A 57,671-nucleotide genomic window follows, 5' to 3' on the forward strand; every position below is an offset into this window, starting at 1 on the left:
CACAAGGCCTTGCCGCCGATTTCCGCCAGCGGCCTGTCGAGCACTTTGTCGCCGCTCGCCACAACCGGCACCAGTTCGACTGCCTCTTCGGGCCAACCATGCGCTTCGCAGAGGCGGCGGCGCGTCTCTTCCGCCTGCACCATGGCGAGCGGAGACTGGCGGGTTCCGAGCTTCAGAAAGGGATATTCAGACATGGGTTTGCTTGCCCTAGCGAGGGACTCGTCTAAGGGGAAGCGCCATGACGCTGGTTCTCGGCATAGAAAGCTCCTGCGATGAAACCGCCGCCGCGCTGGTGACGGGTGACAGACGCATTCTGGCGCAGGCAATCGCCAGCCAGGAGGAAGAACACGCACCCTATGGCGGTGTGGTCCCCGAGATCGCCGCGCGCGCCCATGCCGAGCGGCTGACTCCGCTGATCGACAAAGTGCTGCGCGAAGCCGACGCTTCTCTTGCCGATTGCGATGCGATCGCCGCGACCGCAGGCCCGGGGCTGATCGGCGGCGTGATGGTCGGCCTTGTGACCGCAAAGGCGCTGGCGATGGCGAGCGACAAGCCGCTCTATGCCGTCAATCATCTTGAAGGCCATGCGCTCAGCCCGCGCCTTACGGATGCCTCGCTCGAATATCCCTACGCTCTGCTCCTGGTCAGCGGCGGGCATTGCCAGATCCTGCGGGTGGAGGGTGTCGGCAAATACCAGCGCCTCGCCACCACCATCGACGATGCGCTCGGCGAAGCATTCGACAAAAGCGCGAAAATCATGGGGCTTGGCTATCCGGGCGGTCCGGCTGTCGAAAAACTGGCACTGGAAGGTGATCCCAAAGCCGTTCCCCTGCCGCGCCCTCTCAAAGGCAGCAAGGAACCGCATTTCAGCTTCGCAGGTCTCAAGAGCGCCGTCCTGCGCGCGCATGAAACCGGAGAGTTTTCCAGAGCCGATCTGGCGGCAAGCTTTCAGCAGGCGGCGCTAGACTGTATCCTTGACCGGACGCGAAAGGCGCTGGAGACGATGGACGAGGTGAGCGCATTGGTGGTGGCAGGCGGTGTAGCCGCAAACCAGACCGTGCGCGGCGGGCTGGAGACACTCGCGGGCGAATTCGGCCTGCCTTTCACCGCGCCGCCGCTGCCGCTGTGCACAGATAATGCCGCGATGATCGCCTGGGCGGGTGTCGAGCGGCTGGAAGCAGGCTTCGACGCCGACCCGCTCGATCTCAAAGCAAGGCCGCGCTGGCCGCTCGATCCCGATGCAGAGCCCGCAAGGGGCGCAGGAGTAAAGGCATGACGCAGGCTTCCATAGGTGTCGTTGGCGCAGGCGCTTGGGGTACCGCACTTGCGCAATCGCTCGCCAGCGATGGGCGCACGGTCAAGCTCTGGGCGCTGGAAGACGGGCTGGCAGACGCGATCAACACTTCGCATCGCAATCTGCCCTACCTGCCCTCTGCCGAACTTGCCCCGACCATCGCGGCGACCGGCGATCTGTCGGAAATGGCCGCGTGCGACATCCTGCTGCTGGTCACCCCGGCACAGCACATGGGCCCAACGTTGGAAAAGCTCGGCAGCTACCCGCGCGACCTCGTGCTGTGCTCCAAAGGCATCGAAGCGAGCACGGGCCGCATGATGCACCATGCCGCGCATGATATTGCACCCGAGAGCGATCTTGCCGTCCTTTCCGGGCCGACATTCGCGCATGAAGTGGCCGATGGCCTGCCCTGCGCCGTCACTCTAGCCTGCGGCGGCGGGGAAGATCAGTGGGATCGCATTTCTCCCGCCATCGCGCGGCACAACTTTCGCCCCTATTATTCCGACGATGTCGTGGGCGCGGAAGTGGGCGGAGCGGTCAAGAACGTGCTCGCCATCGCCTGCGGTGTGGTCGACGGGCTGGAACTGGGGCAAAACGCCCGCAACGCTCTCATCACCCGCGGCTTTGCCGAAATGCTGCGCTTCGGCGTTGCCTTCGGCGGGAAGCCGGAGACGCTGAACGGCCTGTGCGGCCTCGGCGATCTGGTGCTCACCTGCTCGTCCACTTCCAGTCGCAATTTCTCGCTCGGCAAGGCGCTCGGCGAAGGCATGAGCGCTGAAGAGGCGCTGGCCGACAAGCGTACCGTTGCAGAGGGTGCGCATACCGCACCAGTCCTGCGCCAGATCGCGCGGGACAAAGGCGTGCAAATGCCCATAGTCGAAGCGGTCAACCACCTGCTCGAAGGCCGCGGCGCGCGTGAAGTCGTGGCGGAACTGCTCTCCCGCCCGCTCAAGGCAGAAGGCCACGAGGCTTGAGCGAACCCGCCGCACAAGGCCCCGAAAGCGCGGATCACCGCGAGGATATGAATGCGCTCGTCAAAGGCGGGCGCACCAATACCATTGGCTTTGTGCTGCGGCTGATCGGCGGCATTCCCTTCCTATTCCTGGGCTATCGTCTCTACGGCACCGAGGAAATGGGCCGCTTTGCCTCTGCCGTCGTGGTGGTGGAACTGTTCGCGCTGATCTGCGCGCTCGGTGAAAAACGCGGCCTCGCGCAGAGGCTGACGCAGGGATCGGAGGAAGACGGGCACCGGCGCGTCAATCTGGTGTTCGATGGCATCCTCGCTTGCCTGCTGATCTCTGCGGTATTCGTCGCGCTACTGGTGATCTGGCCCGATCCCATTTTCCCGAACGGGACGAGCGGCCGCTATGATATTCTCATCATCGGCGCGATTCCGGCCTTTGCGCTGACCGAGATCCTGCTCGCCGCGCAGGCCTATAAATTCGACATTGCAACCACGGTGCGCGCCCGCGCCATCGTCGAGCCGTGGACGCGCTCGATCGCGGTGGTAGCCTTCTTCTTCATCCCGGCGCTGCGCGATGGCGGCGTGGCGCTCGCCTATCTGGCGGCGGTCTATGCCGCTTTGCTGACGGCCGCATGGTCGTTCTTCCGGACCTATGGCAGGCCCAAGCGATGGCGCCCGCGACCGCGCTATCTCGGCCAGTTGATGGCCCGCGCATTTCCCCTCGCAGGCGCGGACGTAATCGAGCGCGGCACGCGGCTGATCGATGTCTTCCTTCTAGGCCTGTTCACGTCGCCAACGGCGGTGGGCATCTATTATTTCGCAAAGGAAATCGCGAGCCTGCCGCAAAAGCTTAAGACCAGTTTCGAACCCGTGCTTTCGCCCGTCATCACGAAAAACCTGAAAACCGGCAATTACGCGGCAATTGCCAAGCAGGTGCGCCAGGTGGGCTTCTGGATTATCGCCTTGCAATTGGGCATCGCGCTCGCGCTCGCCATTCCGGGCGAAGCGGTGATGGGGCTTGGCGGGCCGGACATCGTCGGCGGTACAGCCGCGCTCGCGCTGTTGCTTATCGCAGAGGCGGTGGCGAGCATGGCGGTCGTTTCCGAAGGCGTGCTCGTCTACATCGCCAAGAAGCGCAACCTGGCTATTTCCGTCGGCGTGATCGCTTTGCAGGCGGCGCTGACTGTGGGCCTCATCATGCTTGCCCAACATTGGGGCCTTGATGAAGGCTATATGGCGAGCGGTGCGGCGGCTTCATTGCTGCTGGCGCTCGGCGCGTCCAGCCTGATCAAGGCGCTGCTGCTCAAGAAGTTGCTCAAGGCTCCGGTCGGCAATCTGCGCTTCGCACTCGTATGGGCCACGGGTGCGGCGGTGCTGGTCGGCCAAGTGGCCATCCTGCTGCCCGAATGGGCCGAGCTGCTGTTCGGCATCCCGGCAATTTTGGCGGGTTATCTGCTCGTCATCTGGAAATACGGTTTCGGGCCGGAGGACAGAGTGCTGTTCCAGCGCGGCGAGGATGAAGCGCAGCAAGAAGCGACGTAGGCGGCCTCAAAACTTGGCGCACATGCTCCTCGCAGCGAAGAATTTCGCGAGCCTTTGCAAACATTGCGCTTCTCGTGCGTTCACCTAAATGAACGACGATTAACAGCCAGAGGCGCACTTCAGATGTCGCTCGGCACAGATGAATGAGGACATAGCGCGATGCAGGACATACTTCAGGACTATTGGATATTCATCCTCATAGCGCTGGTATTCCTGTTCCTGCTTGTCTTCTGGCTGCTGCAGTCATCCCGCCGAACGAAAGTGCAGCGCGAAGATATCGTCGACGGTGAAAGCGGCACCAAGCGCAATCAGGCGCTGATCGATGCTCCGGCAGCAGCGGCAGGTCCTGTTTCGGCGGCTGCCAATACCGACAGGGTCGCCGCCGCGCCGGTAACGGCAGACTCCGAAGCCGGGGCCAGCGTATCTCCGCGCGAAGCCCGCAGCGCGCCTGAAACACCCGCAGCGCCTCCCGCGGAGGACACTGGCGACGACCTGCGCCGCATCAAGGGGCTCGGCCCCAAGCTGGTGACGATCTTGCACGAGAATGGCGTCACAAGTTTCGCACAGATCGCCGCATGGGACGATTCCGATATCGACCGCATGGATGCAAAGCTCGGCCGTTTCCAGGGCCGCATCCGGCGCGATGATTGGGTGGAACAAGCCCGCTTTCTCGCCAAGGACGATCTCGCTGGATACAAAGCGAAATTCGGCAACCTGTAGGCGCTCGGCGCTGGCATTGGTTAACATCGATTTACCTTCTCCGGGAACACTCGGAGAGACCCAGCGTATGTTTCAGTAACAAGACATTCAACGCCAGGGGTGGAACTATGGCCACGCAAATTGATGACGGACCGCCGAAGGTCCTCGTAGTAGAAGATGAATTCATTATCGCGCTCGATCTTTCGGAGACGGTGCGCGATCTCGGCTACCGGGTCGAAGGCCCCTTCGCCTGCAGGGATCACGCGATGATCGCGATCGATGGCAAGTTGCCCGATCTCGCAATTCTCGATGTGATGACTGCCGACGGGGAAGTTTTCCCGCTGGCCGATGCTCTTACCGAAGCCGGCGTACCGATCATTTTCCATTCCGGCCATGTGACCGAAAAGGACGTGGCAGAGCGTTATCCCGAAGCGCAGGCTGTGTCCAAGCCATGCCCTCCCGACCAGCTCATCGCCATGATCGAGCGCGCCCGGGAACTCGTCCACTAAGCGACCGATCCACTCCGGGCAGCGCGGCACAGCGCTCGCCCGCAACACTGGCCCATAACACTGGCCCAATTGCCCGCTTGCCGCGCAAGAGCAGACTATCTAGGGGGTGGTTTCAAAGGAGACCACTTTCATGGCTGCAATGGCACCTTTCGACTGGGCCGACCCCTTCAATATCGATGACCAATTGAGCGAGGAAGAGCGCATGGTGCGCGATTCCGCCCATGGTTTTGCGCAAAGCGTGCTGCAACCGCGCGTCATCGAAGCTTACGCCAATGAGGCCGACACGCCCGAACTGTTCCCCCTGATGGGCGAAGCAGGCTTGCTCGGTGTGACCATTCCCGAAGAATTTGGCGGATCGGGCGCAAGCTATGTCGCTTATGGTCTTATCGCACGCGAAATCGAACGCGTGGACAGCGGCTATCGTTCGATGGCCAGCGTACAATCTTCGCTCGTGATGTATCCCATCCATGCTTACGGTTCGGACGAGCAGCGGCAGAAGTATCTGCCAGGTCTGGCAAGCGGCGAATTGATCGGCTGCTTCGGGCTCACAGAACCTGACGCGGGCTCCGATCCTGCCGGCATGCGTACCTATGCCAAGAAGGACGGTGACGGCTATTCGATTTCCGGCGCGAAAACGTGGATTTCCAACGCGCCTTTTGCCGATGTTTTCGTCGTCTGGGCCAAAAGCGAAGCTCATGGCGACAAAGTCCGCGGCTTTGTCCTCGAAAAAGGCATGGCTGGCCTCGAAGCGCCGAAGATTGGCGGCAAGCTGAGCCTGCGCGCCAGCACCACCGGCATGATCCAAATGGATGAAGTGAAGCTTCCTGCCGATGCGCTCCTGCCTGATGTGGAAGGCATGAAGGGCCCATTCGGCTGCCTGAACCGGGCACGCTACGGCATTTCCTGGGGCAGCATGGGCGCGGCCGAGTTCTGCTATCACGCCGCGCGCCAATACGGCCTCGATCGCCACCAGTTCGGTGTGCCGCTCGCTTCCAAGCAAATCTACCAGCTCAAGCTCGCCGATATGCTGACAGAGATTTCACTCGGTTTGCAGGCATCCTTGCGCGTGGGCAGGTTGATGGATGAAGGCAAGTTCGCGCCCGAAATGATCAGCGTGGTCAAGCGCAACAATGTCGGCAAGGCGCTGAACATTGCCCGTGCTGCCCGCGACATGCATGGCGGGAACGGAATTTCCGAGGAATATCAAGTGATGAGGCACATGGTGAACCTCGAAACCGTTAACACCTATGAAGGCACTCACGATGTACACGCGCTCATCCTCGGGCGGGCAATCACGGGCATTTCAGCTTTCTGAATGCACGTTTGGTCGGTTGAGGTGCTGTATTTTCGCAACACACTGAAGAGTGCTGAATTTTTTACTTCGCATGTGCGGAACAATGCGGCATAATTGCCGTTGCGAGTATCAGGCTGGGACGAAAACCCAGCGTCGTATGAGGACGTGAAATGAAAAGACTTCTGCTTTCAGCGTCTGTCATGGCCATTGCCCTTCCGGGCGTGGCTCAGGCAGACCCTTACATCGCCATTAGTGGCGGTGTCGCCACTCAGGAAAATGCCGAAAATAGCGGCACTTTCACTGAAACCGTTCCTGCAGATGGCCTGATCGCCATCCCCGAAGGTACGAACTATTCGTTCGACACGAATAGCGACCTCGGCTGGAACGTACAGGGCCAGATCGGCTACGAGTTCGACAGCGGCATCCGCATCGAACTCGACGGTAGCTATGTCACCTATGACATCGAATACCACGACAATCTTGTGATCGGCGGACAGCCGATCGGTCCGCAGAACGCAAACATCCTGACGCGCGGCGATCCGCTGCCCGACTCGGTGTGGAACGTTCTTGCCGACGGCCAGGGCGACATTGAATCCTACGGCGCGTTCCTGAACGTCCTGTATGATTTCGACCTTGGTTCGGTCACGCCGTACATCGGTGCCGGCGCCGGTATCTATGTAATCGACGCCGACTACCTGCCGAGCGGCCTGCGCATCACCAACGATGCCGATACCACCTTCGCCTATCAGGGCATCGTCGGTGTTTCGGGTCAGATCTCCGACCGCGTAGAAGCTTTCGGTGAGTACAAGTATCGTCGCCTGTTCGACGAAGCTGACCTCAACAACCAGCTGCTGCCGGCAACGCTGCAGAACGATCCGACCCAGCACATCGCTGCGTTCGGTCTGCGCTTTGCACTTGGTGGCGAAGAAGCGGCTCCGCCGCCTCCTCCGCCCCCGCCGCCGCCTCCGCCGCCTCCTCCGCCCCCGCCTCCTCCGCCGCCGCCTCCGCCGCCGGTCGTTGAGTGCAACACGGGTCCCTACATCGTGTTCTTCGATTGGGATGAGAGCGACATCACGCCGGAAGCAGCAACCGTGCTCAACTCGGCTGTCACCGCTTACGGCAACTGCGGCACCGCGAGCATCATGCTGGCAGGCCACACCGATACGTCGGGTACGCAGACCTACAACATGGGTCTCGCAGAGCGTCGTAACGACTCGGTCCGTGCTTACCTCACGAACCGTGGCATCCCTGGCGGTCGCATCATGAGCGAAGCCTTCGGTGAGAACGACCTGCGCGTCGCTACCGCCGATGGTGTGCGCGAACTGCAGAACCGTCGTGTGGAAATCACTTACGGTCCGAACTCGGGCATGTAAGCCACGCCAACAAGGCAAACAGAACGGGCCGGGAGAGCGATCTCCCGGCCCTTCTTTTTTGGGTTCTGCAATCGGGGAGTTAGGCCGCGAGCCTTGCGAAGGTTCTCGCTAAAGCCTGTCAGTCGTCATTCGCGGGCAGTGCGGGCGAAGCTTTGCCCACCGCCAGTTCACCTTCGGAAAAACGGATCGGTGTGCGCAGCCCCCGCAGGCCCTCTTCAAGCTCCACCACCATGCCGCGCGCTTCGATCTGCGGATCGGTGAGCGCCTGTCTGACCGTATTGATCGGGCCAGCGGGCACACGCACTTCTTCCATCTTGGCGAGCAGTGCGTCGCGATCCCATTCGGCAATCCGGCGCTTGATCGAGGCGGACAGGCTTTCGCGGTTCTTCACCCGCCGCGCATTCGTGCGCCATTCCTCACGCACAGGCATGTCGATCGCCTCGGCAAAGCGCGCGAACTGGTTGTCATTCCCCACAGCAACGATCAGCCAGCCGTCCTTCGCCGCGAATGCCTCATAGGGCGCGATGTTCGGATGGGCATTGCCAAGCCGCTTGGGCGTGCGGCCGGAGGCGAGATAGTTCATCGCCTGATTGCCCAGCGTGCCGACCATCACATCGAGCAACGCCATATCGACAAATTGCCCGCGCCCTGTCGCCTCGCGCTGGCGCAGCGCCGCCTGAATTCCGATCACCGCGTAAAGCCCGGTCATGATGTCTGCATAAGCGACGCCGATTTTCTGCGGTGCTCCGTCCGGCTCGCCGGTCAGATCCATGATCCCGCTCATACCCTGGATGATGAAGTCATATCCGGCGCGCGCCGCATAGGGGCCATCCTGGCCGAAGCCGGTGATCGAGCAATAGACGAGGCGCGGATTGGCGGACTTCAGACTGGCATAGTCGAGGCCGTATTTCGCAAGCCCGCCCAGCTTGAAATTCTCGATCACCACATCGGCATCCGCGATCAGCGCTTTTACGCGCGCCAGATCATCCGCTTTTGTGAAATCGGCGATCGTGCTGGTCTTGCCGCGGTTGGCGGCGTGGAAATAGGCGGCATCCTTGCTGCCATTCTCGCGATCGATGAAGGGCGGGCCCCAGCGGCGGGTGTCGTCGCCTTCGGGGCTTTCGACCTTGATGACTTCAGCCCCCAGATCGGCAAGCACCTGCCCTGCCCAGGGCCCTGCCAGAATGCGCGCCAACTCGACGACCTTGATCCCTGCCAGCGGTGCGGAGCCAGCGTCGCGGCGTGTCTTGCCGAAGCCCGGAATTCGCAGCGGCATCGATCAGGCCGCCATCGGCATGGCGGGCGCATGCTCATCGTCATTGGCGGGCATGCGATCACGCTGCGGCTTGCGCGCGGTGCGCTTCGTGCGAGCAGTCTTGCGACCGCTGAGACGATTGAACCTCTGCCGCACACTCCCCGCAAACGCCTTGATCGAAGCGGCCGTGCTCGCGAGCACGCTCACAATCACCGCATCCACATAGATCGCCAGTTCCATGGCATAGGCGGCGAAAAATTCCGGGCCGAGCAATGCGATGAACTCGCCTCCGCTCAACATGACCGGGATGAGGATCACCGCATAGATTATGTGATGCGGACGGAATTTGGCCAGTGCGGAGGAAGGACGCTCGACCAGCTGCCGGTGACAGAGCCGTGCAAAAGGCGTTTGGGGCGCGAGCAGCAGGGCGATCAGGATGATGGCGAGACAGCCGGTGAGTGCAATCATATCCGCCATGTAGCGCAGCCCGCGCAATATGGAAGGCTTCGCGCGGTATTGGGCTTTTAGTCAGGCTTGCCGCGCCAGTGCAGCCGGTCCAAAAGGCGCGGATGAAATATCTCATCGCCCTGCCCCTTCTCGCGATCGTCGCCATCGGCATCTCGTTCTCGGTCGATCGCCTTCGCACCTTCAACGCTCTGGTGCCGAAGGATGCGAACAGTGCTCAGGTGGCTAGCGATGTGGCCTATGGCGCGCATGAACGGCAGAAGCTCGATGTCTATGCGCCGGTTGAAGCCACCGATGACGTGAAGCCGGTCATCGTCTGGCTCTATGGCGGCAGCTGGAACAGCGGCACGCGCGAAGGCTATGATTTCGTGGGACGCGCGCTGGCGGCGCAGGGCTTTATCACCGTGGTACCGGACTATCGCCTCGTTCCCGAAGTGCGCTTCCCCGGCTTTGTCGAGGACGGTGCGGAAGCCATCCGCTGGGTCCGCGCCAATGCCGCGCAATATGGCGGCGATCCGGACAATATCGTGGTGATGGGCCATTCTGCGGGAGCGCATATCGCGGCCATGCTGGCAAAAGACCCGCAATGGTTGGGGGAAGACCGCGCAGCGATTGCCGGCATGATCGGCCTTGCGGGGCCTTATGATTTCCTGCCGCTGGACACAGATTCCACCATCGCCGCCTTCAGCCATTGGCCGGAACTGGAAGAGACGCAGCCGGTGACTTTCGCCGATGCCAGCAGTCCGCCAGCCCTCTTGCTGACAGGCGCTGACGACACGACTGTGCGTCCACGCAACAGCATCTCGCTGGCCGCCGCGCTGACCTCTGCCGGGGTTGAGGCCGAGGTGGTGCAGTATGAGGATGTCGACCACATCGATATCCTCATTGCCCTTGCCAGACCCCTGCGCAGCCGCGCTGCCGTTCTGGAGGATGCGGTGCGCTTTGCGCGGGAAGTGACCCGCTAACCGCTCGCGCTTTAACTTTCGGACAGTGGACAAGGCCCATACCCCACTTGCGCTTCCGCGTGTTGTAGTCGCAACACACTTTCGTCGAGCGGATACTGCAGTTCCTCGATCAGACATGGTGGCGTGGACAGGGGTTCACCATGTAAATTGTAAGGAATGGGTGGAGGGCACTTCGGGTTGCCAGCCGGCTACATTCTCAACGGCTTAAGCGCCGGATATCACAAATGGGCTTGCACCTGCACGGGGTGGGGGTAAGCCTGTAGCGGGACATGATTTTGAGGGGCGGGATGGGACTATCCAACAGCAAACTAGGCGCAAAGGGCGGGCTGCTTGCAGCTCCTGCGCTTCTGGTGCTCAGCGCCTGCACGACGCCTGCTGCCGACATTCCGCAAAGCACGATCGCCACGCCTTCCGATTGGGCGCAGAGCGATGTCGCGCTGATGGAAACCGACCTCACCGATTACTGGACCTTGCTGGGCGATCCGCTGCTGACCGATTTTGTCGAGCAGGCGATCGTCGAAAACCGTGATCTCGCGCAAAGCGCCGCACGGCTGGAGCAGGCCCGCGCATCGCTGGTGCAGGCGCGCGCTGGTTACTATCCCTCTGTCTTTGGCAGCGGCGGGATCAATCGCGATATCGGTGACAATGCGCGCGACGGCGTGCAGCTGAGCCTTGGCGCAGATGCGAGCTGGGAACTCGACCTGTTCGGGCAGATTTCGGGCAATGTTGCCGCCGCGCGCGCTGATTTTGCCGCAGCCGGATATTCGCAAGCCGATCTGCAGCGCCTGATCGTCGGCCAGGTCGCCATCGCCACGATCAACGCGCGCGCCACGGCAGAACAACTCCAGATCGCGCGTGATACGCTCGCCTATCAGGACGATAATCTGCAGATCGCGCGCTGGCGCAATCAGGCAGGGCTGGTCTCAAGTCTCGATGTCGAACAGGCCCGCGCCCAGCGCGCTAACACCGCTGCGACCATTCCATTGCTCGAAAGCAGCCTCGCCGCGACATCCAACGCCATATCCACGCTGATTGGCGAAACGCCCGGCCGTGTGCTGGAAGCCATCGAAAGCGATCTTGAGGCGCGCGTGCCCACGCCGCCGCAGCTCGCCGGATTTGCCCCGCCTGCCGAAGTGCTAAGCCGCAGGCCCGATGTGCGGGCGGCAGAGGCCAATCTGATCGCCAGCAGCGCCCGGATCGGCGTGGCACGCGCGCAATTGCTCCCGCTTGTCCGCCTCACCGGCTCGATCGGCACAGGCGGCACAAATTTCAGCAATCTGTTCGATGTCATCACCGGCAGCGTGTTCGGCGGGATCAGCCAGTTGCTGTTCGATGGCGGCGCCACGGCAGCGCGGGTGGACAGTGCAGAGGCAGGCGCGCGCGCATCGCTTGCTGCGTGGGAGCAGGAAATCCTTTCCGCGCTGGAAGAAGTCGAAAGCGCCGCCGTGGACCAGCGCACGGCGGACGAGCGCATCGAAATCCAGAATGAAGCCGTCGATGCGGCGAGCAATTCCGCGATTCTGGCGCGCAGCCAGTATCAAGCGGGCCTCACCGATTTCCGCACGCTGCTGACTGCCGAAAACCAGCTGCTTGCCGCGCGCAACAGCCTGGTCAGCGCCGAAGCTGACCGCGCCACCGCCTTCGTCCGCCTGACACAGGCGCTGGGCGGCGGCTGGAGCGAGAGTGATTTTGCCTTTTCCCTGCCGGGCCGCGCTGCCCAGCAGACATCTGACGGGAACGCCGAATGAGCCAGACAGAAACCGAAACCGACATCGAGTCCTATCTCGACGAAGGCAAGCCGAAGAAATGGTACAAGCGCAAGCGCGTGTGGCTCGGCGTTATCCTGCTGATACTGATTGTGCTGGCGATTTCTCAATGTTCGGGCGGGGACGAGCGACCCAATTACGTGACCGCGGAGGTGGAAACGCGCTCGCTCGATCTCTCGGTCACGGCAACGGGCAGCCTGCGTCCCACCAATCAGGTCGAGGTCGGCTCAGAAGTTTCGGGCCGGATCGACGATGTGCTGGTCGATGTGAACGACCAGGTTACGCGCGGTCAGGTGCTGGCGCGCATCAACACCGAAGTCATCGGTGACCAGATCCGCCAGAGCCGCGCCAACCTCAACGCAGCTGTCGCCCGCGTGGCAGAAGCGCAGGCGACGCTCGAAGCCGATGAAGCCCAGCTCGATCGCCTGCTTGAAGTGCAGCGCCTGTCCGATGGCCGCGTGCCCAGCCAGGCGGAAATCGACCAGGCACAGGCTGCCGTGAACCGCGGCCGTGCAAGCGTTGCCGCAGCGCGCGCCAATGTCAGTTCTGCCCGCGCGCAGCTTTCCTCTGCGCAGGTCAGCCTCGATCGCGCAGTAATCCGCTCGCCTGTCTCAGGCGTCGTGCTCGCACGGCAGGTGGAACCGGGCCAGACCGTGGTCGCCAGCTTCAACACGCCGACATTGTTCGTGCTCGCTGAAGACCTCGCCACCATGCAGCTCCGCGTCGATCTGGATGAGGCCGATGTCGGCCAGGTCGAAGCCGGCCAGGACGCGACCTTCACTGTCGATGCCTATCCCGGCCGCCGCTTCCCCGCGACAGTGGAACGGGTCGACCTCGCTTCGAACAATATCGCGCAGATCGGGCAGCAACAGCAGGGCGGCGGCCAGCAGGTGGTCTCCTACGAAGCGCGGCTGGTCGTCAGCAATGGCGACGGGCTGCTGCGCCCCGGCATGACCGCGACCGCCACGATTGCGACCGACAGCACCGGTGAGCAGATGCTCGTGCCAAACAGCGCGCTCCGCTACGATCCGGAGGAGGAAGAAGAGGGCGGCGGCATCTTCGGCGATCCGGGCTTCGGCCTCGATCGAACCGAAGAAGCCACGATCGGCGTCGGCAGTCGCCAGTCTGTCTACGTGGTGGAAGAGGATGGCACGCTTCGCGCCATCGAAGTCGTCACCGGGCGCAGCGATGGCCGCTTTACCGTGGTGACTTCGGAAGAACTGGAGCCGGGGATGGAAGTCGTCACCGGCGAAGGTATCGGTTCGCAGTGAGCGAAGCGCCGCTCATAGAACTGGAAGGCATCACCAAGACCTTCGGCACCGGACCTGCGGCGTTCCAGGCGCTGAAGGGTGTGGATCTTGCCATTGACCGCGGCGATTTCGTGGCGGTGATGGGGCCGTCTGGCTCGGGCAAGTCGACGACGATGAACATCCTCGGCTGCCTCGATGTGCCGACCAGCGGCGTCTTCAAGTTCCGCGACGTGGAAGTGCAGAATCTGAGCCGCGACCAGCGATCGCTGCTGCGTCGCCGCTACCTCGGCTTCGTTTTCCAGGGTTTCAACCTGCTGGCGCGTACGACCGCGCTGGAGAATGTCGAACTCCCGCTGCTCTATCGCGGCGAAAGCAAGAAGGCGCGGCGGCAAGCTGCCGAGCGTTCGCTGGACAAGGTGGGGCTGCTGCCATGGGCTACGCACACTCCGGCAGAACTTTCAGGAGGCCAGCAACAACGCGTGGCCATTGCCCGAGCATTGGTGACAGATCCTGACGTGCTGTTGGCGGACGAACCTACCGGCAACCTCGACACCGAACGCTCTATCGAAATCATGGAATTGCTCGCCGATCTGAGCAAAACCGGAATCACCGTGCTGATGGTTACGCACGAGGAAGAAATGGCCGAATATGCCCGCACCATCGTGCATTTCCGCGATGGACTGGTGGAGCGCGTGGACACGGGCCACCGGATGGGCCAACCGATTGACGAGGACGTGTGATGCGGATGCTCGGAGCCACTCTGCTGCTCGCCATGCGCGAAATTCGGCGGCACCTGCTGCGCAGTTTCCTGACAACGCTCGGCATCATTATCGGCGTCGCTGCCGTGATCACCATGGTCACGCTGGGCCAGGGCCTGACGGCAGATGTCCAGGAAGACATTGCAGGGCTGGGTTCGGACCAGTTCATCGTCGTGCCGCGCAGCGTCGAACGGGGCGTCGGGGCGCCACCTTTCGAGGAAGACGACATCATTGCCGTCCGCAACCAGATCGCCGGGGTCGAGCTTACGGCGGGCTCCGTCAATCGCGGCGCCATCGCGTTTCACAACGGGCAGGATTGGGAAACCAATGTCCAGGGCGCCAATCGCGATTTCTTCGCCGCGCAGAATATCGAAATCGTCGAAGGCCGCGGTTTTACCGACGACGAAGAAGCGCGTGGGGAAAGCGTCTGCATCGTCGGCCCCACCGTGGCAGACGAAATCTTCGTCGAAGATGCCGTCATTGGCGAAACCATGCGTCTCAACAATGTAACATGCCAGGTAATCGGCACCACCGAAGAACGGTCAAGCTCGGGCGTCGGTGACAATAATGATGTGGTTTTCATGCCGCTCAGCGCCGTGCAGCGTCGCTTCAGCGGTAATAACAATCTCGACTTCTTCGTCGTCAAATACGATCCCAGCTATAGCGCGGACAGGCTGCAGTCTCAGCTGATTGCGCTGCTTCGCGAACGGCGCGTTATCCAGGAGGGTGAAGAAAACAACTTCAACCTCTTCGATACGGCGGAAATCAGCGACACGGTCAGCCAGATTACCGGAACGATGACGCTGGTCGTCACGGTAATCGCTGCGATCAGCCTGCTTGTCGGCGGGATCGGCATCATGAATATCATGCTGGTGTCGGTGACCGAGCGAACCCGCGAAATCGGTATCCGCCTTGCCATTGGCGCGCTCGCCAAGGAAGTCAGGCTGCAATTCCTGACAGAGGCCGTGGTGCTGTGCTGTTTCGGCGGATTGATAGGGATCGGGCTTGCTTTCGGGCTATCCGTCCTGCTGGCGGGGCTTATCGATCTGCCCTTCCTGTTCAATCCCGCTCTCAATATCATCGCATTCCTGTTTTCCGCGCTGATGGGGATCACCTTCGGCTATTACCCCGCCCACCGCGCAAGCAAGCTCGACCCGATCGACGCGCTTCGACACGAATAGGGCGCGAGCGCCAATAGCTTTCCTACAGGCGGCGCGTTTGCGAGCCATGCGGTCATGGCCTCTTCAAAACACCACGCTCGGCAAAAACCCCCCGGAAATCGCACAGGATTTCCGGGGGCTTTTTTGTTCATCTGGACACTGTCACACCTGTCACACCCTGCCGCTGCGGCAGGGTCCGACAGGCGCGAATCAGCCCACGATCCTCGCGCGGCACTCGCCCATGCCGATGCGGGCGTAGCCATCCTTCTCGGCATAAGCGCGCATGATGACTTCGTCGCCATCCTCGAGGAACTTGCGCTCCTCTCCATTGGGCAGGCTGATGCTCTTCTTGCCGCCTTCGGTCAGCTCGATCAGGCTGCCTTCGCCGCCTTCTTCACCGCTTGTGAGCGTGCCGGTGCCCAGCAGGTCGCCCGGCTGCATGTTGCATCCGCCGACCGAATGGTGCGCGATCAGCTGCGCGGCGGTCCAGTACATCGCCGTCATGGGCCCATGCGAGAGGCGGTGCGGTTCTGCCCCGGCTTCGCGCATCTTGGGCGTTGTGATCAGCACTTCCATCTGGATGCCGAACGCCGCGTGGCTCGTATCGTGCTGCAGGTAGGGAAGCGGCTCGGGATCGCCCTCTGCGCGCGCAGGCTGCGCAGTGCGGAACGGCGCGAGCGCATCCATCGTCACCACCCAAGGGGAGACGGTGGAAGCGAAGTTTTTGGCGAGGAACGGGCCAAGCGGCTGGTACTCCCACGCCTGGATATCGCGCGCCGACCAATCGTTGAGGATCGAGATGCCAGCGATGTGCTCTTCTGCCTCACCCACCGGGATCGGATCGCCAAGGTCATTGCCCTGCCCGATCCAGATCGCCATTTCGAGCTCGTAATCGAGCCGCTTGGATGGGCCAAACTCCGGAGTGCCACCTTCCTCTGCCGGCTTCTGCTGGCCAGTCGGGCGCTTCACATCGGTGCCGGACACGCAGATCGAAGAACTGCGGCCGTGATAGCCGATGGGGACATGCTTGTAGTTCGGCAGCAGCGGATTGTCTGGGCGGAACAGGCTGCCGATGTTCACCGCGTGGTGAATGCCCGTGTAGAAATCGGTGTAATCGTGGACGAGGAACGGCAGGTGCATGGTGCATTCGCTGGCCGGATAGAGATGCGGTTCGACATCTTCGCGAAAGCTGGCATCAGTCAGAGCCGTGAAAACCGCACCACGCAAGGAGAACAGCATGTCGCGCCCCTCTGCGAACAGTGCGTTCAGGACCGGCGCATTGCCGAGGAGCGCAGCGTCGTAACCTCCCTCTGGCAAGGCAGTGGCGACACCTGGCAAGTCGAGGATGAAGTCTCCGATAGCCACACCGCCGCGCCGCGCGCTGTCACCGTGGCTGAAAACGCCGATGGGCAGATTCTGCACGGGGAAATCGGGATGGCCGTTTGCGCTCTCCACCCAGCTGGTGGCGTTGGCATCATGCGTGAAGTCGAGTTCGATAGTCATTCAGGGAAGTCTCGCTTTCGGAAATCCACTCCAGCAGGCATCGTAATCGTCCTGCAGGAGGCCGCCATTCATGGCGAAGTCGGTGGTCTGGATGATCGCGCGGCTTTCGAACATGAAAGCCAGCGTGTTGTCGATCTTGTGCGGTTTGAGGTCGGCAGCCATCGCTTTCGCGGTGCTGTCGACATCGGGGCCATGCCCGTTGAACTGGTTGTGGAGCGATGCGCCGCCGGGGACGAAGCCGCCACCTTCCTTCGCGTCATACTCGCCATGGATAAGGCCCATGAACTCGCTCATGACATTGCGATGGAACCACGGCGGGCGGAAGGTGTCTTCACCCACCATCCAGCGCGGTGGGAAAATCACGAAATCGCAATTGGCGGTGCCCGGCGTGTCGCTTGGGCTGGTCAGTACGGTGAAGATGCTCGGATCGGGATGGTCGAAACTGACCGTGCCAATGGTGTTGAAGCGCGCCAGATCGTAGCGATAGGGCGCGGAATTGCCGTGCCAGCCGACGACATCGAAGGGCGAATGGTCGATCGTGGTCGTCCAGAGCTTGCCGTTGAACTTCTGGACCACCTCGAAGTCCCCGTCGCGGTCTTCGAACCATGCGTCCGGCGTTTCGAAATCGCGCGGATTGGCAAGGCCATTCGCGCCGATGGGGCCGAGATCGGGCAGGCGGAAAGGCGCGCCGTAGTTCTCGCAAATGTAGCCACGCGCTGGGCCCTCGGTCAGCTCTACACGGAAGCGCATGCCTTTCGGGATCACGGCGATGTGGCCCGGCGGCACATCCATCCGGCCGAGCTCGGTCGTGATGAGCAGAGCGCCCTGCTGCGGGACGATCAACATCTCGCCATCGCTGTTCTGAAATGCGCGCGCGTCCATGCTCACCGTCGCGGCGTAGAGATGGATGCCGATCCCGCCTTCGGACGGGCCGCCATTGCCGCCGTAGGTCACCATGCCGTCGATGAAATCGACATCGCTGTCGGGCATGGAAAGCGGATCCCAGCGCAGGCGATTGGGCGTGGTTTGCGTGCCATCCGGCGCAGCCAAGCGCTCCGCCCCGGTATAAGGCGTAAACGCGCCATGTTCTGTGGTCGGCCGCATTCGGTACAGCCAGCTGCGGCGGTTCTCTGCGCGCGGCACGGTAAAGGCGCTGGTGCTGAACTGTTCGGCATAAAGGCCAAAGGCCGGTCGCTGCGGCGAATTGCGGCCTTCAGGCAGCGCGCCGGGAACGGCCTCGCTGGCGAAGTGGTTGAGAAAACCAGTCTGATAGCTCATAGTCATTTAGTAACAGATGAAACTTTCACGCACAATGCACTACATCGCTAACGTGCGAGCATCGAGGAGGTGCCCATGAAACTCTACGGATATTGGCGCAGCAGCACGAGTTACCGCCTGCGCTGCGCATTGGAATTGAAGGGCATCGCCTATGAGAACTGCCCGGTGAACCTGCTTGAGAGCGCGCAAAAGGATGAGGCCTTCACCAGCCGCAACCCCTTCGCTACCGTCCCCATGCTGGAGACCGAGAGCGGCGACCGCGCGCAGAGCATGGCGATTATCGAATGGCTGGACGAAGCCTATCGCGACAAGCCGCTGCTGCCATCGGGGCTGGACCACCGCTACATCGCGCGCGAACTGGCCTATGCCATTGCAACGGAGCTCCACGCGCCGCTCAACCTGCCGGTGCTCAAGTATCTGAAGAACCCGCTCGGCCACGATCAGGAGGAGATCAACATTTGGTATCGCCACTGGCTGGCCAAGACGCTGACACCGGTGGAGGCGCGCCTCGCCCAGCTCGATAGCGGGGATTTCCTGTTCGATGCGCCGGGCTTCTTCGAGACCGTGCTGATCCCGCAGCTCTACAATGCGCGACGCTTCGATTTCGACCTGACCGACTGCCCACGCATCGTGCGGATCGAGAGCGCGTGCAATGCCTTGGAGCCCTTTAAACGCGCGCATCCCGACAACCAGCCGGACGCGCATTAGAGAGCCTCGGTCAGAACCTCGTCGATCGCGGTGAATACGCGCTCCAATTGCGCATCGGTGATGCAGTACGGCGGCATGAGGTAAAGCGTATTGCCGAGCGGACGCAGCAGTATCTCGCGCCTGAACAGGCCTTCGCGCATTGTGAGGCCGACGTCGGCGAGGTAGCCGCTTTCGCCCGCATCGACATCCATCGCGATCACGCTGCCGCATTGGCGGATGTTGCTGACTGAATGGCTTTCGGCGAGTCGGGCGAAGCCCTCACTTTCGCGCTGGGCGAGGTTCGCAATCCGATCCAGCACCGGCTCTTCGCGCCAGATCGCGAGGTTCGCATTCGCCGCCGCACAGGCGATCGGATTGGCGGTGAAGCTGGAGGAATGGAAGAACATCTTCGCACGGTCGGTCGAATAATGCGCATCGTAAATCGGTGCGGTCGCCATCGTCACGGCGAGCGGCATCGAGCCACCGGTGAGGCCTTTCGCGAGACAAAGGAAATCGGGCACCACGCCCGCCTGTTCACACGCCAGCAGAGTGCCCGTGCGTCCCCAGCCGGTCATGACTTCATCGGCGATGAAAAGCACATCGTGGCGTGAGCAGATAGCGCGCATCTCACGCAATATATCGGGCGAATACATCAGCATTCCGCCTGCGCCGAGAACCAGCGGCTCGACGATAAAGGCAGCGGTGTCGCCGCCAGCACAGGCTGCTTCCAATGCGTCCAGAGTGCCTTGCTCGCTACCCTTATACGGGAAAGGAATGGTCTCAACATCGAACAGTAAAGGGCTGTAAGCCTTGTTGAAAACGCCGCGCTCGCCAATGCTCATCGCGCCGATGGTGTCGCCGTGATAGCTATGCTCCATCACGACGATCTTGTGACGCGGCTGGCCAGTGTTGGCCCAGAACCCCAGCGCCATTTTGAGCGCGACTTCCACCGCAGTCGAACCGCTGTCCGAGTAGAACACATACTCCAGCGCTTCCGGCATTATCGCCCGCAGCCCGCGCGCCAGATCTTCTGCCGGTTGATGCGTCCACCCGGCGAAAATCAGCTGGTCGAGCTGCTCGGCCTGGTGCTGGATCGCTTCGACAATTCGCGGGTGGTTATGGCCGTGCGTAATCACCCACCAGCTGGAGATAACGTCCAGCACCTCGCGCCCGTCGGAAGTGTGTAGCACCGCGCCTTCAGCCCGATCGACCAGCGGGATCGGCTCGCCCAGCCCGTGCTGGTGGAAGGGGTGCCAGACCGGTGAGCGGTCAGTCATCGAGGACGCTGAGATTGATATGCTCGGCAAAGGCCGCCGCCAGTGTTTCGGCATTGAGCGGATCAAGGAAAGGCAGCCGCCCGAGATGCGGGTCGGCAAAACCGAAATCCATAATCGCTTTCTCCGCGACCGGCTCCGCATCGCCGACGAACACGGTGGCCGCCACTTCGAGGTCCGCCGCATGCACGGCTTCGAGCGTTAGCAGCGTGTGATTGATCGTGCCAAGCGTCGTGCGCGCGACGATAATGACCGGCAGATCCCAACGCTGCATGATCTCCGAGTAAAGGATGTCCGTATGCAGCGGCACGAAAAATCCACCCGCCCCCTCCACCACGAGCGGCCCTTCGGCGGTCGGCAAATGAAGGTCGGTGTCACAAATCATCGTGCCATCGATGTCGGCAGCAGCATGCGGCGAGCATGGCGTATTGAGGCGATACATTTCCTCAACTACGGTGGCGTCGGGCGCCAGCCGCGCGACTTTCTGGCTATCCGTCTCGCCCTCGAGGCCCGCTTGCACAGGCTTCCAGTAATGCGCCTTGAGCGCCTGCGCGAGGCCGGCGGCAAACACCGTCTTGCCGACATCGGTATCGGTGCCTGTGATGGCGAAACGGTTCATGCTGCTTTCCATTCGGCGATGGCCTCCAGCGCCTTTGTCACATCAGCGCTCTCCAAAGTCGAGCGCAGGGCAAGGCGGATGCGGCTGGTCCCTTTGGGCACGGTCGGCGGCCTGATTGGCAGGGCGGCAATTCCGCGCTCGATCAGGTGCTGACCGAGTGCGAGCGCATCGCTTTCCGGCCCAACAACCAGCGGCACGATCTGCGAGGTGGAGCCGAGCGTATCGAAGCCCATGCCGTTCAATCCCTCGCGCAACTGCTCGCCCAGCTCAGCGAGATGCGCCCTCTCCGCATCCATGTCGGGCACAATGTCGAGCGCCGCATCCATTGCGCCGAGCAGCGCAGGCGGAGTGGCGGTGGAAAAAATCAGGCCAGCGCACATGTTGATCAGGTAATCGCGCATCAGATCGGAACAGGCGACATAGGCGCCGAAGCCACCCATCGCCTTGCTGAATGTGCCCATCACGATGTCTGCGCCGGGATTGTCGGCCGTCAGCCCCGCCCCGCCCTTGCCGAGCACGCCGGTGGCATGCGCTTCGTCGACATAGAGCAGCGCGTCATGCTTGCGCGCGATGGCGTTCAGCGCAGCCAAATCGGCACGGTCGCCATCCATGCTGAACACGCTTTCGGTGATGATGATGCGCGCGTCGTATTTGCTTGCATGATCGTTCAACAATCGTTGCAAGTCGCTTGCATCATTGTGGCGATAGAAATGCACGTCTGCCTTCGCGCCGCGGCATCCGGCGTGGATCGAATTGTGCACCAGCTCGTCAGCGAAAATCGCGGTGTTCGGAGCGGCATTGGCGAGCGCCGGAATAATGCCCGCATTGGCCTGCCATCCGCTCGCCATGACCAGCGCGGCTTCACTCCCCTTGAATGCGGCAATGCGCGCTTCCACCGCTTCATGCTCAGCGGACGTACCGGTGATCAGGCGGGAAGCTCCCGCGCCTGCGCCTAAGCGCCGCGCATAGTCGGCGGCCCGCTCTGCAAGCAAAGGATGGCGCGCTAACCCGAGGTAATCGTTGCTGGAGAAGTCGAGCAATTCGCGTCCATCGCGCATGATCCGGCCACCGCCAGCAAGCTGCGCCGGACGCAGCACACGGCGGCGATCCTTCGCTGCGATGCGATCGAGCGATTGGCGGATGTAATCGAGCATGGGCGCGTGTTCAGGCGATCAGGTCAGCTCTGCCTGCGCCTCCTGCGGGGCGGTCGCGCAGCCACCCGAACAGCCGCCGACAGCCCTCATGGGCTCTTCACCCTGCATGGGCGTGAGACCAAGCCGCTCGAACATCGCCGCGTCGCTATCGTCGCCCGCATTGGGCGCGGTCAGCAGTTTGTCGCCGGTGAAGATCGAGTTCGCCCCGGCCATGAAGCAGAGCGCCTGCGTCGCATCGCTCATGCTCTCGCGTCCGGCGGAAAGGCGCACCATGCTCATCGGCATGCAGATGCGCGCGACCGCCACGGTGCGGACGAATTCGATATCGTCGATCTTGGCCATTGGCGTATCGGCGAGCATGTCGCCAAGCGGAGTGCCCTTCACCGGCACCAGCGCGTTGACCGGTACACTTTCCGGATGCCGCTCCAGCGTGGCCAGCGTGTGGACGAAGCCGACGCGGTCATCGCGCGTCTCACCCATGCCGACGATCCCGCCCGAACACACATTGATGCCAGCCTCGCGCACATTGGACAGCGTATCGAGGCGGTCTTGGTATTTGCGCGTGGTGATCACGCGGTCGTAATATTCGGGGCCGGTATCGACATTGTGATTGTAGTAATCGAGACCCGCTTCCTTGAGTTGCTCGGCCTGCGAAGGCGAAAGCATGCCCAGCGTCATGCAGGTTTCCATGCCCATCTCGCGCACGCCTTTCACGATCTCGACGATCTTGGGCATGTCGCGTTCTTTCGGGTTGCGCCATGCAGCTCCCATGCAGAAACGCTGGCTTCCCGCGTCCTTCGCCTGCGCCGCCGATTGCAGAACTTGTCGCACATCCATCAGCTTGGTCGCTTCGACGCCGCTATCGGCATGCGCGCTTTGCGAACAATATCCGCAATCCTCCGGGCAGCCGCCGGTCTTGATTGAGAGCAAGGTGCACAGCTGCACTTCGCCTGCGCGGTGATGCGCGCGGTGCACTTCGGCGGCGCGAAAGACGAGTTCAGTGAACGGTAAATCGAACAGCGCCGCGATTTCCTCTCGCGTCCAGTCAGTGCGGACAGGCTGCATGCAAACTCCCTTCAGATCAGTGCCTGCCCCAATGGCGAAAAAGGCAGCGCAGGTAAAGCTTGGAGCCCCGCAACATCCCGGCAAAACCACTTAAGAACGCGCAAATGTAAAATCTCGTAAGAATCATCCATTTCAGGGTGCATTTTGTAGAAAATCGCGTTTTTGGCACGTAAGTTGAGAAAACAATCAGAACAAAAAGTAACACGACTATCGGGTGGCTGAATGAGAATTGCAGTAGCGGATGACGATCAGGAAGTGCTGGCGCAGATCACCGGCTGCCTGGAATCTTCGGGGCACACGTTCGACACATTTCGCAATGGGAAAGACTTGCTCGTCGCTTTGCGTCGCGAAACATATGATGTCGTTCTTGTTGACTGGAACATGCCAGGTGCAACCGGCCCGGAAGTGGTCCAGTGGGGCAACGACACGCTCGACCAGCCGCCTGCCTTCATTCTGATCACCAGCCGATCCGACAAGGCCGATATCGTCAAAGGCTTGGAACAGGGCGCGAGCGACTATATCGTCAAGCCGGAAAGCGAAGAAGTCATCCTCGCGCGCATCGAAGCAGCGGCGCGCCGTCACGGCACGGCAGGCCGGAGCGAACGTTTCCAGACCTATGGCGAATACAAGATCGATCGCCTGAACGAAGAGATCGAGCACAAGGGTGAGCGGGTCAAGCTGACGTCCAAGGAATTCAAGGTCGCTGCGCTTTTCTTCGAAAACCTGAACCGCCCGCTCTCGCGTAGCTACATATTCTCGCAGATCTGGGGCAATATGGGCGACATCGCCACGCGCACGCTGGACATGCATGTCTCGCGCGTGCGCTCGAAGCTGGAGCTGCGACCGCACAACGGCTTTGCTATTCAAACCGTCTTCGGTTTCGGCTACCGCATGGATGCATTCTTCGATGATGCAGAGTTGGCAGAGCGCGAAGCGCGTCCGGTGGAGTAAATTCCAATTCCATTACTGAAACTGCGCACTGCTGGAGCCCGAAGCCACTGGATGGCGCTGTGCCTCTCCTTTGCTTTGGGTGCCTGTGCGGTGACGGCGCCGCCTGCGATTGTTTCCACGACTGGTGCCTTTGACCAGGGCAGTGAAATTCAACTCGCTCCATTTGAGGATGATGCATCCTTGCGCGGTGCCTTTGGCAAGGCGCTGACCGAAGCTTTCCGCGAAAATGATGTGCAAGTTTCAGGCGATGGTCAGCTCATCGCCGATTTCGCGCTGGCAGAGCGTAATGCGCAAAGCGGCGTCGCCGATCCGGCTGCGTCGAGCAGCGAAAACGTCATTTGGACATCGCAGCCGCGCGATCGGGGACTGCTCGATCGCTGCGATGCGCGGCGCGTGCGGGCGACACTCGTCATCCTCGATCGCGCTTCGGGTGAAGTCACCTATCGCGGGGTGGCCGAGGCGTCCGACTGCGCAATCGACGATGAGCACATCACCGCGTTGGCCCGTGCCCTCGTCGCTGATGCACGCACGGACTGATCTCAATCGTTGACGCTGCCATTGGTTGGCAGATCGATAGTGAAACAGGTGCCCTCGCCTTCACCCGAGGTGACTTTGATCGTCCCGCGATGCTTGTCCACCACGCGCTTCACGAAAGTCAGGCCAAGGCCCACGCTCGGCCCCGCCTTGCTCTGATGCGCGCCAAACCGCGCGAAAGGTTTGCGCAGGCGTTCGGGCGGCAGGCCCGGCCCCTGATCGGCGACAGATATCTGCACCCAGTCGTCATTAACTTGCCTCAGCGACATCTCGATCCGGCTGCCTTCCGGCGCAAATTTTATCGCATTACCGAGCAAATTATCGAGCAGGCGCGCGATCAGCGATGCATCCACAAATGCAAACACCGGATCGTCGGGCACTGCTTGGATCACCTCGATCCGCTTGTGCCGCGCGAGAGCGTAAGCCCTGTCGTTCGCCTCTTCGATCAGGGCGGCAATATCGGTGTCTTCGAAATCCAGTGGCGTCTCTTCGAGGCGAGCAAGCTGCACGAAATCGTCGGCGAGTTTCAGAGTCCGCTCTGCCTGGTTTTTGATCCGTTCGGGCACGCCCTCTTCGTCCTGATCGGGCAATTTGCGCGCCAGCCCGATAATCGCAACCTGCGGGGAGCGCATATCGTGCGAGAGAAATTCGAGCATCTCGCGGCGCTCCTCGTCTCGCCTGCGGCTATCGGTCACATCGCGCAGTGCGAAGATTTCGCCGCCGTCGGCATCATCTTCCATTTCAAAAGGCGCGCGGGCGACGAGGAAAGTGCGGCCATCGGGGAAGCGCATTTCTTCCCGCTCGGCGATTTGTTCGACCTCATGCTTCGCCAGGAGTTCGTCTAGCGGGCCCGGCTCAGCCTCCTGCCAATGCGGAAACAGATCCTGCGCCTGCCGGTTCGCCATGGTCACTTGAGACGCGCGATCGAGCACGAGGATCGCATCCGGCGCCGCCTCGATGACCTTGCGCATGAACTGGAAGCCACGATTGACCCGGCTCACCAGCCGCCGCATCCGCCCGACCTGCCGGGCGATCTGGTCGAACCCGTCGACTTGCGCGCGCTGCGCTCCTTCCGGCCGCAGGAAGGCCGCCTCTTCTTCCAGATAGGAACTGACCGAGGTGAGCCTGCGCCAGCTCCAGAAGGGATAGGACAGCAGGACCACAAGCAAAGCTGCGCCCGGGGCAACCCATAGCCCTGCCATCGGAACCAGCACCACCGTCAACAGGCCAATCGCGAAAGCGAGGGCAAGTGTCGCAATGAGGCCGGCGCGCGGGGACATTTTCCAGAACACCAGAAACTGGATGAGGAGAGCAAATACCGCTAGCGCGGCAGACCACCCGTTCGGCAGATCCTTCACCAGAGCATTGCTTCGCGTCGCATCGAGCAGATTGGCCTGCGTCTCCACTCCGGGCATCACCGCCACATCGCGTGCACCGACCGAATAGCGATCGCCCATGCCCTGAGCAGTGGCTCCGACCAATATCGTGCGACCGCGCAAGAATTCGCTGGGCAAACGCCCTTCGATAACATCGGCGGCAGACACGTGCGCATAGGAGCCGACCGGGTGGAACGCCATCACCGGCGCAGAGGGCAGCGTAGCGTCGAAATCCGGATCGGCTTCGACTGCACTCTGGACGAAATGCGGATAGGTGATGCCGCCAATCTCAAGATCGAAAGCGAAGCGCCGCAAGACACCGTCGGCATCGGGTGCAATCGTCACGTGGCCCATCCCCGCTGCTGCATTGGCAAATACCGGCAAAGGCATCGCCGGTTCGAGGCCGCTGCGGGCATTTTGCATCGGCACAAAGGTGAACGGCAGAAACACATTGCCATTGCGCGCGATAGCGCGGGCGAAAGCGTCATCCTCTGCTTCTGAAGTCGGCTCCAGAAACAGCATATCGTACAAGACCTGATCGGCTTCACTGGCGGTGAGCTGATCGATCAGCTGCGCGTGCAGGCTTCGCGGCCATGGCCAAGCGCCAAGCTCGGCCAGACTGTCGTCATCGATCGCGACAATCAGAATGTCGTCGGAGATTTCTGCCCTCGCAAGGCTTGCGGCACGATCGAGGATCCGCGCATCCAGACGATTAGTCAGCTCCCCATAGGCAGCCAGCGTGCCAAGCACAGCCATCGCGAAAAGGAGGACCCACCATTCAGCAAGGATGCGGCGAACCACCATGATGCGTCGATCCTTACCCCTGGTCCCGAGACATTACTCGGCCGAGACCGCGAGCCTCTGTTCGGAACCCCAAATCTTCAAAAGCCCGTCCTCTTCATCGGCCTGAATGGCGGCCACGCGCCAGACGTAAGTGCCGGGCTCCAACCCCGTGACGACTGTCGCCGAGCCGGGCAAGGCGATTTCATCATACAGCGGCGCATCGCTTTCCCCCTCCCGCCAGAGCTGAAAGGCAAAATGCGTCGTGCCCTCACCTTGAGGGAGCCACGCAAAGCGGTAGCCATCTTCGATTGGCGAGGCCTCCACCGATGCTTCACTGCCCAAACGTTTGCGACGGAAGTTTTCGGCGACCGGCGCGCTGAGCCCTTCCAGTCCGTTTGCGGAAATTCCTCGACTGCGAATGAAATAGCGTCCGTTCGGCAGGTCAGTGAAGGCTGCGCCCTCCGAGGAAATATCTTCCGCGAAAAGCTCAAGAAAACCTGCATCGGTGGCGAGCTGCGTGCGCAGCGCAACTGCGCCTTCCGGCAAAGCGATCTCGAACGCCACAGCCTCCCCGGTTTGTATCGCATTGGCATTTTCGATCTCGGGCGGTGGAAGCAGTGCTTCCGGAGGACTGAGACCCTCGTCGACGACCACGACACCGAAGCCTTCCTGAGCGACTGTGGCGGCTTCGTCAGCAGTGACGGCGACACTTCCTTCGACCACCTCGGTCAGGCCAAGCTCCGCCTCTTCCGAGTAGCCGACGCGGTAGACAGTGCCGCGTACCGCCGTCACCGACACCGGCGTGCTGGTTTGCCAGCGTTCGTCATCCCGCAGGGTAGGCGCGATTACCTCTCCGCGGCCACTGAGAATGCGAAAATGCACATCGCGCAGGTCGCGCAAGAGATAGATACGCGAACGTTCGAGACGGGCGAGGGTGTTGGACGGCAGGGAAATTGCCGCACCATCGACAGTCTGGAACGAAACAAATCCGCCGGGGCCCGTTTGCACCACGGCGCCCTCACGCAATTCGGCGCCTTGGCTTGCTTCGACGCCGTCGATAGTTACCGGACCCCGTGAGCTCAGCACCGCCAGACCGGCAGGGCGATAGACCAGCTGGTCGCGCGGAATGCGAATGACGGTTCCGATAGGAATGCGGCGGGGGTTTTGAATTCTGTTGAGGCGTGCGAGGCGGGCTGCCGCATCTCTGCCGATCACATATTCTTGGCTCACGCCGATCAGCGTGTCACCGGCAGCCATGCGATAGCCGATCGTGGAATCGTCCTGCGCGTGCAGCGTTGTCGGCGCGAAGACAGAGCACAAGGCCGCCAATCCGAAAGCCAATCCTGTTTTGGATGCCAGAACCTTCACCATCGACAACTCCATTTCACCCACGTCCCTGCGGGCGATTTCGAATTTCGCAGAACCCGTGCTGATTGCAATGCCATGCTTGCCAGAAACAGCTGGCTGGAAAGCGAAAGGGGGACCAACGCTTTCCAGCCATTCAAGGTTGTGTGCTCACCATTTCAGGTGAGTTGGCAGCTTCTAGCGAGCCGCTCGACAACACGCTTGCGGCGATGAAACAGGCGACGACGCTCAGCGCGGCAAAAGCGACACCGATGCGGAAGCTCGCACTTGTCGATTGCGATTTCTGATCGATCATGCCCTAAACCCTTCCCCCGGCGCGTTCGAGGCTTCGCCTAGCAGCGATGCCGAAAACCGCCGAGTAAACAGGTGTAAAAGCGCTCTTCGCGGCCGGTGCGACTAAATTCCGAGTTCGGAGAAATTCGCCGTGCAGGCGGTAAGCATGCCTTTGACCTGATCCAAGTTCGCGGCCTGCACTTGCGAAGGCAAAGAATGCATCTTCGCTGCGGGCGGGAAAGCGCCATAGCCTGCAAACAGGCAATGCCAGCTGGCAGAGGAATAGGCCTGCACCGGATAATTCTCGCGATTGGCAGCCGCGATATCACCATGGGTGAACCACGCGGTGAGCATCGCTTTCAACCCGTCCGACAGATTCTGGTTCGCTGCATTCTCGCGCCAATAGTCTGTGTCGCTGCGTTGGTTCAGGCGATAATGGCCGACGATGTAATCGCGAATTGCATCATAACGTGCGCCGATATTGCGGTTGAAAGCATCGCGATGCTGCGCGGTGAAGCCACCTGCTTCATAGGCTTCGGCAAATTCGAGCGCAGTGGCGATGACGATGTGCAGAGCGGTCGCCTCCAGCGGCTCGACGAATCCCTGCGCGAGCCCGGCAGCGAGGCAATTGCCGCGCCAGCTGTCCTTCATGCGGCCCACTTTCATTTTCAGGAAGCGCGGCTCGGCCTCACCTTGCTGGAGGCCTACGGATGCGAGCAATTCCGCCGCTGCGTCCTCGTCAGAAATGTGGTCGGAAGAATAGACATAACCGTTGCCGGTGCGCGTTGTGAGCGGGATGTGCCAGCGCCAGCCGGCTTTCATCGCGATGGCCTCTGTCTGCGGGCGGAAATCTGAGACTTTTTTGGTCGGCACCACCACGGCGCTATCATTGAAAAGATTTTCGCCGAAGGAGACGAATTCGCCGCCCAAAGCGCCTTGCGCGATCATCGCGCGGAAACCGGAGCAATCGACAAACAGATCGCCGGTGATCCGCTCACCGCCTTCGCACAGCAGAGCTGCGACCTCGCTTTGCTCGGTGGTCTCGATATCTTCGACTTTCAGCGGGCGATGCACCAGGCCGCGCGCCGTCGCCCAATCACGCAGGAACGCGCCCAGTTTGTAGGCATCGAAATGGTATCCATAGCTGGGCGCAAAGGGGAAATTCTCACTCGCCTGCGGACCCTTGCCTGCCTCGGCCAAGACGCTGGCGAGGAACCAGTCATCGGGATGCGCAGGCACATCGAAGCCGCGCCGCGCCAGCATGCAGTTGTGCGTGAAGCCCGGTTCGCTGTGCAGGTCCACAGGGCCGGGAAACGGATGGAAGTAGCTTTCGAAACCGGGGCGTTCGCTCCAGCCGGTAAAGCGAATGCCCAGCTTATAGGTGGCATCGCATGCGCTCATCCAGTCGGCCTCGGCGATACCGAGGTGATCGAACATGGCTTTCAGCTGCGGGGTCGATCCTTCGCCCACGCCGATGATGCCGATATCCGGGCTCTCGATGACAGTGACTTTGCCGCCGCGATCGGCCCAGCGGTGGTGGAGCAGGCAGGCGGTAATCCACCCTGCGCTGCCCCCACCAAGGACAACGATATGCGGAGGCGTTGGCTCGCTCACTCGCCGGCAGGGGCGATTTCAACCGCGAAACCGCCAGCGCGCGCCATGTGCAGCGACAGCGTATCGGTGCTGCGTACCGTGCAGCTGCGCACATTCATCGCGTGGCGATTGTCGCCCATGCCGTCGGCTCCCTCACCGTCTTCCCAGATCGTGGCGACATAGTCCCTGCCCGGCTCAAGGAAGTCCAGCGCAAAGCTGGCATCGCGCGCCTGATCATCGGTTACGCCGCCCACGAACCAGGTGTCACTGTCTCGCACCTGTCGGGCAATCACAGCGTATTCGCCAACCGCACCATCAAGCAGCAGGCTTTCATGCCAATCCACGCCGACACGCTGCACGAAATCAAGCGCGCGCGGGTAGGCGTCGATATTCTCGGGCAGGTCGGCGACCATCTGGATCGGCGAATAGATTGCGATGTAGAAGGCGAGCTGGCGTGCCAGCGTGCTCGGAATGTCAGGCTCGGTCGCGCCGCGACCTTCCAGCGAGAAGACTCCGGACGTGTAATCCATCGGACCGGACAGCATGCGCGTGAAGATCAGCTCCGGCACATGGCCCGGATCGTTCTTCGGCACCGCCCAGGCATCATATTCCGCTCCGCGCGCGCCTTCGCGGCTCACCCAATTGGGATAGGTGCGGCGAAGCCCTGTATCCTTCACCGGCTCATGCGGATTGACCGCGATGCGATGTTCGGCGGCTTCCTGCACTACGCGCAAATGGTGGTTCACCTGCTCCTGCCCGTCATGCCAGACGAAAGTTTCTCCGCCCTCGCCATCGGGAGCGATAATGCCGCCCGCATCGGCAACGTAACCGGTCTTCACCGCATCGATGCCAAGCCGCTCATAAAAAGCCATCGCGTCCTCCAGCTGATCGCCATAGACGTCGATATTACCGCCCGTTTCATGGTGCCCGATGATCCGGACGCCGCGTTCGCGGGCGTAGTCGGCTAAGAATTCGATGTCGAAATCGGGATAGGCCTGGGTGAAGCTATAGTCCCGGCCGTTGCCGAACCAGTTTCCGTCCCAGCCCACATTCCAGCCTTCGATTAGCACGCCGCGAAAGCCGTGCTCTTCAGCGAAGTCGATATAGCGCATGGCGTTCTCGGTGGTCGCACCATGGTTGGGTCCGCTCGCCCAGCTACTTTCATCGAGGTGCATTTCCCACCAGATGCCGATGTATGTGTGCGGTTCCACCCAGCTGACATCGCCCAAGGCATTGGGCTCATTCAGATTGAGGATCATCGCGCTTTCGAACAGGCCAGCTGGGCCGTCGGCAATCTGGATGGTCCGCCACGGGGTGTGAAACGCCCCTTCCCGCACCACTTTGGGCCCTCGCGGGCTTGGCGCGAGCGTTGCGCGCAGGCGTGTGCCCTCCATCCGCCGCAGCCACATGCCCGAGTAATCGACCAGCGCAGCTTCGTGGAAGGAGATATGCGTGCCGTTTTCCAGCACCATCGTCACCGGCGTGTGCACGGTGGAGAGCGCGCTGATCGGCGTACGCTCATAGAGATATTCGTAGCGATTCCAGTCGCCTGCGGGGATCGACCATGCCTCCCCATCACTGGCGATGCGGAATTCGGTCAGCTCGTCAGCGATATTGGCGACAGGCATGCTCGCCTGTTCGGGAAACTCGATGCGGAAGCCCACGCCATCATCGAAAACCCGCATGCGCACTGTCATTTCACGCGCGTCGTCATCGCCCTGACGAAAGGTGACGGCGAGCTCGTTGTGCTTGTCGCGAATGAAGCGGCGTTCGCCCCAGGGCTGCTCCCATGTCGCATCGTGCGAGTTGGTCGTTTCATTCACCACCGTGAAGCCGCGGCGCATCGGATTGGCATCGGTGAATGTGAAGCCGATCGTCGACGGATTGATCACAGCTTCGCCATCGAACATCACCGAATAGGTCGGAATACCCTCGCCATCGGCATCGAGCGTCGCGACAATGCGGCCATCGGGCGACGTCACCGTACCGGCGAGCGCGGCTGCGGGCAGCAGGAAGGCGATCAGCGAAAGCAGGGATCGGAAAAGGGTCATAATTGCATCACCAATGCTGCGAAGGGGGGAAGTGTTTCGGGCGAGGCGCCGTTGATTGCTGCGATGGTTGTCCCGCTGCTCATGGCGCTACCCAGCGTTGCTGGCTCTGCGCCGAGGTTGAAGACGGCGCGAATTCTCTCGCCATCGGCCACACGTTCGAGAGTCAGCAAATCACCGCTCACTTCACATGCGCCCACCGCGCCGTGATGCAGCGCCGGATGCGCCTTGCGCAGCGCGATCATCGCGCGCGTGTGATTGAGAAGTGAATGATCGTCCTTGTCCTGCGCCTCGACAGCGCGGCCGATATTGTCTTCGCCCAAGGGAAGCCATGGGGTCTCGGACCCGAAGCCGCCGCAATCGCACATCTCCCATGGCATTGGCGTGCGCGCTCCGTCGCGACTGAGCGTCAGCGGCCAATTGGCAATCGCTTCAGGATCGTGGAGCTGCTCGAACGGGATATCGACTTGCGTCAGGCCGAGCTCTTCGCCCTGATACAGGATGATATTCCCGCGCAGGCAGGCGAGCAGTGCCGCTTTCAACCGCGCGAACGCTTCGCGATCTTCCGGCTTGCACCAGCGGCTGAGCGCGCGCGGTGCATCGTGGTTTTCGAAAGCCCAGCTTGGCCAGCCAAGGCCTTCCTCATCAGGCCAATGCGCCAATGCGGCGCACACCAGCCCGGGCGTCAGCTTGTCGGCATAGAGGAAGTCGAAGCCGTAAGCGGAATTGAGATGTGTCTCGCCCGCGGTGAACGCTTTCATCTCCACATCGGCATCGTCCCCGCCAACTTCCGCGACAGTGAAAATGCCATTGTACTCGTCTGTCAGCGCGCGGATACGCTCGATGAAAGCCGGGATATCGGCATGCGACTGGTTGTTGATTTTCAATTGGAAATCGAACGGCCGGGTGCGCTGCTTGTCGGTCGCCGGAGCGGGCGGATTATCCTTCAGCTCCGGATCGTGCATCGCAAAATTGAGTGCGTCGATGCGGAACCCATCGACGCCGCGATCGAGCCAGAAGCGCATCACGTCGAGCACCGCATCCTGCACATCGCGGTTGTGCAGATTCATTTGCGGCTGCGAATTCAGGAAATTGTGCAGGTAATACTGGCCGCGGCGCGCATCCCATGTCCAGGCCGGTCCACCGAAAACGCTCTGCCAGTTGGACGGCGGCGAGCCATCGGGTTTGGCGTCTGCCCACACATACCAATCCGCCTTCGGGTTCTCGCGGCTCGAACGGCTCTCGACGAACCACGAATGTTCATCGGAGGTATGCGAATAGACCTGATCGATCAGGACTTTGAGGCCCAGCTCATGCGCGCGCGAAACCAGAGCATCGAAGTCGGCCAGCTCGCCAAAAATCGGATCGACGTCGCGGTAATCTGACACATCGTAGCCGAAATCCTTCATCGGGCTGGTGAAGAATGGGCTGATCCAGATCGCATCGACGCCAAGGCTGGCGACATGGCCAAGGCGCGAGGTGATGCCCGGCAAGTCGCCGATCCCGTCGCCATTGGAATCCATGAAGCTGCGCGGATAGATCTGGTAGATCGCCGCGCCCTTCCACCAAGGCAGCGTGGTCGCGTCGCCGCTCACTCGGCCACCTCGCTTACCCGGCACACTGCCCAGCCGAAGGCGGGGATCGTGAACGGCGCACTGCCCGGTGCCGCAACTTCGGCAGGACATTCGCCCGCCAAGGTCTGAAACGCGCGCGCTTCGTAATTCACCCAGATATTCGCAGAGCGTGCTTCAGCGGTCGTGTTGAACACGACGAGATACTCGGTACCGTCTTCCGGATCGAAGCGAGCGGCGGCGAAAATGCCGGGCTCCTGCTCATAATGGCGCACCTGCTGGTGCCCACGCGTCAGCGCGGGATGCGCGCGGCGAATCTCGGAGAATTCGGCAATCAGCTGGTAAAGCGGATGTGTCTGATCGAAATTGCTTTCCGCCGTGGTGGCATCGGTGCCGATCAGGACGTTGTCATTATATTCGTCCGTCAGGCTGGGGAACATGGGCTCACGCGCGCGCTGGTCATTGCCATCGCCGACAAAGCCCTGCTCATCACCATAGTAAATGACCGGAGAGCCGCGCAGGCTCATCATCATCGCATGGCCGAGCATCACGCGCTGTAGCAGCTCCTCCTGCGAAATGTCGGGCATGTCATCGCGGATCAGCGTGCTGAACCGGCCCATGTCGTGATTGCCGAGGAAAGTCGGCAGGGTGCGCGCGGTTTCTTCCCCGCCTTCATACAGCACATCCCCATCGAACATATGGGCAAGCACAACCGTGCCCTGATCGCGGCCGAGCAGTTCGCGCATGGCGGCCTGGAAGGCGAAATCGAGCACCGCAGGAAGCTGATCGCGCCGCGTGTATTCGGCGATATAACCGTTTTGCGGGATGTCCTTGTAGACTTCGCCGAACATGTGGAAGTTGGTGATGCCAACGCTGTCGGCGCAGCTTTCCATCGCGGGCACGAATTCTTGCCAGAAGCCCGGATCGACGTGACGCGCGGTATCGATGCGGAAGCCGTCGACACGCGTCTCGGTAATCCAGTCGCAGAAGATCTCGATCATCCCTTCGCGCACCCGCGGATGCTCTGTGAAGAGATCGTCCAGCCCTGCGAAGTCACCGAAGCGGCTGTCTTCACCGGTAAAGCTGCTGTTGCCGCGATTATGGTAATAGATCGGATCGTTGAGCCACGCTGGCACTTTCACGTCGCGCTCAGCTTCAGGCACTACCGGAATATAGGCGTAGTTCGGATCGGTCAGGCGGGCGAAGTTTTCTTCGCTCGAATCCTCGTGCCCCATGAAGCCTTCGTTGATCGGCTCCCCGTCGGGGCCGCCGCGCGTTGAATAGGGATAATCGCCCATGCTGCGGTATTCGAAATTGGTCTCGGACCCATCTTCGTATGTAATCACATCGGCTGTGTGATTGGTGATGATGTCCATGTAGACTTTCATACCGCGCGAATGTGCCGCCTCGACGAAGGCGATGAATTCGTCGCGCGTGCCGAAGTGGCCGTCAGGACGGGTGAAATCGGTGACCCAATAGCCGTGATAGCCCGCACTCTCGTCACCGGGAGGGCCCTGCACCGGCTTGTTCTGGAAGATCGGCGCGAACCAGATCGCGGTGATGCCCATCTCTTCGAGATAGTCGAGGCGGCTCGTCAAACCGGCAAGATCGCCGCCCTGGAAGAAGCCGCGCGCCGTCGGATCGAAGCCGGTTTCGAGACGTCCGCCAGTGAAGTCGCCAGTGTCGTTGGTGGTGTCGCCGTTTTCGAAACGGTCTGGCAGCACAAAGTACACGATTTCCTCGCTCGGCAGCCGATCGAGATAGGCGGCACGCTCGCTAGTATCACTCTGCGCGGCCTGCTGTGCGGTTGCACAGCCCGGCAAAGCGGCGCTCGCCATCAGGATTGCGGCGATGTGGCGAATAGTCATGCGGGTACCTCCGAACGGGCTGTCCCGTTCACATAATTTTGCAGAAAATCGAGATGGCGCGGCATTGGCTTCACTTGCTCGATCAGGGACATCTCGGTCTCGTCGAGCAGCGCGCGAAGATCGTCCTCGGAAATGGCGTCGGCGATCGGATTATATCCCCCCGCCTCTACACCCTGCCCGGCGAACACCTGGAACCAGCCCACTTCGGTGAACAATTCCTCATGCTCGCGGTGGATGAAGCCCGAAGCTTTCCACTGCTCAAGCTTCGCGGTCAGCGTGGCGGGCAATTCCATCGTGCGAACGTGATCCCAGAACGGCTGCCCTTCGCGCTCATTGGCGGTGTAATGCAGCACGAGGAAATCGCGAATCCGCTCCCACTCGAAAGTAGACTGGTGGTTGAACCAGTCCTTCGTCGCTTGCTCTGCCTTACCGCCAGCCTGCGGCATGACGGCCATGAAGCGACTGATCGCGCTCTGGATCATGTGGATGCTGGTCGATTCCATCGGCTCCATGAAGCCAGCAGATAGGCCCACGGCGAGACAGTTGTTTTTCCAATGGGCGCGGCGCTTGCCGGTGGTGAAGCGGATCGGGCGCGGATCGGCCTGACGCTTGCCATCAAGATTGGCGAGCAGCGTCTCGCTCGCTTCTTCATCAGACAGGAAGTCATTGCAATAGACGAGGCCGTTGCCGATCCGATGTTGCAGCGGAATGCGCCATTGCCAGCCAGCTTCCCGCGCGATCGCCTTGGTATAAGGCGTAAAATCACCGCCGCCCTCGCATGGCACGGCCATGGCGCGGTTGCAGGGGAGGAAATTGCTCCAGTCATCGAAACCAGCTTCGAGCGCGCCTTCAATAAGCAGGCCGCGAAAGCCGGTGCAATCGATGAAAAAATCGCCTTCGATCAGCTCGCCACTTTCTAACGTCAGCCCGGTGATGTCGCCGCTATCGGCGGCCTGCTCGACAGCGCCGATCTTGCCTTCGACACGGCGGACACCGCGTGCCTCTGCGAATTTGCGCAAAAAGGCAGCGTAAAGGCCAGCGTCGAAATGATAGGCATAGGGCAGTTCACGCCCCTGGGTGGTTTTACCGCGATGCATACGCATGGTGCGCGCGGCGAGTTCGTTGAGCGAATAGCGCTGGAGAGGTTTGGCGAACCCCGCCTGTTTTGCGCGCAGCCAGTAATGCTGGAATGGCAGCAGGCCCAGCGGGCGACCGATATCGCCAAAGGCGTGCATGTAAGCTTCGCCCTCGCGCCGCCAGCCATCGAATTCAATACCGAGTTTGAAGCTTCCCCGCGTCTCCCGCAGGAATTCCGCTTCATCAATGCCGAGCGCGCCGTTGAACAGATGGATTTGCGGGATCGTGGCTTCGCCGACACCCACGGTGCCGATGGCATCGCTTTCAACCAGAGTGATGCTCGCGCCCGGAGGAGCGAAGCGCGACAGGGCCGCTGCGCTCATCCAGCCAGCGGTGCCACCGCCAGCTATCACATATCGGGTTGAAGCCTTCTCGGTCATAGCGCTGCCCCTGTCTCAAAGCTGGCAGTGTCGCCAGCTCTGCAATCACGTCTCCCATGGGAGACATAGCGAGACAAGTATGCCGGCGGGAAGCTCAAGGGAGTGCAAGCTCCCCGCCGGCAAGCTGTCGATCAGAAGCGGTAGGACACACCGATGAGGTAGGTCCGGCCATACTCTTCGTAATCGATGATCTGTGCTTCATCGCCATTCTGGAAGGAGATGAAGGGTTCGTCAGTCAGGTTGAGCGCCTGCAGCGTGAAGGACAGGCCATCCAGCGCACCACCTTCGAAGCGGTAACCGATCTGGGCATCGAAAATCGATTCCGGATAGGTTTCGCGGAAAGTACGGCTGGCCGAGATACCGATGAATTCGGCAAGGAATTCGGTACGGTAACGGTGGCTGACGCGCGCTTCAAAACCGCCGCTTTCGAAGAATGCGGTGGAGTTGACGACGAATTCCGAAAGACCCGGAACATCGACGTTGAAGCTGCCGCCACCCGGAGGTGTCACTTCCAGTTCGCTATCGGTGTAGGACACGCTGGTCTGGACACCGAAACCTTCGAGCGCATCGGAGAAGACGCCGAACGGAAGGGCAAGGCTTGCCTCGATACCGAAGATGTAGCCGTCCGCACCGTTGTCCGGGCCCGAAACGAAGCCCAGCGTCTCCTGGCCGCTCTGGTTGAAGGCATCGAGCTGCGCACCGCTCAGCGACGGCACAAGGTAGGAGAAGTCCCGCAGCACGGATGCGTTGGGGTTCACGAAATCCTCGAGCCATTTGTAATAGGTCGCTACCGAGATGTAGCCCTGCGTGCCGGCAAAGTAATGCTCGGCCGAGAGGTCGATACCGTTCGCGACATAGGGGCGCAGCTGCGGGTTACCGCCGCCACCGCTGAAGATCGAGCCAAGCGGCTCCTGCGGCTGGTTGGCGATGCTGGCATTGGACGACGCGTTGAGCTGGTCCATACGCGGACGGGTCAGCGTGCGAGCAGCACCCAGACGCACCACGGTGTCGGGCCCGACTTCGAAGTTGAACGTCGCGCTCGGCAGGACGTGCAGATATTCGTCACCTGCTTCGACCGGGATCAGCGTAGCGCCGACACCGCCGGGCGATTCGAAGCCGCTCGAGCTCTGGTCGGTGTAGACGAACTGGACGCCGACGTTACCCGTCATCGGGATCGCGCCGATTTCGGTGTCGAGATCGAAGCGCGCATAGCCGGTGTAGACATCTTCGCGAACGGTCCAGTCACCCGGGAACGGCAGGCTGGAGCTCTGCACGTCGGTCAGGACATAGGTGCCATCGTTCAACAGAACGAACGGATCGTATGTGACCTGCGGACCGAAGCCGAGGAAGCTGAGAGCAGCAGTCGGCTCCAGCAGCGCGCTGCTGGGCACCGGCGTACGGGTCACAGCACCGTCAGCAGCGATCACCGAAGGGCCACCAGCAAGGCTGATGAAGTTCTGAGTGATGTCGCGGCTCTTGGTACGCTGATCGTAATTGAAGCCGATGACAGCCGCTTCCAGACCATCGAAACGACCGCGGAAGAAAGATGCTTCTGCGCGAACGCTCCACAGCTCGTCTTCGGTTTCGGTGTCGTTGATGAAGCCGGCCTGGACAATGCCGCCAGCACCCCAACCGCGCGGGTCGGTCAGCTGGATCAGGTTCGTGTCAGAATAATCGATCGTGTTGCTGAACAGGAACGGGAAGCCGCCAGAGTTGCGGTTGTAGGTAACAGTATCGGAGGTCGTTCCGCCAGCTGCATAGCTGAGGCCCGAATAGCTCTCGATCTGCTGCAGGCGACGATCGCTGCGCGAATAGGAAACGTCGGCCATCAGCATGATGTCGTCGTTTTCATATGTCGTGTTCCAGCCGATTGCGAAGGTTTCGGTGTCCTTGCGATCATAGTCGTTGCGAACGACGGGCTGCACGCCGGTGAAAGTCACGGAATCCGGGAAGTCACCGCCGCTGGTGTCGGAGATAGCCGTTCCGGCACCCCAACCCGGGTTGAACGGGAATTCGATGCCGCGCTGCGGAATGCGCTCACGATAATCGGCATAGAACACATCCAGCGTGGTATTCCACTCAAGGCTCGGCTCGTACTGAAGCGTGCCGAAGATGCCAAGGCGATCAAGATCGACCGAGCGCGCAAACGGCTTCATACCGCCGAGAACAGCCTGGCCCGAATCGTCGGGATAGCCCCATGCGTTGAAGCGCTGCACCTGGCTCGGGCTCGACTGATAGGCAGCGCCGATTGCGAGACCCAGAGTGTCGTCAGCAAACTGATCGACATAGGTGCCGGTGGCACGATAGCCGAAGCCATCGATGTCGGGGTTAAGCGAGCCGTCTTCATTGAATTCGTAACGTGCGCTCAGCGACAGCACGCGCTCATTCGCGTCGAGCGGGCGGATAGTGCGCAGGTCAACCGTACCGGCGAGACCCTGACCGATCAGGCCAGCATAGGGCGTCTTGTAGACGACACCGCTGTTGATAAGCTCTGCGGGATACTGGTCATACTCGACGGCGCGGTTGTCGCCCGAAGAAACGAGCTGGCGACCGTTGAGAAGCGAGGTAGAATAGTCCGGGCCAAGGCCACGGATCGAGAGGCTCTGCGCGCGGCCATCGATACGCTGCACGGCAAGGCCAGGCAGGCGGCCGAGCGTTTCGGCGATGGAGATGTCGGGCAGCTTGCCGATGTCTTCAGCCGAGAAGGCTTCGACGATGGCGGTGTTGTTACGCTTTTCGCCAATCGCGGTTTCAAGCGCCTGACGGTAACCGGTGACGAGGATGGTGTCTTCAGGTGCATCCTGTGTCTGATCGTCAGCGGTCTGCTCTTCATCGAGCTGATCGCTGCTTTGCGCCACGGCGACGCCCGGAAGGGCCAGGGCGGCAATCGCAAATGCGGTGGTACTGGCACCAGCGCGAAGGGTGTTTCGGATATTCATATATTCCCCCGGATAAAGGCCGGGAGATATGGGTTTCCCGCCCGGCAGTCCTGCTCCAAAAAAACTCACGGATTTTGGGTCTGTCGCCCAATCTCGTGTGTCATGATCTACGTCCGGTTCGGGCCAATAAGATAGACAGCATACGTATACGCAATCCTATGCATAGAATGCGCTGTTGCTAAAATGCTGCATATGAAACGTGGAAAATCAAGCCTTTAGGAAAAGGTTGAGGGTTAGCCTGCCGGTGCGCGCATCGGGATCGGGCACGAAGCCTTCACGCATCGCGGCGCAATGCAGCGTATTGCCGCGGTAGATTATCATGCGGTTCGCGACACCTCTCTCCCGGTGGGTCTGCGCGAAGATGGGCGAGCTTTCATCGATATAGCTGGCGGGCGGGATCCCGTGCTCCTCAGTCGCCCGCTCAAGCTCCGCCAGATAGCGATGGTAGCGTGTGTCATCGACACTCTCGAAGCCCGTGGCGTGTTGGCGATAGAACGCCGTGCCACACGCCTCATCGTCGGAGAGATAAAGGAGCACAGCAAGCCGCTCAGGCTCTGTCCCGTCGAAATGCGGCAGGCGCTGGATCGGGTCCAGCTCGGCTGGCGATTTCGTAACAAGACTGAGAAAGCATTCGAAAAAGCGCGGCTCGCGTGACAGCCCGAACAGGGTCTGCAAGGTGCCGAGCAGGGGCGCGACAAGTGGCATGGCGATCTTTTCCGACACCGCTGCCCGGATGCCCGGATAAAATGGCCCAATCGGCTTGTAGGTATGCTTCGCCGCGATCTCGCGCACCAACTCGAGGTCGGCCAGGGCTCCGTCCACCTGCATCAACGGCTGCTCTTCCTCGCCAAAGGTCGATGCGACAATTCGTGAATTCGGTGAAAGGGTCAGCGGTGAAGTCATGTCACTGTGTTCCGGATATCAACACGCTGCGCAATGCCGCCCCCTGATGATGTTTGCAAATGAAACGGGGCCAGCCTAACCTTCTTCACGCAGGTGCATAGGGAGTGGCACTGCAGGAGAGATCATGGGACGCGCCCCGACTGGCCGACCGACCAGTTTTGACATCGCTTATCTTGCCGGGGTGTCGCAGCCGACCGTCAGCCGCGCCTTGCGTGGAGACAAATCGGTCAGCGAGAAAACGCGTGCGCGGATCAAGGAAATCGCCCGCGATCTGAATTACACTGTCGACAAGAATGCGTCCTCCCTCCGTTCCCAGCGATCCAACACCATCGCCTTGCTGTTCTTCGAGGATCCCACGCCCGATGAAAGCATGATAAACCCGTTCTTCCTCGCCATGCTGGGATCGATCACCCGCGCCTGCGCCAATCGCGGGCTCGACCTGCTGATATCGTTCCAGAGGATGGAGGATGACTGGCACGTGCAGTATCAGGACAGCCACCGCGCGGATGGCCTAATCCTGCTCGGCTATGGCGACTTTACGCTCTACAAGCAGCGGCTCGATCAGCTCGAACAGCAGGGCACGCATTTTGCGCGCTGGGGTTCGGTGTCGAGCGATCTCAACGGTACGACGGTTGGTTCGGACAATTTCGGCGCGGGGCAAATGGCGGGCGAGCATTTGCTGTCGAAAGGGCGCCGCAAGATCGCCTTCCTTGGCCATGCCGATGAACATTACCCCGAATTCGAAAGCCGGTATCAGGGTCTTTACGCCGCTCTGGTAAAAGAGGGTATCGAACCGGATGCCGACCTACAATTCGATGCCATCACTACCGAAGAAGCCGGATACACCGCTGCGAAAGACCTACTCGCTTCAGGCAAGGAATTCGACGCAATCTTTGCTGCCAGCGATCTGATCGCAATCGGCGCGATGCGCGCACTTGCCGAAGCCGGACGAAAGGTGCCGGACGATGTCTCAGTCATCGGCTTTGACGATATTCCCTCCGCCAGCCTGACCAATCCGCCGCTGACCACGATCATGCAGGATATCAAAGGCGCGGGCGAAAGGCTGATCGCCACTCTGCTTGCCGATGTGGAAGGCAAGGAAAAGCCCGACAACCGCCTTCCCGCCCGCCTCATCAAGCGTGGCAGCACGGGCGACTAAGGCGCCTCTTCACATTCGTATACGTATTGTCGCGCGCACATTTCCGTGCCAGCCCGATTGAATCGGAGCAGGATGGCACGAACCATCCGCCCACGGGGAAATCGGGAAGAGGTTCTACCAATGGCATCGGTTCAGGGCGCTACGTCCATCACCACACCCGCGCGCAAGCCGCACATGGGCTGGGGCAGCCTCGCCAATATGAGCTTCGGCTTCTTCGGCATTCAGATCGGCTTCGTCCTGCAGAACGGCAACATGAGCCGCATCTTCCAAACGTTGGGCGCGAGCATGGACGATCTGCCCGCGCTATGGGTCGCAGCCCCGCTGACCGGCCTGATCGTGCAGCCCATCATCGGACACCTCTCGGACAAGACCTGGAACAGCTTCGGTCGCCGTCGCCCCTACTTCGTGACGGGCGCGCTGCTCGCGGCGATTTCGCTCTTCCTGATGCCGCTTGCACCCACATTTGCAGCGCCCCTGCTGTTTGCTGCCGCGTTGCTGTGGATTCTCGACGCAAGCCTCAACATCGCGATGGAGCCGTTCCGAGCCTTTGTCGGCGACATGCTCGACAAGTCACAGCATGCGACCGGCTATGCGGTGCAAACAGCATTCATCGGTGCGGGCGCGGTTGTCGCGGCGATCTTCCCATGGCTGCTCGACCAGTTCGGCGTGAGTAATGTCGCTGCCGACGGGCAAATCCCGGATACGGTCAAATGGAGCTTCTGGGCAGGCGGCGTTGCCCTGTTCACCGCGATCATGTGGACGGTATTCACGACCAAGGAATATTCACCCGAACAGATGGCCGCGTTCGAGGCTGCACGTGAGGTCGATGAAGGCGAAAGCGTCAACGCGCTTGCTTCCAAGAGCTATATCTCGCCGCTGTTGTGGATCGTCGCCGGAGCAATTGTCGCGCTGTCGGTCGAGCCGCTTGAATTGCAGAAGGAAATCTACCTGCTCGGCGGCCTGCTCGCGACCTATGGCGTGCTGAGCGCTCTCGGAATTTCCATGGCCAAGCGTGGCAAACACGCGAACATGCTGTCCAGCATCGTCGGCGATTTCTCGGGCATGCCGGAGACAATGAAGCGGCTCGCGCTCGTGCAGTTCTTCAGCTGGTCTGCGCTCTTCATCATGTGGATCTATTCCGGCCCAATCGTATCGCAATATTTCTACGGCAGCGCCGATCCGACCACCGCCGCCTACAACGAGGGCGCGAACTGGTGGAACCTCATTTACACCGTGCAGAACGGTGTGGCCGCAGTCGCAGCGCTGCTGGTGCTGCCCGCTCTCGCCCGCAATTTCGGCAAGGCGCGCACGCATATGACATGTCTGCTGCTCGGCGCACTCGGCTTCCTCGGCTTTTTCGTGCTGCGCGATCCGAACCTGCTGATCGTCTGCGAAGTGTTGAAAGGCATTGCCTGGGCATCGATCCTCGCCATGCCTTACGCGATTCTCGCAAGCAGCCTGCCTCAGAAGAAGCTCGGCATCTACATGGGCCTGTTCAATATTTTTATCGTCGTCCCGCAGCTCCTCGTCGCCACGGTGATGGGCAGCGTGATGAACGCCTTTTTCCCGGGCGAACCGATCTGGACGATGCTGTTCGCCGCCGCCAGCTGGACGCTCGCCGGCCTCGCCATGCTGCGCGTGCAGGTGCCGGGCGAAACCTCAACGGAGACTGTAAATGCGTAAATTTCTGATCGGCGCTGCTGCCACTGCCCTTATTGCAGGCGGAGCCTATGCCATGGGTACGGGTGCGGAGGAGCCTGCCGCGAACGCCCAAAACGATCCGTGGACGCCGCAGTCCTACGTCCAGATCGAGAATCCGGAGTGGAGCCGCGATGCGGTGCTCTACCAGATCAATACCCGTCACTTCACCGAAGAAGGCACTTTCGCAGCGGCTGAGGAAGAGCTTCCGCGCCTCGCTGAAATGGGCGTCGATATCCTGTGGCTGATGCCGATCCACCCGATTGGCGAAGTGAACCGCAAGGGCACGCTCGGCAGCCCCTATTCGGTGCAGGATTATTACGCGGTCAATCCCGAATTCGGGACCGAAGAGGATTTCCGCAGCTTCGTCGATGCAGCGCATGAGCAGGGTTTCAAGGTCATCCTGGATCTCGTTGCCAACCACACCGCCTGGGACAACGAACTCGCGACCGAACATCCCGATTGGTATGAAAAGACCTGGGACGGCAATTTCCGCCCGACACCATGGTGGGACTGGTCCGACATCATCGATCTCGACTGGTCGCAGCCGGGCGTGCGCGAACATGTCGGCCTCGCCATGGAATATTGGGTACGCGATTTCGAGATAGACGGCTTCCGCGCCGATGTCGCAGGCTATGTCCCTGTCGATTTCTGGGAGACCATGCGCGCACGGCTTGATGAAATCCGCCCGGTCTTCATGCTCGGCGAAGTGCAGGAAACCTCCTACCACCGCGCTAGTTTCGATGCGACCTATGCGTGGGACTGGCACCACACCAGCAAGGACATCGCGCAGGGCCGCGGCAATGCGACCAGCCTGTTCGGCTATTACGCCGAGAACGAAAGCCTGTGGCCGCGCGAAGCCATGCGCATGACCTATATCGAGAACCACGACAGCAATGCGTGGGAAGGCACGATTTTCGAGAACTATGGCGACGCGCTCGAAGCGATGACGGCGCTCAGCTTCACCGGCGAAGGCCTGCCGCTGATCCACAATGGTCAGGAAGCCTGCAATGCCAAGCGGCTTGAATTCTTCGAGCGCGATCCGATCGACTGGAGCCAGGGCGAGGATTGCGAATACGGAGAGTTGCTGACCGATCTCATCGCTTTCCGCACCGCCAATCCCGCACTGCACAATGGCCGCTGGGGCGCGCGCATGCAGCAGGTCGTCAACGATCGGCCCGAGCAGCTGTTCGGCTGGGTGCGCGAGCAGGATGGCAACAAGGTCGTCGGCCTGTTCAACCTGTCGGGCAGCCCTGTCGAGGCAACGTTGTCAGACGGTATCGCGGCAGGCACCTATTCGGAATTCCGCACTGGTGAAGCTGTCACTCTGGCAGAGGGCGATACGGTATCGCTGCCCGCCTGGGGCTTCCGTCTGCTGGCGCGCCGTAACGATCAATAAGCGAGCGTGAGCTGCGGGTAAGGATCGTCCCGCCCAAAGGCGAGGGCGATCCGCTTCTTCGCACGCATGTGAATGATCGCCAGCGAGGGGATCACCAGCATCAGCAGCGATGTTCCCACCAGCACGCCGAAGCCAAGGCTGGCGGACATGGGGATCAGGAACTGCGCCTGCAGGCTCGTCTCGAAAGTGATCGGGGCGACGCCTAGGAACGTGGTTATGGCCGTCAACATGATCGGCCGGAACCGCGTTTTCGCCGCGTCCACCATCGCTTCTTCGGGCGGCATGCCCTGTTCGAGATTCTCGTTCAGGAAGTCTATCAGCACCAGCGACCCGTTGATGATCACGCCCGAAAGCGCGACGATTCCGAACACCGACAGAATGCCTAGTGGAATGCCCAGCAAGAGGTGCCCCAACAGCGCTCCAAGCAGGCCGAAGGGGATGGCCGCCATGATGATCATCGGCTGCGTGTAGGATTTGAACGGGATCGCCAGCAGGGCGTAAATGACGATCAGCGCCAGGCCGAAAGCAGCACCCAGATCGCCAAAGCTTTCCTGCTGTTCTTCCTGCTCGCCGCCCAGTGAATATCGCATGTTCGGATAGTCAGCCAGGATCGGAGGCAATATCTCCTGCTCCAGCACCATATTCGCTTCCTGACCCGTAATCACATCATCATCGATATCGGCTGAGATGGTCACCACGCGGCGGCCATCCTCGCGGCGGATAACCGAAGGCGCCTGCGTAAAGCTGGCATCGGCAATCGCGCCGACCGAGGTAAAGCCACCCGGCGTGCGGACGCGGAAACTTTCGACATCGGCAATCGAATCCCGCTCGCTTTCAGGCAGGCGAATGTAGACGCGAACGTCCTCACGGCCGCGCTGCACCCGCACCGCTTCGGCACCGAAAAACGCTGCGCGCACCTGGCTGGCGACATCCTGCAAGGTGATACCGAGCGTGCGCGCTTCGGGCTTTAGACGCAATTCGATCTCGCGCATTCCCGCATCCTGATCGCTTTCGATGTCGAAAACGCCCGTGACGGTCTGCAACTCGGCAACAATCCGGTCATCGACCTGATCGAGCACGGCCGGATCGGGATGCGAAATCTGCACATTTACCGGATCGCCGACGTTGAGCAGTGCGGAGGAAATGGTGAACGAACGCGCCTCCGGCACTTCACCCAGTTCCTCGCGCCACGCATCCTCCAGCTCAGCCGCGGAAATGTCGCGCTCGTTTGCAGGGACGAGCGACATTTCAATGTCGGCCAGTGAGGGACGGAAAGTGGATTGCAGACCGTCCGGCCCGCCCTGCACCTGCCGCAGGCCGATGGAGGTGAAGATGCCTTCAAGGAACGGTGCCTCGGTCGGTTCGCCATCGTAAAAGCGCGCCAGGGCGCGGTCGCCAGCTGCTTCGATACGTGCGACCACTTCTTCTGTGTTGTCGATTGTGGTCCCGGCAGGCATTTCCAGCCGCGCCGTCACCCGGTCGCCTTCGATATCGGGGAAGAACGCCACTTTGATCAGCCCGCCGGGGATCATGGCGAAGAAAACGATCAGCAGCGCGACCGAGGCCGAAAGAACAAGAAACGGCATTTTGACGCACACCTGGAGCGCGCGATCGAGCGGCCCGTCGATGAATGCCCTCAGCTTCTCGTCGACGGTCTTCTGCAGCTTCTCGAAGAACCGGGTGACCCTGTTGGTCGCGGCAGTACCAGCGGCTGGCAAATGGCTGAGGTGATGCGGCAGGACAAGCAAAGCCTCGACCAGAGAAAGCGCCAGGACTGCCAGCACGACGAGAGGAATATCGGCGAGGATCTTGCCGATAGTCCCACCCACAGCCAGCAGCGGCGCGAAGGCCGTGATGGTTGTCAGGACAGCGAAGATCACCGGTATGCGCACGCGCTGCGCCCCGGCGATGGCAGCGCCCATGCCACTGCGACCGCGTTCACGCTCGGCATAGATATTCTCGCCCACCACAACCGCATCATCGACCACCAGCCCGAGCGCAAGGATAAAGCCGAAAAGCGAGAACATGTTGATGCTCGATCCGGCCCATTGGAGAATGAAAATCGCGCCGATGAAGGTCGCGCCAATGCCCACTGCGGTCCAGAAAGCGAGGCGCAGATCGAGGAACAGCGTCAGCGCAACCAGCACGAGCAGCAGGCCGAGCGCCGCATTCTTCACCAGCAGTGAGAGGCGATCTTCCAGCAGCGAGGACTGGTCGTTCCAGATCGCATAGCTGACACCTGCTGGAAGCTGGAAATCCTCTGCCAGCAAGGTCTCGACTGCATTGGCGACATCGAGCACGCGTTCGTCACTGGTGCGGAACACATCAACGAAAGCAACCGGCTGGTCATTAAAGCGGGTGATCAGATCGAAATCGGCGAATTCGTCCCGCACGGTGGCCACATCGCCGAGCCTCAATATCGCACCGTCACCGGAGCTGATGAGCACGACGTCTTCGAAATCCTGCTGGTTGTAATTCTGACCGACGGTGCGAATGCGCACCTCTTCGCTGTCGGTATCGATCGAGCCTGCCGGGCTATCGAGGCTGCTGGCAGCGACAATGCGCGATACATCGGTGAGCGAGAGATTGAGCGCGCGCAGCCGATCCTGGGGGATATCGGCAAACACCTGATAGTCACGCACGGCGCTCGTTTCGACATAGCTCACATCGTCAAGGCCCGAAAGCGCATCTTCGAGCGAATAGGCGGTTTCTTTCAGTGAGCGCTCGCTGACATCGCCATACAGGGCGATCCGCATCACCACCTGCCGTGTCGTCAATTCACGAACGTTGGGTTCTTCTGCTTCCACCGGGAACGTCTGGATCTGGTCGACTTCGGACTTCACCTCGTCCAGCGCGTCGGACATGTTGGTGCCGAGCTCCAGCTCCACATTGACGGTGCCCGAACCCTCATTGGCGGTGGAGGTGATTTCCTTCACACCCTCGATGGCGCCAACCGCCTCTTCGACGCGCTGAAGGATCGACTCCTCGATCTCCTCCGGAGTCGCACCGGGGTAATCGACCGTCACGGCGATGGTATCGAGACTGCTTTCGGCGAAGACCTCCTGAACGATGGTGCTGTAGGAGACGAGGCCTGCCACGACCATGAAGATCAGCAGCAGGTTCGCCGCCACGCCATTGCGCGCCATAAAGGCGATGATGCCCTTGCGATCGCGTGCGCGCTCGTCGGAAAAATTGCCAAACCGGTCTGTCGCGCCGTTATCGGGCGACTCTTGAGCAGGGGTAGCTGTTTCGCTCACTGGCTGCTGGCTCCGGCAAGACGCACGGCCATACCTTCTGTCGGGGCGGACAGGCTGCTGGTGACCAGATAACCGCCCTCTGCCAGCGTCGGAGTGCTGACGTAAGCGAGATCATCCGATCGCTGGATCACCCGCACAGAGAGGATCTGCAAGGCGCCATCGCGCACGACCCAAATCTCGTTGCCGGGGCGAAGGGCCCTTGCCGGAATGGCGGCATAGTTTTCGATCACCGCGCCTGTGATTTCGCCGCGCACGAAGGCACCGAGCAACAGCGGAGGTGCAGGAGTATCGACCGGTTCTTCGCCCTCCGCAACGACCTGCACACCGCCGCTCAGCGGATTGGGCACCTGCAGAAACACTTCCACGTTGCGCGTCTGTGCATCGAGGCTCACATCGGCGCGATCGACCCTCGCATCCCAGCGATAGGTCAATCCGCCGAAGTCATAAAACACGCTCGCCGGAATGCGTCCGCGCGCGCCACTGAGCAGGCCGGGGACCAGCGCCGCTTCATCGGCGGTGAGCGACAGGCGCACTTCGAAGGCGGAGGTCGAAGCGATTGCACCAAGGGCCTGTCCCGGCTGCACAAGCGTTCCAACCGAAACGCTTTCTTCTTGAACAAGCCCACGGAAAGGCGCGGTGATGCGCGTCCGGGCGAGCGACAATTGTGCGACAGAAAGGTTTGCCTGCGCACGGTCCCTTGCTGCCTGAGCGGACCGCAGCTGCGGCTCGCGCGAGGCGAGACCGTTCGTACTCGAAGGCGGAGCACTCTGCGTTGCGCCTGCCGAGGCAAGCTGGTCGGGAGGCAGGATGCGTGAGCCTCCCCCCGCCTCGCCGCGCGCGGCCTCACGCGCTCCGAAGCGCGCCAGTTCGTCGCGCGCTATCGCAACTTCCTCCTGCGCTTGCAGCACGTTCACATTTTGCGCCGCCACGTCGGCCTGCGCGATGCGGACCTGGTTTTGATAATCGGAGGCTTCGATCCGCAGCAGTGTCGCCCCGGCGGGGACCGTGCCACCTTCGCGAAACGCGGGGTGGACATAGGCCAGACGCCCGGCCACTTGCGCGCTGATCACCACCTCATCGCGCGCCTGAACCGTGCCGGTTGCGAGCACGGGAATGGGGCCAGCCGCCGCCTCAAACGCAACGGCTTCGACCAGTGGAACCTGCTCTTCGCGCGGCTGTTCTTCCGGCTCCGGACGCAGCCACACCATCAGCGCAGCGATCAGGATGGCAACGCCGAGGATGATCAGCGAGAGTTTCAATTGCTTGCTCATGAAGCGTCTCCTGCCGCGGCGGTTTCCGCAGGCTGCATTTCGAGAGAAGGTGTTTCGATGACAGGTGCCCAGTCCCCGCCGAGCGCACGGTGCACGCCAAGGCGCGCGAGCGCTGTCGCGCGGGCGGAGCCAGACAGGCTGGCTTCGACCTGACGGACAGTGCGCAAAGCATCGAGATAGGTGATGTAGCTGCCGACACCTGCCGCATAGCGACGACGTTGCAGATCGAGCGATGCCTCTGCCTCGCGCAATTGGGCGGTGATCAGGACATAGCGGCGGCGCTGCTGGTCATACTCCGCCAGCGCGTTTTCGACCTCGGTAAACGCCGTGACCACGCTGCGCGCATAGGCGGCCGCGTTCTGATCGTAAGCCGCGCGCGCCGCGCGGATATTGGCGGAAATTCGTCCGCCGTCGATGATCGGCGCAACGATATTCGCCGCAAGTGAGGCAGCCCAATTGTCGAGAATATTGAGCGCACTGCCAATCCCGTCACCCTGCGAGCCGATGGAGGCAGAGAGACTGAGCCGCGGGAAGCGCTCGGCCCGGCGTGCACCGATGCGCAGGCGCGATGCCTCCAGCCGCGCCCATGCCGCAGCGACATCGGGTCGCTGCTGGAGCAATTGCGTAGAAAGGCCCGTCGGGACATCTTCGAAAACCAGTTGCGGTGTCAGATCACCCTCGAGCAGTTCCGACACTTCGCCGCGATAGGTGCCGAGCAGGATTGCCATGCGCCCTTCATTCGCGGCCAAGGCGGCTTCCAGCTGCGGTACGGACGCCTGCGTGGCGCGCAATTGCTGCTGCACCTGATAAAGCTCGAAACTCTGCACCAGACCGCGCTCAAATCGCTCATTCGTTCGATCGGCACGATCCTGCAGCACGTCCGCAGTTTCTTGCGCGAGCGTGAGCTGGCGCCGGGTGTCGACGATATCGAAATAGGCGGCGATCACCTCTGCCGCGGTGGCGAGGCGGATCGTGCGGAAATCATATTCGGTGGCAATGGCGTCTGCGCGGGCGGCGAGCAAATCGTTGCGCGCACGGCCAAAGAAATCCACTTCATAGGCCGCGCCAAGGCTGAGCGAGACGGTGTCGTTCTCGATCCGGTCGATGCCTCCGCCGCCCAATCCTCCGAAGGCGCTGCCCGCCAGCGGCGTGCTGGAGGATGTTGCGCCTCCATTGACATTAAGCGTTGGCAGAAGCGCGCTGCGCGCGATGCGGGCCTGTGCGCGGGCCTGCTCTACGCGCGCGGCGGCCTCGGCAATGTCGAAGTTCTGGACCAGCGCCGTTTCGACAAGCGCGTTGAGCGTCGGGTCCTCGTAAGTCGTCCACCACGCCGCTGGCACATAGTCGCCATTGTCGGAGGCGAATGCGTAGCTCTCGGGCATTTCCGCCGCGACTACCGGTACTTGCGGGTCGGGAGCCAGCGAGATGCAGCCGCTCAGCACAAGCGGTGCCGCCAGAATGGAGCAGGCGAATTTCCGGTTCATCGCTGTCCCTCCTTCGAAACTGGGTGAGCAAGCACTTCGCGAACGGTTGCCTCCAGCCGTTCGAGGACCTGGGCACCCAGCCTATCGTCGATATCGGTCACTTCCATGAACATGCAGAGCGACATGCGTGAACTGCGCAGCGAAATGGCCATGCTCAGGAGGAAGAAGACAGTCGCATTCACATCCTCGGCTGAAAGATCGGGGCGCAGGATGGTGACATGCTGCTTCAGCGCATCAACCATGGGTGCAATGTCGCGCTGGAAGTATTCGCGCATGACCGATTGCGAGCTCTGCTGCTCACGGGCCACGAAGCGCGCGAGCGGCTCTGCCTCATCGCTCAGCATGAAGGCACCAATCGTGCGCAGCACTGCACAAACGCGCTCGATCCGAGTCGCAGCATCGATATCCGGTGGTACGGGCTGGGAAAATTGGTGGCGGCTGACCTCTGCAAAACGCTGGACGATTGCCTCGGCAGCGGCGCGATACAGTCCCTCTTTCCCTTTGAAATGATAGGTGATGTTGCTCATCGTCGTGCCCGCCTCGGACGCGATATCGCGCGTGCTCGCACCATCGAAGCCACGCTCGCCAAACTGCCGGATGGCGGTGCTGATGAGTTTGTTCTTCATGCGAGCCGAATACTGTTCGGTCGAACGAATTGCCAGTAGTTCTTTGGCCTAGGTCCCAAATTTCATCATTGAGATGCCAAGTGCAGAGGGCATTTTTGTTTTCACAATCAACGCTTGCCCTGACGCTCCGATTTGTCCAGATTGCCTGACACGTGAGCAGGTTCCCTTTTTCCGCCATCGTCGGACAGGACGAGATGAAGCTGGCGCTGCTGATCGCGGCGGTCGACCCTTCTATTGGCGGGGTGATGGTGTTTGGCGATCGCGGTACGGGCAAAAGCACCGCTGCCCGCGCGCTGGCCGCCCTGCTTCCTCCCATATCCATCGCCGAGGGCTGCCGATATGGATGCACGCCGGATCAATCGGGCAGCTGCCCCGATCCCTGCACGTCCAAACGGGCGCGCAAAGTGCCGGTGCCATTCGTCGATCTCCCATTGGGCGCGACGGAAGACCGCGTCCTTGGCGCGCTCGACCTGGAACAGGCCTTGCGCTCGGGCGAGAAGGCGTTCGAGCCGGGCTTGCTCGCCAAGGCGCACCGCGGCTTTCTCTACATCGATGAAATCAATCTGCTGGAAGATCATCTGGTCGACCTGCTGCTCGACGTCGCCGCGTCGGGCGAGAATGTGGTCGAGCGCGAAGGCCTTTCCATCCGCCACCGCGCCAACTTCGTGCTGATCGGCAGCGGCAACCCCGAAGAAGGCGAATTGCGCCCACAATTGCTCGATCGCTTCGGCCTGTCTGTAGAAGTGCGCACGCCCGAGGCCATCGAGGACCGCGTTGAAATCATGCGGCGCTGCGGCGCGCAGGAACGTGATGCAGAGGCCTTCGCCAAGGAATGGGCTGGGGAGGAGGAGAAGGTCCTCAAGCAGATCGCCCGCGGCCAGGCCAAGCTCGCCAAACTCACCGTACCCGACGATGTGCTGACCGACGCTGCCAATTTGTGTGCCGAGGTGAAAGCCGATGGGCTGCGCGGCGAGTTGACGCTGATGCGCGCTGCTCGTGCACTCGCTGCCCTGAAAGGCGCAAAAGCCGTGCGCCGCGAACATCTGATCGAAGTCGCGCCGCTAGCCCTGCGCCACCGATTGCGCCGCGATGTGCTCGATGAAACCGGCTCCACCGTCCGTATCGAGCGGGCGATATCCGAACTCTTCGGATGAGCGGGCAAGAGCCAGCGGACAATCCATCCCCCCTCGCGGATGCGCTGCTCGCCGCACGGCTATTGGCAATCGCGCCCGCAGCACTCGGCGGGATGAACCTTCGCGGTGGCGGTCCTGCGCGTGATCTGGTTCTCGCTGCGCTGAAAAGCGGTTTTCCAACCCGCCGCATCCCGCCGCACATCGATGAGGAGCGTTTGCTGGGCGGGGTCGATATCGTCGCCAGCCTGACGGCAGGAAAACCTGTCATGCAAAAGGGGCTCCTCGCAGATGCGGATGGCACACTGCTGATCGCGCCCATGGCAGAGCGGATGCGCGATGGCCTTGCCGGCAGACTGGCTCAGACGATCGACGCCAAGGCTGGCTTCGGCCTGATCCTGCTCGACGATGGGCGCGAGGCAGATGAGCGTGCCCCCGCAACGCTGCTCGATCGGATCGCCTTTCACTGTGAACTGTCGGACGTCACCTCGCTACAGTCGGACGATAGCGAAAGGCCGAAAGCCCATGACATAAGCTCTGTCGCCCCGGCCTCCGATGAGACGCTCAAAACGCTCGCTGGCGTGGCGATGGCCCTCGGTGTGGACTCGGCGCGCCCGCTACTTTTCGCCCTGAATGCTGCGCGCGCGCACGCGGCTCTGTCTGGTCGCGGGGAGATTGCACAGGACGATCTCACCGCCGCCGCGCGACTAGTCCTGGCCCCGCGTGCCACGCGCATTCCGCAATCGCCTGAAGAACAATCGGCGGAAGAGCCTCCGCCACCTCCTCCCGACCATTCCGATACGCCAGGCGAGAGCGAAGAGCAGCAAACGGGCGAACAGATCCCGGACGACCTCGTGCTCGAGGCTGCGCTGGCAGCGATCCCGCCCGATGTGCTTGAGATGATTGCGAAGGACGACGGTCGGCGCAGCGCGAGCAGCGGTGGGAGCGGCAATCGCGCCAAGTCGAAGCTGCGCGGAAAGCCGCTCGGTGCGCGCCCCGGCCAGCCGCGCGATGGTGCGAGGCTAGCCATCATCGATACGTTGAGAAGCGCGGTTCCATGGCAACCCTTGCGGCAGCGCGAGAGCGGCAGTGACACGCTGCAAATCCGCAGAACCGATCTGCGCATCCGCCGTTTTGAGGAGCGGGCTGCCAGCGTTACGGTGTTCTGTGTTGATGCATCAGGCTCGGCTGCTGCGGCGCGTCTCGCCGAAGCCAAGGGTGCAGTCGAGCTGATCCTCGCCCAAGCCTATGTCAAACGCAGCGAAGTCGCCCTGATCGCCTTCCGCGGGACGGGTGCAGACTTGCTGCTTCCCCCCACCCGCTCGCTCACCCGCGCGCGCCGGGCGCTGGCAGGTTTGCCCGGTGGGGGCGGTACGCCGCTCGCGTCGGGACTTGCTCTGGCGCGCGAACTCGGCACCTCGATCGCAAGCCGCGGCAACACGCCGTTCCTTGTCGTGCTGACCGATGGCAGCGCCAATATTGCCGCCGATGGCACGCCGGGCCGCAAAAAGGCGCGCGAAGATGCCCAGACCGCTGCCAAAGCCGTGGCGACAAGCGGCCTTGCGGCACTGGTGATCGATATTGCTCCGCGGCCAAGGGACGATGCCGCCAAACTAGCTGCGGACATGCGCGCGCGCTACCTACCGCTGCCATTTGCGGATGCGCAGGCGCTCAGCAAAGTCGTGCTGGCTGCGCAACCAGAAAAGCAAACCGCATGAGATCGCCGCTCAACCGCGAGAGTGAATTGCCCAATTGGCCCAATGCGGAGGCCTCCCGCTTCGTCACTGCCGGCGGGCTCGACTGGCATGTGCAGCAAGTGGGCGAAGGCCCCAGCCTCCTCCTGCTGCACGGCACCGGAGCGTCCTGCCACAGCTGGGCCGGAGTGATGGAGAAGCTGGCGCAGGATTTCACGCTGATAGTGCCGGATCTGCCGGGGCACGGCTTTACAGCGGGTTCGCTGCGTGGCGGGCCTACGCTGCCGAATGTGACGAAGGCCCTGTCGGCGCTCATGGATGAGCTTGGTCAGCATCCTGATGCCATCGCCGGCCATTCTGCGGGTGTCGCCATTGCGCTGGACTACGCTCGCACCCACGCCCCGAAGATCCCGGTCATCGGTTTCGGACCGGCGATCACGCCATTTCCCGGCCTCGCCGCAAAGCTGTTTCCGGCGATGGCGAAAATGCTGTTCGTCAATCCCCTCGTCCCGCGAATTTTCGCTGCGACCACCCGCATTCCGGGCGAAACCGAGAGATTCTTGCGCAGGGCTACGGGCTCCACAATCGCGCCCGAATATCTCGCCTGTTACGAGGCACTCCTTGGCAATCACCGCCACTGCGAAGGCGCGCTGGAGATGATGGCGAATTGGGATCTCGACACTTTCAGCGAGGGATTGGGCGAAGTCTCCAATCCGGTCTTGCTGGTCCATGGCCGCAAGGACAAGGCCGTGCCGACAGGCGCGGTGGATGGCGCGGCATCGCGGCTTCCGAACGCGAAACTCACCCTGCTCGATAATCTCGGCCATCTGGCGCATGAGGAGGCCCCGCAAACCGCGGCGCAGTTGATCAACGGCTTCGCCAATGAGCATCCCATCACAAAGGCCAAGGCCTTATGAATTTCGGCGTCATCGAAATCGTGTTCTTTGCTGTCACCGCGCTCGGCTTTGGCCTTTACCAGCTCTGGTCAGTCAATCGCGAGATCAAGAAAGACAGGGCGCGCAAGGCCGCCGAAGATCAATCAGCCGCGCTTCCGGGGCATGCGGAAAGGGAGCATGAACTGGGTGATCGGTGACTTGAACCGGTCCAGATCGAGGCTTTCCTGCACTGCCACGACCCGCTCCCCATACAACTGCGTCAGCAATTGCGACCGGGCGTAAAACGGACTGTCCTCCCAGGTATCGAGCGCCCGCGCATGGCCCCTGTCGGCCCGCGTCTTGCGTTCGATCTGCCAGAAGGTGTTGGGCAGCGGCGCAACCATCGGCAGTTCTGCGGGTTCGGGCGAGCCATCCTTGGCGAAACGCAGTGCGCTGGCGAAATGCGACCCATCCCGGCGCACGCCTTCGTAATTGACGACGCTGCCCTCGCGGCAATGCGCGCGTGACCAGTGCCAGACGCGGAAACCCTCTTCGAGCGACTCCTCGCCTGAATTGCTGTCGAGATAGCCTTCGCCGTTCCAGCTGATTCCAGGCTCATCCATGCGAAGCTCGATGCGCGCGCGCGGTGCCAGGCAATGCCAGCGATGGCGTGCGTCGGGATCAAGGCCGAAAGGCACCGTATTGATCGCGCGCGGGATGACACGCAACTTGCCGCGTACCCGGCGATGAATTGGATTGAAAAGGCGCGTGTCGCGCTCGACGATGTCGATTTCCAGCGCCTCGCCTGTCCACCGCACATTGCTCGGTCCGATCTGAAGCTGGTCCGCTTCCTGCACGGCCGCGCCCCGTGATCGCTCTGTCATCGTCCAGCGCGCCTTGGGACCATACAGCGCGATGTTGAGGCAGGTGTGATCGAGCGGATCGCCTCTGCCGCTGCGCTTGTAATAGGGGCTGAAAACACTGCCGATAAAGGCGATGACCGTCAGCCCGTATTGCCCGTCGTCGCTGATGGCATCGACATACCACCAGGCATAGCCGCCGGGTGGAACCGGCGTGTCGAAGCGAGGTCTGTCATGACCGTGCGGGCCGCCAACTGCCCGGATAAGGCGGCCATCGGCACGCCCGCCCCGGGGTGGGTGCTTCCACCCGCGAAGTAAAGCCCAGGGATCCGCGTCCTCGTGCCTTGGCGGAGGAAGGATGCCGCCCACCCGTGCGAGGCCCGTCCATAGATCGCTCCGCCGGTCGAGGGCAAAAAGCTCTCGAATTCGTTCGGCGTCAGCAATTGATGGCGGAAATCCTTCTCCAGCTCCAGCCCGCAGCGGGCCAGTGTCCGGCTCATCGCCCTCGTGCATTGCTCTCTCTCCTCGGACGAATAGGTGTGTGTGTCCCCATTGGCGGGCGCGTTGACGATGATTTGAAAACGCTCTCGCCCTGAAACAGCCTCGCCTTTCTCGCGGTCCATTGCGCAGACATATACCGTGGGGTCGCGGGGCGGCGTACCTGCCCGGATGTCGGTAAATTCGCGCTCATAGTCGGGCGAGAAGAATACATTGTGCCGCTTCAGCGGAAATCCGATTGTCTCTGCATTGGACAGCCAGACCATGGCGGAAAAGGACCGGTTGCTGCGCATATGTGTCCGGGCCGCGCGGCTTGCGTTTTTGCCGAAGCGCCCATTGGCCAAGGCCGCTGGATCGGCGTTCACGATCACACGGTCCGCAGCGATATGCTCACCGCTATCCAGCGTGACACCAGACGCTTTTCCGCGGTTTGTTTCGATTGAGGCGACTGAACTCCCGAAGCGGTAGCGTGCCCCCTGCGCTTCGCCGATGTTCTGCAAGCCGCGGGCAAGCGCGCTCATTCCGCCTTCGATCAGCCAGACACCCTTGGCCTCGACATGCGCGATCAACATCAGCGTTGCTGGCGCATCGAAAGGCGACGAGCCGCAGTAGGTGGCATAGCGCGCGTATAGCTGTCGCAGGCGCTGATCTTTCAAATGCTCGCCGAGGACTTTCCACAAACTCTCGTAAGGTCGCACCGCTGAGAGTTCGCCCATTCGCGAGAGACCGATGCGGCGAATGAATTGCGGTGGCCAGGATACTTTGCCCTGCCTCAGCAATGGCGCATCGAGAATATCGTAAATACGCTTCGCCTCTGCGCGCATGGAGCGGAAACCGCGCGCGGCCTCGGCACCGGCGAAATCACCTATGGCTTCTTCGCTGCGATCAGGATCTGCAAACAGGTCAAGCCGCTCATCCATGCTCCATGCATGACGTGCGAGCGTTTCGGCGGGGCGCACATTGACATGATCCGACAAGCGCGCGCCGCATTCCGCGAAAATCTCTTCGAACACTTCGCGAAGAGTGAAGACCGTCGGGCCAGCGTCTATTTCAGCGCCATCTATTGAAAAGCGTCGCGCTTTGCCGCCAGCATGCGCGGCCTTCTCAATGACGGTCACGCGGCAC

At 61.5% G+C, this 57,671-nt stretch carries 48 protein-coding genes (3 of these 48 only partly in view); 23 read left to right on the plus strand and 25 right to left on the minus strand.

All coding sequences use genetic code 11. The features are described from left to right. Positions 1-194: the 5' end (the start) of a hydroxymethylbilane synthase gene (hemC, locus tag O2N64_RS00865; RefSeq protein WP_271078419.1), read on the minus strand. The gene continues 736 nt to the left of window position 1, outside the view; only the first 194 of its 930 coding nucleotides appear in the window; it begins with the start codon at positions 192-194; its stop codon lies off the left edge, out of view. 44 nt (positions 195-238) lie between these two features. Between hemC and tsaD the strand changes: the two genes are divergently transcribed. The 7 genes from tsaD to O2N64_RS00900 all read left to right on the plus strand — a co-directional run bounded on the left by tsaD (position 239) and on the right by O2N64_RS00900 (position 7,675). Then, positions 239-1,276: a tRNA (adenosine(37)-N6)-threonylcarbamoyltransferase complex transferase subunit TsaD gene (gene tsaD, locus O2N64_RS00870; protein ID WP_271078420.1), complete on the plus strand. Its 1,038-nt coding sequence runs from the start codon at positions 239-241 to the stop codon at positions 1,274-1,276. After that, positions 1,273-2,268, plus strand: coding sequence for an NAD(P)H-dependent glycerol-3-phosphate dehydrogenase (locus tag O2N64_RS00875; protein WP_271078421.1), 996 nt, complete (start codon positions 1,273-1,275; stop codon positions 2,266-2,268). Before tsaD ends, O2N64_RS00875 begins: the two co-directional genes overlap by 4 nt. Before the next feature lie 47 nt (positions 2,269-2,315). Beyond that, a complete protein-coding gene (locus O2N64_RS00880) occupies positions 2,316-3,800 on the plus strand; it encodes an oligosaccharide flippase family protein (RefSeq protein ID WP_271079683.1) in 1,485 nt (494 codons plus the stop codon). 159 nt (positions 3,801-3,959) lie between these two features. Beyond that, positions 3,960-4,520: a hypothetical protein gene (locus tag O2N64_RS00885; RefSeq protein WP_271078422.1), complete on the plus strand. Its 561-nt coding sequence runs from the start codon at positions 3,960-3,962 to the stop codon at positions 4,518-4,520. Positions 4,521-4,627: 107 nt separating this feature from the next. Beyond that, the gene (locus O2N64_RS00890; protein ID WP_271078423.1) at positions 4,628-5,008 is read left to right on the plus strand and encodes a response regulator; all 381 of its coding nucleotides are present in this window, start codon (positions 4,628-4,630) and stop codon (positions 5,006-5,008) included. Positions 5,009-5,138: 130 nt separating this feature from the next. After that, positions 5,139-6,323, plus strand: coding sequence for an acyl-CoA dehydrogenase (locus O2N64_RS00895; protein WP_271078424.1), 1,185 nt, complete (start codon positions 5,139-5,141; stop codon positions 6,321-6,323). 149 nt (positions 6,324-6,472) lie between these two features. After that, positions 6,473-7,675: an OmpA family protein gene (locus O2N64_RS00900; RefSeq protein ID WP_271078425.1), complete on the plus strand. Its 1,203-nt coding sequence runs from the start codon at positions 6,473-6,475 to the stop codon at positions 7,673-7,675. Positions 7,676-7,793: 118 nt separating this feature from the next. Here the strand turns inward: O2N64_RS00900 and O2N64_RS00905 are convergent, their stop codons facing one another. Next, entirely contained in the window at positions 7,794-8,951 is a 1,158-nt protein-coding gene (locus O2N64_RS00905; RefSeq protein WP_271078426.1) for a CaiB/BaiF CoA transferase family protein, read from the minus strand. 3 nt (positions 8,952-8,954) lie between these two features. Further along, on the minus strand, positions 8,955-9,407 hold the full coding sequence (locus O2N64_RS00910; protein ID WP_271078427.1) for a hypothetical protein: 453 nt from the start codon (positions 9,405-9,407) through the stop codon (positions 8,955-8,957). A gap of 92 nt (positions 9,408-9,499) precedes the next feature. Between O2N64_RS00910 and O2N64_RS00915 the strand changes: the two genes are divergently transcribed. The 5 genes from O2N64_RS00915 (at position 9,500) to O2N64_RS00935 (ending at position 15,315) form a co-directional block, all read left to right on the plus strand. Beyond that, on the plus strand, positions 9,500-10,360 hold the full coding sequence (locus tag O2N64_RS00915; protein WP_271078428.1) for an alpha/beta hydrolase: 861 nt from the start codon (positions 9,500-9,502) through the stop codon (positions 10,358-10,360). Positions 10,361-10,647: 287 nt separating this feature from the next. Then, positions 10,648-12,108 (plus strand): efflux transporter outer membrane subunit, encoded by a 1,461-nt coding sequence (locus O2N64_RS00920; RefSeq protein ID WP_271078429.1) that lies wholly within the window; start codon positions 10,648-10,650, stop codon positions 12,106-12,108. After that, positions 12,105-13,397 (plus strand): efflux RND transporter periplasmic adaptor subunit, encoded by a 1,293-nt coding sequence (locus O2N64_RS00925; RefSeq protein ID WP_271078430.1) that lies wholly within the window; start codon positions 12,105-12,107, stop codon positions 13,395-13,397. Before O2N64_RS00920 ends, O2N64_RS00925 begins: the two co-directional genes overlap by 4 nt. After that, entirely contained in the window at positions 13,394-14,116 is a 723-nt protein-coding gene (locus O2N64_RS00930; protein WP_271078431.1) for an ABC transporter ATP-binding protein, read from the plus strand. The genes O2N64_RS00925 and O2N64_RS00930 overlap by 4 nt, the downstream gene beginning before the upstream one ends. 5 nt (positions 14,117-14,121) lie before the next feature. Further along, entirely contained in the window at positions 14,122-15,315 is a 1,194-nt protein-coding gene (locus O2N64_RS00935; RefSeq protein WP_271079684.1) for an ABC transporter permease, read from the plus strand. Between the two features lie 189 nt (positions 15,316-15,504). Here O2N64_RS00935 and fahA read toward each other — a convergent pair whose 3' ends face one another. Further along, the gene (gene fahA, locus O2N64_RS00940; protein WP_271078432.1) at positions 15,505-16,797 is read right to left on the minus strand and encodes a fumarylacetoacetase; all 1,293 of its coding nucleotides are present in this window, start codon (positions 16,795-16,797) and stop codon (positions 15,505-15,507) included. Beyond that, positions 16,798-18,081 carry a homogentisate 1,2-dioxygenase gene (hmgA, locus tag O2N64_RS00945; RefSeq protein ID WP_271078433.1) on the minus strand — a complete coding sequence of 428 codons (1,284 nt, stop codon included), beginning with the start codon at positions 18,079-18,081 and terminating at the stop codon, positions 16,798-16,800. Positions 18,082-18,150: 69 nt separating this feature from the next. Here hmgA and maiA point away from each other — a divergent pair, with 69 nt between their 5' ends. Continuing rightward, positions 18,151-18,783 carry a maleylacetoacetate isomerase gene (gene maiA / locus O2N64_RS00950; protein ID WP_271078434.1) on the plus strand — a complete coding sequence of 211 codons (633 nt, stop codon included), beginning with the start codon at positions 18,151-18,153 and terminating at the stop codon, positions 18,781-18,783. Here maiA and O2N64_RS00955 read toward each other — a convergent pair. From O2N64_RS00955 to bioB, 4 genes are read right to left on the minus strand one after another with little or no spacing between them, the layout of a single operon-like run. Further along, a complete protein-coding gene (locus O2N64_RS00955; RefSeq protein ID WP_271078435.1) occupies positions 18,780-20,039 on the minus strand; it encodes an adenosylmethionine--8-amino-7-oxononanoate transaminase in 1,260 nt (419 codons plus the stop codon). The genes maiA and O2N64_RS00955 overlap by 4 nt on opposite strands. Then, entirely contained in the window at positions 20,032-20,655 is a 624-nt protein-coding gene (gene bioD / locus O2N64_RS00960; protein WP_271078436.1) for a dethiobiotin synthase, read from the minus strand. The genes O2N64_RS00955 and bioD overlap by 8 nt, the downstream gene beginning before the upstream one ends. Beyond that, positions 20,652-21,809 (minus strand): aminotransferase class I/II-fold pyridoxal phosphate-dependent enzyme, encoded by a 1,158-nt coding sequence (locus tag O2N64_RS00965; RefSeq protein ID WP_271078437.1) that lies wholly within the window; start codon positions 21,807-21,809, stop codon positions 20,652-20,654. The genes bioD and O2N64_RS00965 overlap by 4 nt, the downstream gene beginning before the upstream one ends. Before the next feature lie 18 nt (positions 21,810-21,827). After that, positions 21,828-22,874 (minus strand): biotin synthase BioB, encoded by a 1,047-nt coding sequence (gene bioB / locus O2N64_RS00970; protein ID WP_271078438.1) that lies wholly within the window; start codon positions 22,872-22,874, stop codon positions 21,828-21,830. A 222-nt stretch (positions 22,875-23,096) separates the two neighbouring features. Between bioB and O2N64_RS00975 the strand changes: the two genes are divergently transcribed. Next, entirely contained in the window at positions 23,097-23,825 is a 729-nt protein-coding gene (locus O2N64_RS00975) for a response regulator transcription factor (RefSeq protein WP_271078439.1), read from the plus strand. Positions 23,826-23,915: 90 nt separating this feature from the next. Further along, positions 23,916-24,362 carry a hypothetical protein gene (locus O2N64_RS00980; protein ID WP_271078440.1) on the plus strand — a complete coding sequence of 149 codons (447 nt, stop codon included), beginning with the start codon at positions 23,916-23,918 and terminating at the stop codon, positions 24,360-24,362. Positions 24,363-24,364: 2 nt separating this feature from the next. Here O2N64_RS00980 and O2N64_RS00985 read toward each other — a convergent pair whose 3' ends face one another. The 10 genes from O2N64_RS00985 to O2N64_RS01030 all read right to left on the minus strand — a co-directional run bounded on the left by O2N64_RS00985 (position 24,365) and on the right by O2N64_RS01030 (position 40,595). Continuing rightward, positions 24,365-26,539: a CHASE2 and HATPase_c domain-containing protein gene (locus O2N64_RS00985; RefSeq protein WP_271078441.1), complete on the minus strand. Its 2,175-nt coding sequence runs from the start codon at positions 26,537-26,539 to the stop codon at positions 24,365-24,367. A gap of 33 nt (positions 26,540-26,572) precedes the next feature. Next, the gene (locus tag O2N64_RS00990; protein ID WP_271078442.1) at positions 26,573-27,889 is read right to left on the minus strand and encodes a FecR domain-containing protein; all 1,317 of its coding nucleotides are present in this window, start codon (positions 27,887-27,889) and stop codon (positions 26,573-26,575) included. A 130-nt stretch (positions 27,890-28,019) separates the two neighbouring features. Then, positions 28,020-28,178: a hypothetical protein gene (locus O2N64_RS00995; RefSeq protein ID WP_271078443.1), complete on the minus strand. Its 159-nt coding sequence runs from the start codon at positions 28,176-28,178 to the stop codon at positions 28,020-28,022. Positions 28,179-28,279: 101 nt separating this feature from the next. Further along, positions 28,280-29,770: a tryptophan halogenase family protein gene (locus tag O2N64_RS01000; protein ID WP_271078444.1), complete on the minus strand. Its 1,491-nt coding sequence runs from the start codon at positions 29,768-29,770 to the stop codon at positions 28,280-28,282. Continuing rightward, positions 29,767-31,800: a glycoside hydrolase family 97 protein gene (locus O2N64_RS01005; RefSeq protein ID WP_271078445.1), complete on the minus strand. Its 2,034-nt coding sequence runs from the start codon at positions 31,798-31,800 to the stop codon at positions 29,767-29,769. The genes O2N64_RS01000 and O2N64_RS01005 overlap by 4 nt, the downstream gene beginning before the upstream one ends. Next, positions 31,797-33,392: an alpha-amylase family glycosyl hydrolase gene (locus O2N64_RS01010; protein ID WP_271078446.1), complete on the minus strand. Its 1,596-nt coding sequence runs from the start codon at positions 33,390-33,392 to the stop codon at positions 31,797-31,799. Before O2N64_RS01010 ends, O2N64_RS01005 begins: the two co-directional genes overlap by 4 nt. Next, positions 33,389-35,236 (minus strand): alpha-amylase family glycosyl hydrolase, encoded by a 1,848-nt coding sequence (locus O2N64_RS01015; RefSeq protein ID WP_271078447.1) that lies wholly within the window; start codon positions 35,234-35,236, stop codon positions 33,389-33,391. The genes O2N64_RS01010 and O2N64_RS01015 overlap by 4 nt, the downstream gene beginning before the upstream one ends. Further along, complete coding sequence (locus O2N64_RS01020; protein ID WP_271078448.1) at positions 35,233-36,753, minus strand: tryptophan halogenase family protein; 1,521 nt, start codon at positions 36,751-36,753, stop codon at positions 35,233-35,235. Before O2N64_RS01020 ends, O2N64_RS01015 begins: the two co-directional genes overlap by 4 nt. 131 nt (positions 36,754-36,884) lie before the next feature. Next, complete coding sequence (locus tag O2N64_RS01025; protein WP_271078449.1) at positions 36,885-39,692, minus strand: TonB-dependent receptor; 2,808 nt, start codon at positions 39,690-39,692, stop codon at positions 36,885-36,887. 207 nt (positions 39,693-39,899) lie between these two features. Next, positions 39,900-40,595 carry a DUF6445 family protein gene (locus tag O2N64_RS01030; RefSeq protein WP_271078450.1) on the minus strand — a complete coding sequence of 232 codons (696 nt, stop codon included), beginning with the start codon at positions 40,593-40,595 and terminating at the stop codon, positions 39,900-39,902. A 124-nt stretch (positions 40,596-40,719) separates the two neighbouring features. Between O2N64_RS01030 and O2N64_RS01035 the strand changes: the two genes are divergently transcribed. The 3 genes from O2N64_RS01035 (at position 40,720) to O2N64_RS01045 (ending at position 44,851) form a co-directional block, all read left to right on the plus strand. Then, entirely contained in the window at positions 40,720-41,754 is a 1,035-nt protein-coding gene (locus O2N64_RS01035; protein ID WP_271078451.1) for a LacI family DNA-binding transcriptional regulator, read from the plus strand. 120 nt (positions 41,755-41,874) lie between these two features. Then, entirely contained in the window at positions 41,875-43,437 is a 1,563-nt protein-coding gene (locus O2N64_RS01040; RefSeq protein ID WP_442866736.1) for an MFS transporter, read from the plus strand. Continuing rightward, a complete protein-coding gene (locus O2N64_RS01045; protein WP_271078452.1) occupies positions 43,430-44,851 on the plus strand; it encodes an alpha-amylase family glycosyl hydrolase in 1,422 nt (473 codons plus the stop codon). The genes O2N64_RS01040 and O2N64_RS01045 overlap by 8 nt, the downstream gene beginning before the upstream one ends. Here O2N64_RS01045 and O2N64_RS01050 read toward each other — a convergent pair. The 4 genes from O2N64_RS01050 to O2N64_RS01065 are packed head-to-tail and all read right to left on the minus strand — an operon-like array spanning position 44,845 to position 51,489. Then, positions 44,845-48,108: an efflux RND transporter permease subunit gene (locus O2N64_RS01050; RefSeq protein WP_271078453.1), complete on the minus strand. Its 3,264-nt coding sequence runs from the start codon at positions 48,106-48,108 to the stop codon at positions 44,845-44,847. The genes O2N64_RS01045 and O2N64_RS01050 overlap by 7 nt on opposite strands. Continuing rightward, positions 48,105-49,379 carry an efflux RND transporter periplasmic adaptor subunit gene (locus O2N64_RS01055; protein WP_271078454.1) on the minus strand — a complete coding sequence of 425 codons (1,275 nt, stop codon included), beginning with the start codon at positions 49,377-49,379 and terminating at the stop codon, positions 48,105-48,107. Before O2N64_RS01055 ends, O2N64_RS01050 begins: the two co-directional genes overlap by 4 nt. Further along, positions 49,376-50,863: an efflux transporter outer membrane subunit gene (locus O2N64_RS01060; protein ID WP_271078455.1), complete on the minus strand. Its 1,488-nt coding sequence runs from the start codon at positions 50,861-50,863 to the stop codon at positions 49,376-49,378. The genes O2N64_RS01055 and O2N64_RS01060 overlap by 4 nt, the downstream gene beginning before the upstream one ends. Further along, on the minus strand, positions 50,860-51,489 hold the full coding sequence (locus O2N64_RS01065; protein ID WP_271078456.1) for a CerR family C-terminal domain-containing protein: 630 nt from the start codon (positions 51,487-51,489) through the stop codon (positions 50,860-50,862). Before O2N64_RS01065 ends, O2N64_RS01060 begins: the two co-directional genes overlap by 4 nt. Before the next feature lie 152 nt (positions 51,490-51,641). Between O2N64_RS01065 and bchI the strand changes: the two genes are divergently transcribed. From bchI to O2N64_RS01085, 4 genes are read left to right on the plus strand one after another with little or no spacing between them, the layout of a single operon-like run. Beyond that, positions 51,642-52,643, plus strand: a complete 1,002-nt coding sequence (bchI, locus tag O2N64_RS01070) for a magnesium chelatase ATPase subunit I (RefSeq protein WP_271078457.1) — start codon at positions 51,642-51,644, stop codon at positions 52,641-52,643. Beyond that, positions 52,640-54,337, plus strand: coding sequence for a magnesium chelatase subunit D (locus O2N64_RS01075; protein ID WP_271078458.1), 1,698 nt, complete (start codon positions 52,640-52,642; stop codon positions 54,335-54,337). The genes bchI and O2N64_RS01075 overlap by 4 nt, the downstream gene beginning before the upstream one ends. Continuing rightward, on the plus strand, positions 54,334-55,230 hold the full coding sequence (gene bchO, locus O2N64_RS01080; RefSeq protein WP_271078459.1) for an alpha/beta fold hydrolase BchO: 897 nt from the start codon (positions 54,334-54,336) through the stop codon (positions 55,228-55,230). The genes O2N64_RS01075 and bchO overlap by 4 nt, the downstream gene beginning before the upstream one ends. Beyond that, positions 55,227-55,406, plus strand: a complete 180-nt coding sequence (locus O2N64_RS01085) for a hypothetical protein (protein ID WP_271078460.1) — start codon at positions 55,227-55,229, stop codon at positions 55,404-55,406. The genes bchO and O2N64_RS01085 overlap by 4 nt, the downstream gene beginning before the upstream one ends. Here the strand turns inward: O2N64_RS01085 and O2N64_RS01090 are convergent. Both O2N64_RS01090 and crtD read right to left on the minus strand, forming a co-directional pair. Next, on the minus strand, positions 55,353-56,072 hold the full coding sequence (locus tag O2N64_RS01090; protein ID WP_271078461.1) for a hydroxyneurosporene dehydrogenase: 720 nt from the start codon (positions 56,070-56,072) through the stop codon (positions 55,353-55,355). The two genes, O2N64_RS01085 and O2N64_RS01090, sit on opposite strands and share 54 nt — an antisense overlap. Before the next feature lie 119 nt (positions 56,073-56,191). Next, positions 56,192-57,671: the 3' portion of a 1-hydroxycarotenoid 3,4-desaturase CrtD gene (crtD, locus tag O2N64_RS01095; protein WP_271078462.1), read on the minus strand. 59 nt of this gene lie beyond the right edge of the window; 1,480 of the gene's 1,539 nt are visible here — the last part of the coding sequence; its start codon lies beyond the right edge, outside the window; it ends in the stop codon at positions 56,192-56,194. Further along, positions 57,654-57,671: the beginning of a methyltransferase gene (locus O2N64_RS01100; RefSeq protein ID WP_271078463.1), read on the plus strand. It continues 1,311 nt past the right edge of the window; only the first 18 of its 1,329 coding nucleotides appear in the window; the start codon lies at positions 57,654-57,656; the stop codon falls past the right edge of the window. The genes crtD and O2N64_RS01100 overlap by 77 nt on opposite strands.

Origin of the sequence: Aurantiacibacter sp. MUD61 (assembly GCF_027912455.1) — a bacterium.
Taxonomy (GTDB): domain Bacteria; phylum Pseudomonadota; class Alphaproteobacteria; order Sphingomonadales; family Sphingomonadaceae; genus Alteraurantiacibacter.

Excerpts from the sequence above, each read along its gene's own strand:
- tsaD (WP_271078420.1), top strand. The coding sequence starts at position 239 with ATGACGCTGGTTCTCGGCATAGAAAGCTCCTGCGATGAAACCGCCGCC.
- O2N64_RS00875 (WP_271078421.1), top strand. The coding sequence starts at position 1,273 with ATGACGCAGGCTTCCATAGGTGTCGTTGGCGCAGGCGCTTGGGGTACC.
- O2N64_RS00880 (WP_271079683.1), top strand. The coding sequence starts at position 2,316 with ATGAATGCGCTCGTCAAAGGCGGGCGCACCAATACCATTGGCTTTGTG.
- O2N64_RS00885 (WP_271078422.1), top strand. The coding sequence starts at position 3,960 with ATGCAGGACATACTTCAGGACTATTGGATATTCATCCTCATAGCGCTG.
- O2N64_RS00890 (WP_271078423.1), top strand. The coding sequence starts at position 4,628 with ATGGCCACGCAAATTGATGACGGACCGCCGAAGGTCCTCGTAGTAGAA.
- O2N64_RS00895 (WP_271078424.1), top strand. The coding sequence starts at position 5,139 with ATGGCTGCAATGGCACCTTTCGACTGGGCCGACCCCTTCAATATCGAT.
- O2N64_RS00900 (WP_271078425.1), top strand. The coding sequence starts at position 6,473 with ATGAAAAGACTTCTGCTTTCAGCGTCTGTCATGGCCATTGCCCTTCCG.
- O2N64_RS00905 (WP_271078426.1), bottom strand. The coding sequence starts at position 8,951 with ATGCCGCTGCGAATTCCGGGCTTCGGCAAGACACGCCGCGACGCTGGC.
- O2N64_RS00910 (WP_271078427.1), bottom strand. The coding sequence starts at position 9,407 with ATGGCGGATATGATTGCACTCACCGGCTGTCTCGCCATCATCCTGATC.
- O2N64_RS00915 (WP_271078428.1), top strand. The coding sequence starts at position 9,500 with ATGAAATATCTCATCGCCCTGCCCCTTCTCGCGATCGTCGCCATCGGC.
- O2N64_RS00920 (WP_271078429.1), top strand. The coding sequence starts at position 10,648 with ATGGGACTATCCAACAGCAAACTAGGCGCAAAGGGCGGGCTGCTTGCA.
- O2N64_RS00925 (WP_271078430.1), top strand. The coding sequence starts at position 12,105 with ATGAGCCAGACAGAAACCGAAACCGACATCGAGTCCTATCTCGACGAA.
- O2N64_RS00935 (WP_271079684.1), top strand. The coding sequence starts at position 14,122 with ATGCTCGGAGCCACTCTGCTGCTCGCCATGCGCGAAATTCGGCGGCAC.
- fahA (WP_271078432.1), bottom strand. The coding sequence starts at position 16,797 with ATGACTATCGAACTCGACTTCACGCATGATGCCAACGCCACCAGCTGG.
- hmgA (WP_271078433.1), bottom strand. The coding sequence starts at position 18,081 with ATGACTATGAGCTATCAGACTGGTTTTCTCAACCACTTCGCCAGCGAG.
- maiA (WP_271078434.1), top strand. The coding sequence starts at position 18,151 with ATGAAACTCTACGGATATTGGCGCAGCAGCACGAGTTACCGCCTGCGC.
- O2N64_RS00955 (WP_271078435.1), bottom strand. The coding sequence starts at position 20,039 with ATGACTGACCGCTCACCGGTCTGGCACCCCTTCCACCAGCACGGGCTG.
- bioD (WP_271078436.1), bottom strand. The coding sequence starts at position 20,655 with ATGAACCGTTTCGCCATCACAGGCACCGATACCGATGTCGGCAAGACG.
- O2N64_RS00965 (WP_271078437.1), bottom strand. The coding sequence starts at position 21,809 with ATGCTCGATTACATCCGCCAATCGCTCGATCGCATCGCAGCGAAGGAT.
- bioB (WP_271078438.1), bottom strand. The coding sequence starts at position 22,874 with ATGCAGCCTGTCCGCACTGACTGGACGCGAGAGGAAATCGCGGCGCTG.
- O2N64_RS00975 (WP_271078439.1), top strand. The coding sequence starts at position 23,097 with ATGAGAATTGCAGTAGCGGATGACGATCAGGAAGTGCTGGCGCAGATC.
- O2N64_RS00985 (WP_271078441.1), bottom strand. The coding sequence starts at position 26,539 with ATGGTGGTTCGCCGCATCCTTGCTGAATGGTGGGTCCTCCTTTTCGCG.
- O2N64_RS00990 (WP_271078442.1), bottom strand. The coding sequence starts at position 27,889 with ATGGTGAAGGTTCTGGCATCCAAAACAGGATTGGCTTTCGGATTGGCG.
- O2N64_RS00995 (WP_271078443.1), bottom strand. The coding sequence starts at position 28,178 with ATGATCGATCAGAAATCGCAATCGACAAGTGCGAGCTTCCGCATCGGT.
- O2N64_RS01005 (WP_271078445.1), bottom strand. The coding sequence starts at position 31,800 with ATGACCCTTTTCCGATCCCTGCTTTCGCTGATCGCCTTCCTGCTGCCC.
- O2N64_RS01015 (WP_271078447.1), bottom strand. The coding sequence starts at position 35,236 with ATGACTATTCGCCACATCGCCGCAATCCTGATGGCGAGCGCCGCTTTG.
- O2N64_RS01020 (WP_271078448.1), bottom strand. The coding sequence starts at position 36,753 with ATGACCGAGAAGGCTTCAACCCGATATGTGATAGCTGGCGGTGGCACC.
- O2N64_RS01025 (WP_271078449.1), bottom strand. The coding sequence starts at position 39,692 with ATGAATATCCGAAACACCCTTCGCGCTGGTGCCAGTACCACCGCATTT.
- O2N64_RS01030 (WP_271078450.1), bottom strand. The coding sequence starts at position 40,595 with ATGACTTCACCGCTGACCCTTTCACCGAATTCACGAATTGTCGCATCG.
- O2N64_RS01035 (WP_271078451.1), top strand. The coding sequence starts at position 40,720 with ATGGGACGCGCCCCGACTGGCCGACCGACCAGTTTTGACATCGCTTAT.
- O2N64_RS01040 (WP_442866736.1), top strand. The coding sequence starts at position 41,875 with ATGGCATCGGTTCAGGGCGCTACGTCCATCACCACACCCGCGCGCAAG.
- O2N64_RS01045 (WP_271078452.1), top strand. The coding sequence starts at position 43,430 with ATGCGTAAATTTCTGATCGGCGCTGCTGCCACTGCCCTTATTGCAGGC.
- O2N64_RS01055 (WP_271078454.1), bottom strand. The coding sequence starts at position 49,379 with ATGAGCAAGCAATTGAAACTCTCGCTGATCATCCTCGGCGTTGCCATC.
- O2N64_RS01060 (WP_271078455.1), bottom strand. The coding sequence starts at position 50,863 with ATGAACCGGAAATTCGCCTGCTCCATTCTGGCGGCACCGCTTGTGCTG.
- O2N64_RS01065 (WP_271078456.1), bottom strand. The coding sequence starts at position 51,489 with ATGAAGAACAAACTCATCAGCACCGCCATCCGGCAGTTTGGCGAGCGT.
- O2N64_RS01075 (WP_271078458.1), top strand. The coding sequence starts at position 52,640 with ATGAGCGGGCAAGAGCCAGCGGACAATCCATCCCCCCTCGCGGATGCG.
- bchO (WP_271078459.1), top strand. The coding sequence starts at position 54,334 with ATGAGATCGCCGCTCAACCGCGAGAGTGAATTGCCCAATTGGCCCAAT.
- O2N64_RS01085 (WP_271078460.1), top strand. The coding sequence starts at position 55,227 with ATGAATTTCGGCGTCATCGAAATCGTGTTCTTTGCTGTCACCGCGCTC.
- O2N64_RS01090 (WP_271078461.1), bottom strand. The coding sequence starts at position 56,072 with ATGACAGAGCGATCACGGGGCGCGGCCGTGCAGGAAGCGGACCAGCTT.